Raw genomic sequence first — 56403 nt, 5'->3', positions numbered from 1 at the left:
CAGCAAGGCGTCGATAAACTGATGCTATTAGCAGCAGCGGCTCCATTATTTACGCAACGCGATGATTTTAAACACAACTTGAAGCCGGAAGAAGTAGACGGCATTATTGATCAACTTAAAGAAGATCGTCCGGCATTTCTTGGGCAATTCGCGGATATGTTCTTTGAACAGAAAAAATCACCGGAATTTCTGCATTGGTTCCAAACGCTTGGACTCGAAGCCGGTGCTCACTCAACCATTAAATCCGCGATTGCCTTAAGAGATGAGGACTTGCGCGACGAGTTAGCAGGCATTACTGTGCCAACGGCTATTTTCCACGGGAAAAAAGATCAGATCTGTGCTTACGAACTGGCTGAAGAAATGGACAAACAAATCCCCAATTCAGTGCTCGTTCCTTTCGAAGACAGCGGACATGGCATCAACGCAGATGAACCAGAGCGTTTCAATAATGAGTTGTTAAATTTCCTTAAGAGTTCTGATGAAAACTAAAGAACCTGCGCAACATTAAACCTACTGGGCACCTGGACGACAAATCGAGGTGCCTTGTTTTATTGTTTATAACTTTTTTAAACAGCTTATATTTCACACCCAGTTGCTAAATCAAAAGGAGGAAATTATTTAATGGCAAACGATCAAGTTTTCACATTTCATAATGGGGTTGCAGTTCCCAATATCGGCTTTGGTACGTGGCAAATTCCAAACGAAGAAGCTTACAGTGCAGTGACCATTGCATTGAAAACTGGCTACACGCATATTGATACGGCGTTAGCATATAAGAATGAAGAAAATGTCGGCAAGGCGATTAAAGATTTTGATATTTCCCGGGAAAACGTTTTTATTACTAGTAAGCTTCCTGCCCAAACAAAAGGATATGAAGCGACTCTAGTGGCTTTTGAAGAAACCGTTTCAAATCTCGGCGTGGATTTCTTGGATCTTTATTTGATTCATGCGCCGTGGCCTTGGGATGACATTGGCAAAGATTGCACAGAAGGCAATATTGAATCGTGGAAAGCAATGGAGAAGCTTTATAAAGAAGGCAAAATCCGCGCAATCGGTGTTTCCAATTTTGCGGAAAGCGATATTCAAGCACTTATCGATGCTTGCGAAATTGTACCAATGGCGAATCAAATTCCGTTTTATGTCGGGCGCGATCAAAAGAGCTTGCTAGCGTTTTGTGCAAAGCATAATATGGTGGTCGAAGCTTATTCTCCGCTGGCGACTGGTCAAATTTTGGATAGTCCTAAACTCAAGAAAATGGCTACAAAATATGACGTAACGCCTGCGCAATTGTGCATTCGTTATTGTTTAGAAAAAAACACCTTGCCCCTTCCGAAATCGACAAACGAAGAACGCATCTTAGAAAATAGCCAATTGGATTTCACTATTTCTCCAGAAGATGTTCAAATACTAGATGCTTTTGAAGATATCCGCGCTGAATAGTGATAAAAACCGCCCTCGGGCGTTTTTTTCAAGAGAATTTCATTTTTTCGCACCTTTATTTCCAGTTAATTGGATATACTGTCCGAATTAGAACAAATACTGTCCAAATGAGACTGAATACTGTCCAAATCACGCCATTTACTGTCGAAAAGAAATTCCCTGCTAATTTTTCAATTAAAATGTGATCTAAATTTAAACCCTCTCCGTTATGTCTATAAGAACTTAAAAAAAGAGGAGTGTTTTTATTATGAAATGGAATAAAATCTTAGTACCTGTATTAGGGGCAGCGCTTTTAATACCAGGCATGGCAACAAACGTATTGGCGGCTGAAGCATCACCAACTGAAACGACGGGCGTGGAACTTCGCGCAACATTGGACTCATTATTATCGGAGCATTACGCATTGGCTGTCGATTCGATGATGAAAATTTACGATGAAGACGGAGCAGCAGAAGCGGCAATTGCAGCGCTTGATGAGAACGCAGCGGACATGGAGCCGGTGATTGCTTCTGTATACGGTGAAGAAGGCGGAGCGGCATTTGTGGAAATTTTTGACAAACATAACACAGGAACAGACGATTACGCTGCGGCAGTTAGAGATGGCGATGACGCAATGAAAGAAGAAGCGTTAGACGAAATTCAATCTTTTGTTGATGACATGGGCGCATTTCTTGGCACAGCGACAGAAGGCAATCTTCCTGAAGACGGCGCAACTGCAGCTCTTCGCGAGCACGAAGATTTTGTCCAAAATACATTTGATCTTTACGTAGAAGGAGATTATGTTGCGGCTTATACGTCTTACCTAGATGGTTTCACACAAATCTTCGGAGCCGGAAGCGCTATCAGTGGTGCCATTTCGACTCAGTTCCCGGATCAGTTTTCAGATCCAAACACACCAGCTGGTGATTTCCGTTCCACTGTAAACCGCATTGCTGCTGAGCATTTCGCTTTAGCACAATTGAGCATGACAAAAGGGTATAATGGTGCTGAAGACTTTGACTTTGCCGATTGGGCACAGGATCAAAATACAGAAGAGTTTCGTGCAGCACTTGCTTCTGTTTATGGTGAAGAAGCCAGCAACCAATTTGTTGAACTTTGGAACAACCAACACATTTCCGTTCAAGGTGATCTTGTTATCGCTGTAGCTGCTGACGACAAAGAAGCTGCTGACGAAGCGACTGCTACGTTGACTAACACATTTGCAACGGACCTTGGAACATTCTTAAACAGCGCAACAGAAGACCGCATGCCTTTAGATGAAACAATTGCAGGCGTAAAAGCACATGAAACTTCAGTTATCGACACGTTCCAACAATACGTATCGGGTGACTACGAAATGTCTTACGAAACATACCGTACAGGTTATGCAATTATGTTCGATATCGGTAAAGGATTGAGTGGCGCAGTTGTTGATCAATTCCCTGAGAACTTTGAAAACACTGCACCTGAACAAATGCCAGCCACTGGACTAGGTGGTACGGCTAACCAATCGAACTCGATGATTCTTTGGATTACATTAAGCACACTGATTCTTTTGGCAGCTGGTACAATTACTTATCGCCAAACAAAAAATCAGCAGTAAAATTTCAGAGAGAGCGAATTGCTCTCTCTTTTCCCGATTGGAAAGGAGGAATGACAAATGAAGCAGCTTGTCACTATAACTACAGCCGTAATTTTATGTCTTGCTTTGTTTATCCTATTGAAACCTTTGGCCGCTAGCCCGACTTTTGAAGAGCAGATGGAGCAGGTCAAAAAAATTGAAGAGAAAAAAGAAGTTCCTAAGAAAGAAGAAGTAACAGGCAATTATGTTGATAAGATTGCTGAGTTCCCCATTCTTCCGGAACAACGTGAAAAATTACAAATGCTACAACGCGAACGTCAGCAAAGCATACAGGGGATGGAACCTTTTCAAATTAAAATTCCCTCAATCGGCGTCGATGCAGCTATCGAGTCAACGGGTATTTTAGACAATGGCCAAATGGGAGTTCCTGAAGATGTAGATCAAGTTGGCTGGTTCGAGCCTGGTTATAAAGCTGGCGCAAAAGGCCACGCTGTTTTAGCAGGACATGTTGACAGTTTAACGGGTCCAGCTGTTTTTTATGAACTCGATAAAGTGAAAGTCGGAGAAACTGTAACAGTAATAGGTCCAGATGGCCGTGAAATGATGTACGAAGTTAAAAATTTAACGAGCTATGAAACAGATGATGCACCAATCGAAAAAATATTTGGTAGCTCAGATAAACGACTGCTTAGTTTGATTACTTGTACAGGGGATTACAACCGCGACATCGGCTCTCACGAAGAACGTTTAGTCGTGACAGCTGAATTGGTTTCTGATTCTAGTGTGACAGACAAGCAGCCGGCGTCTCCAGAAAATGTTGTCGCTACTGATTTCAATCTTTCATGGCATGCCGTGCGTGACGATGCGATTATCGGTTACCGCATCTACGAAGAAAATATTCAAACAGGCGAATTGAAAAAAATTGAAACTGTTTCGTTGTTTGATAGAAAAAACGTTTCTATTAAAACAGATGACACAAAGCGTTACCACGTCTCTTCTGTCGATGTTGACTTGAACGAATCTAAAAAAGCATTAGCAGTAAAGAATTAATAAACACATCATTCAAATAAAAATGCCGAAGAAAAGTGAAATACTTTTCTTCGGCATTTTTTAATTGTTACTTAGACTGATTTTCTTTATAGGCTTTCTCGTGATCCAGTAGCCATTCTTTTCGCGGCAACGTGCCAGCATAACCCGTTAGTTTACCGTTTGCTCCAATAATTCGGTGGCATGGTACGATAATACTGAGTTTGTTTTTGCTGTTGGCGTTGCCTACTGCTCGAACCGCTTTCTCGCTGCCAACCGCTTTGGCGATAGCGCCGTAAGAGACAGTTTCCGCATAAGGTACATCGGTTAACGCAGTCCACACTTTTCGTTGGAATTCGGTTCCTGTAGAGAGAAAAGGAATCGTGAATTTCATGCGTTGCCCTTTAAAGTATTCTTCCAACTGTTGTTGGCAATCGGTGATGACTTGCGGGCTATCTGGAGAAATCGGATAGTTAATTTCACTTTTCTCGCTAAACGAGATCGACAGAATTGCCTCGTCTGTGCCAACAATTTCGATGATGCCAATCGGTGATTCAAATTCAACCTGATGCAAGTGGCTCATAACAAAGACCTCCATAAATAGAATGTGGCATAGGCTTCCCAGCCTCGCCATTTTTCCGCAAATTTTGTAATTTCTACCTGTGTTGGTTTTCGCTCCATGTTCAACTGAACTTTTAACGCGTTGTGTAAGCCGACATCTGCGAGCGGAAAAGCCATTTGGCTGTGCAGGCATTTCATCATGACATAGTTGGCCGACCAGGCGCCAATGCCTCGGATTTCCAGTAACGAACGCTCCATGTCCTGTTCTTGTAGTAATTGCTCTTTGCTCAGCGTACCATTTGTCATCGCTAAAGCAATGCCCAAAATGTATTCTGCTTTTCGGCCAGTTAATTGCAATGCTCTTAAGTCAGTAACAGACAATAAGGCAATTTTCTCGGGACTTGGAAAGGTCCAATAACGTTCCTCTTCATAAATCAACGACTCTCCATAACTTTCAACAAATCGTTTCTTTAATGTATAAGCGAAAGTCAGATTGATTTGTTGACCCATAACTGCCCATACTAAGGCTTCAAACAAGTCTGGAACACCGATGACTCGTAAACCTCGGTACTGCTGGACCAATGTACTTAATAGGGAGTCTGTTTGTGCCATTGCGTAAAAATCCTGAAGATCCGTTTGCAGATCAAACCAATCCTCAACGTAAGCTCTAACCAATTCGCTATTGCTGGCAGTCGGCGCTCCGAGCGGAAACGCCAAGCGCAAAGCACCCTTTACTGGGGTCATGTGGAACAAGACGAGTTCATTGTTAAGCTTTAGCACCTTTGTCACACGAGCGTTTTGAACCCGGTACAAGTTTTCTTGTGAAGATCTGCCAAGATGAACGAGACATTCCACAAAATTAAAATCAGCAGGTGTCGAAATTTCCATATACAGCTCACTCTGCTTTTTCGTCATAAAGCAACAGGCTCGCTCAGCTTGCGAAATTCACTTGGCGAGTGGGCTTTGAGCTTACGGAATATTTTATAAAAATTAGAGGGACTTTGAAATCCCACACTAAAGCATATATCAAGATTGGATAAATCTGTAGACACCAATAGCTGTACCGCTTTGTCGATTCGAATTTTCTCTAAACAAGAGCGCGGTGTTTCGAGAGTCTCCTGCTTAAATACACGCTCTAAATAAGAAGGACTCATGCCGACATAATCCGCTACTTCCTGTAGACTGATGCTTTTTCTATAATGATTGGTTAAGTAAGTCATCACTTCACGCGTAAGCTCTTCGGCAGGAGAATATTCGGTTTCAGGTTGACATCTTTTACAAGCCCGAAATCCTTTTGCCTGTGCTTTATCCATAGTCGAATAAAATTCAACATTGATCTTTTTAGGCTTTCGAGAACGACAAGAAGGTCTGCAGTAGATTTTGGTCGTTTTCACCGCAGTGTAAAAAAGCCCATCATACTTTCGGTCACAAGCTATAACCTTCTCCCACATTTCATCAAAAGAAAATGGCAGTGTCTCCATGATGTCACTTCCTTCCGCTCCATTCTTAAATTTTCGTTTCCTGATTTATTCAGCTAATCTTCTTCAACTTTTCACTGTTTTTCTTATTCTATAACCATCCAGCTGAAGATGCATCCTCAATCTTGCCTTTTCAGTCTGAAAAATCTCAAGCGAAAGAATTTTATTTTTCTTCACCTTCTTTTATAATGGGTAACATGTCTATGAAAGAAGGAATAATAGTATGGTAGAAATTTTATGGTACATGTACGCTGCTTTTCTGGCCACATCAACGATTGGGTTTTTCATTCACGGTGGCTACAAAAGTCCTGTTTTTCTAATTGATCTGGCATTCACAGTTATTGCGTGGATCGGCTTATTCGGCTTTGTCACGCACTCTCAAATTTTTACGCCCATTGTCTGGCAAGTTGTTTTGGCTGTAGTGGTCGTGTGGGACTTGCTGTTTTTCTTCTTTATCAAAGCCCGATTTACTGAAGAAGAAGCTGAAGCCGGAACTCTGTCTATGACCGTTTTTTCTGGACTGCTGATGCTCGTATTGCTCGGTCCTCTCTATTATGCGTTGTTCCAATATGCATTTTAATAGCTTGTTCTCTATGAAGAAACCGCCCCACATCGTTTTGCGACTGTAGGGGCGATTTTTTGTCTTTCGCTATTTCTGAAACTGTCCAACAAAGTCATTTAGTCGGTCTAGTGTTTTGACCTGACCGTTACAGACTTCAGCGTCTTGGCAAATATAATTGCCACGTTTGATAAACTGTTCTGATCCTGAAGTTTTCGTTTTGGCGATGAACAGCCCCACTTGGCTATGACTATTGCAGATGGTGCAAATGCCTTGCTTTGTACTGCGCGTAAAGCTTCCTTGAACGCCAATCAGCTGATCTGTTAAATCGGCTACTAAATACATCAGATTAGCACTTTCTGTCCAAGCAAGATAAGAAGTTTTATAGAAGTTCGTATTTTCTAGCTTTGGCCCTTTTAGCTTTTTCGCTTTAGGAAATAATTTCTTCACGTTATCTGCAGTAACTGCTTTAAATGGCACGATGTACGGCTGGAGCTGTTCTAAAAATGATTCCGCATCGCTCAGTTCCTTGACTTGTACCAATGAGTTGAGAATTTTCTTTTGTTGATCGGTAAGTATCGGAAATTGTTTAAAGACTTTTTCGTGCGCAAGATGCCGCAATACAATCAACACTTCTGCATCAGTTGCACTCGTCTGCCCTACTACTAAAATCTTTGTTTGGTCTTTGATAAAATTGTATTGGTCATTCCGAATAAAAGCTTTTGGGTTCTCTACTGCGCGATTAATAGGATTATCTGTTTCTGTTGCATGGATCATGCCATCACTCCTTACATTTTTTATGTCTATAAGGAAAAAAGTTGCTTGTGGTTTTATTTTACTTTATCCCGTATAGGTTTTCCATTTAGCCGATTGTCGATTAGAGACATAAAAAAAAAGCTGCGCGTGGCAGCTCTTTTGGTTTGCTTATTTACTGCGTCGTATAACCACCGTCGACCATTAACGTGCTGCCAGTCACAAATTCATTTTCGACTAAGAACACAATCGCGTGTGCAATTTCTTCTGGCTGTCCGAGCCTACCGACAGGATGCTTATCCACTAAAGCATCATAAAAATCACCCAAAGCTTCTTTACTAACCATGCCTGATTCTACATAACCTGGTGCAACCGCATTAACTCGAATTTTGTGTTCAGCATATTGCAATGCCAACGATTTGGTCATAAGATTTACAGCCCCTTTTGAGGCGTTGTAGGCAAAAGCGCCACCTTCCCCAACAGAGCCCAAAATAGAAGACGTGTTGATAATAACCCCACCACCCCCATGTTCTAACATGTTTTTGATCGCATGCTTGGCTCCGAAAAAGACACCGTCTTGATTGACGGAGATGACTTTATGATAGTCTTCATACGTCAACTCATGAGTAACACCTAGTACACCGATGCCTGCATTATTGACCATGATGTCAACTCTGCCGTAACGTTCGACTGTAGTAGCGACTAATTGTTCAACCGATTCTTCACTTGCTACATCAACTTTGACAAACACAATTTCAGCATCGCTTTGTTCTAGTTGCTGTTGTGCTTGCTTGCCGCCTTCTTCGTTAAAATCCGCAATGACTACTTTTGCGCCTTTATCAAGAAATGCCTTTGCTGTTGCCAAACCAATTCCGGATGCGCCACCTGTTACGATTGCCACTTTTCCTGCTAAGTTCATCTGTTCTGCCTCCTTGGATTGGAAAACTCTGTCACTCCTCATTAAACCTCAATGGTCTGAACATTACAACTTATTATTTTTTAAAAGTTACTCTTCTTTTCATCTCTTTTATTTAGCAGCAGGGAAGTAACGGTCTTTCATTTTTGTGGAGAAAACCTCCAAAATGATGGCGAAAATTAACACCATATACGTAATCATTCCTACTTCACGTAAATCGAAATAGAATCCCGAAGCCATAAATAATTCGAAACCAATGCCGCCCGCTCCTGCAGCTGCTCCCATAGCCACAGCCACTGAGAAATTAATTTCAAAACGGAGGAACGTCCAAGACAATAAATACGTAAAAGTTGAAGGCAAAACGGCATGGATAACGATATGCCACCAATTAGCTCCTGTTGCGCGTAGGGCTTCAATAATACCTTGATCTACTTCTTCAAATGCTTCTGAAAAAGCTTTGACCAAGTAGGCAATCGAGTGAAACAACATCCCAAGTATGGCCGCCTCGCTACCAAGTCCTGCAGCAATGGCAAAGATTAATACCCACAGGACCGTAGGAACCGCTCGTATAAAAGCCACCATGATACGCACTGTTTTTGAAATCCAAGGCTTAGATAAATTGGCAGCTGCAAGCAAAGCTAGGAAAAAGGCAATAATTCCTCCAAGAATTGTCGATAAAAAAGCCAGTCCTAGCGTGACACCTAGTTGATAAAAGGCTTGTCCCCATGTGAAATGGCTAAGCGCCGGCTCCAAAAACATTGTTTTTAAGTTATCAAGCGTTTCTGGAATAGCTGTCGTCAAATCAAGTCCTGTGTAGTCAAATAGCAAAAAGGCAATGACCGTCAATATGACAAGCGTGGTAACCGTCCATTTCATGATGCGTTCGGGTCTGCTTCCCATTTTGATGGCTATTCGTCCACTTGCTCCACGTTTTATGTATGTACTTGCCTCCATTAAATAATCACCTTCCTGATATAGTTTGACATCAGCTCGATGACAATCACCGCAAGAATAATGCTAAAGGTAACAAGAGCCACAGCATTGTAATTCAACGTTTTATAATACAAGTCGAACGTGTAGCCAATGCCGGTACCCGTTAAAATACCTACTAAGGTCGCACTGCGAATATTAGTTTCAATCATAAATAGGATCCAACTGATCAGCTGGGGCAAACATTGCGGCACAACCGCTTTAAAAACAATTTGAAAATATGTCGCCCCGGTTGCGCGTAACGCCTCGACAGCACTTTGACTCGCTTCGTCTATGGACTCGATAAAAGCTCTCGTTAAAAATCCGACAGACCCTACGAACAAAGCCAAGTATCCAGTCATTGAGTTTTGTCCAAATGACAGCAGTAAAATTAGCGCCCACGCCACGACTGGAATATTCCGTGATACAGATGCCACAAAGCGTGCAAATGCACCCCAAATTGTGCTCGTCCCTGTCGTTTTTGATCCCATCAGACTTAAAAAGAATGCGACGACTGTTCCTGTAGTCGTGGCTGCAATCGATACAAGAACAGTTTCTAGCAATTTCTCCAAAATGGTTGGCAGGCGTTCCCATGTTTCCTGGCTAATCCACATATTCGAGAAAATCCATGCGATGGCTTTTGGCAAAGTCGCAATGCCATGAAAAATGTTGAAGTCGGTAATTGTGATAGAAGCAAAAGTCATCACAGCAATCAGAAAGACAAAAAAGATTGTGTGCCATTTGCGATTGGCTTTTATTGTTTTTTCACTCACTGTAGTTGCTCCTTAAACCGTAATCAATTCTCTGATTTCTGGGCTCGTCTGTGTCTCAGTACCGTAAATGATGTCCGTGTGACTTCGGTGTAAGCGGTAACTTGGTCCATCAAACACGATTCCGCCTTTGTTCAATCCAATGATTCGGTCGGAATAACTTTTGGCAATTTCAACTTGGTGAAGATTGACGATACAAGTGATGCCGAGTTCTTGTGTAATCGATTTTAAATGATTCATGATAACTTTTGAGGCATTTGGATCGAGTGAGGCAATCGGTTCGTCACATAAGACAATTTTTGGTTCTTGAATCAGTGAACGCGCGATACCGACGCGTTGTTGTTGACCGCCACTTAATTGATCGCACCGTTTATAGGCGTGATCTTCAATGCCTAGCTTTTCCAACAAGAAAAAAGCGTGTTCTTTTTCTTGTTCTGTAAATCGACCCAATACTCCTTGAAATGTCGTTTTATAGCCAAAGCGACCATGCAATACATTTTCAATGACCGATAAACGGGGCACTAAATTATAATGTTGAAAAATCATGCCCATATGAGTACGCAGTTTTCGCAGTTCTTTTTTATTCAAATCGCCTACGTTCTGACCGTTAAAAATAACTTGTCCTTCATCAATTTCCACCATCCGGTTAATGCATCGAAGTAGTGTCGATTTTCCTGCACCAGAAGGTCCGATTACAGAAAGAAATTCGCCAGCTTCCACTTCAAAATTCAGCCCTTGAAGAATTTTCGTATGGGGATTATAGGATTTACCAAGATCTTTGATTTGCAATAAAGCCATGCTTACCGTCTCCTTCTCGCCTCGTTTGTCAGACAGCGCATTCCCAGTAGAAGGAATGCGCTGCTGTCTTTTGGTTGTTACTTCGACAATTTACGAATGGCATCAAACCACTCATCTTCAACTGATACAAATCGTTCGTTTGCTGACTTGAAGAACAATCCTGGTTTTCCGGATTCTTCCGGAACGAATATTTTTTCATTGTTTGCAATTTCGTCTGAACTGAATAGTTCTTTTAACGTATCGTAATCTTCTTGACCCATCACGTCTAAATTGGCTACAAATGGTGCATTGAGCACAGGAATAACATCCATCAATGCGAATTCACTTCCTGCTACTGTGTTAAATGGTTCAGTCGCATCGTCTTTAACTTTATAGATCGAACCGACTTTATTGGCTTCGCCTTCTGTTACTTCTACGTAATTTTCAGCACAAGTGTCGCAAAACGATGCCACTTCTACACTGTCGTTTAGTAAATTAACAGCTGAGCCTTGGTGAGAATTCCCAAAAAGCACTTGAGAAAACAACGGACCACCTTCCATCAAATCTTCTGCTACTAAGTCTTCATAACCCGGCTTGTCAGCAAAATGATTGATGATGGTAGAAGATGGGATAACAAACCCTGATGTAGAGCTATTAGAAACAAAGGACATTTTTTTTTGCTCTAATGTGTCTAGTGAGAATTCTCCATCCACCATGAACTCTTCTTGGTTGTCCGCATTGACTGCTAACCAACTGTGGTAGACCGCGTCGTCAAGCGTGCCAGATTCTCCTGTTGGTACGACTAAAGGTTCAATTGCATCATTGCCATTTTTGGCTTCAATATAGCCTTGCGCGCCCATAAACGCCAAATCCGCATTATTGTTGACCATGGTTTCAATCGCAATGGCGTAATCGGTTGTTAACTGATGTTCGACTTCTTTACCGGTTGCTTGTTCGATGGCTTCTCCAATTTCATCACGAGATGATGTCATATCCGATCCAGACTCATTTGGATACCAAACTACTTTGATCACATCGTCAACTTCTGATTTGCCTGCCTCTGCGTTGCCATCTGTACAAGCACCTAATAGTAAAGCTGATCCTACAAGTATAGCCAGTGCTGAACTTCTCTTTGTCATAGTCGATTCTCCTTTGGGTTTGTCTGGAATAGACAAGAAATTCTATTTGTTGGTTACAGTACAACATATTTCCACGACAAAATACTGAAATTTACAGGAACTTTACAGAGTTTTAACGATGGGTAGATCTTCAGGACTAACAATCGCTCCAGGCTCTACTGCTGTACCGAAAGCGCCGTGATAATCGCTACCACCGGTCATGACCAAACCGTATCGCCTCGCTAGTTCTTCTACCTTCTGCTGATCTTCCAGTGAATGATCAAAATGATTACGTTCAATTCCACCAAGACCTGCATCAAGTAATTCAGGTATCAAATCAAATGAATTTAACTGTCCAGGATGTGCCACAACTGCTACGCCTCCATCAGAGACAATGGCCCGAACAGCATCAACCGCTGCGACATACTCCATGTCACCTGCTGCAACGCCATTCCCTTTAAATAGACGTTTGTAAAGGGTTTGATATTCTTTAGTGATGTAATGATCATCTGTTAATTGTTGCATGATGTGCTGTTTGTAAACGGTGGCTGAAGGGTTAGCCGATTCGATAACTGCTTCTACATCCAATTGAAATCCTGCTTCTTTGATCCTGTCCATCTGCCACATTGAATGGCTGTGGCGAAGTTCTGATAGTCCTTTGCATAACTTAGAAATAGCGGATGCTTCCGGACGGAAATGATAGCCGAGTATGTGCACTTTTCGCTGTCGTTTGAAATCATAAGCCGAAATTTCAATGCCTGGTATAGCTTGTATTCCATAGGCTTCAGCGACACGTTGCTGCTCTTGCCAACCCGCAACTGTGTCATGGTCGACAAAGCTGATAGTCGTGACTCCTGCTTTTTCGGCTTTTTTTATGACGTCTGTGACCGAATCTGCTCCGTCTGAATAGTGGCTATGTACATGCAGGTCAGCTTTCAGTGCCAACACCTACTTTGTCAGTAACGGTCAGTGTTCTTGTTTGCATGTCGTAAACTTTGTCGCAAAGCCCTTCCATGAATTCAATATCATGAAAAATTCCAACAAGTGTCGTGCCATTCGCTTTTAACTTTTCAATAATTTCCCGCACTTTCAGTTTTGATTGATAATCAAGGCTGGCAGTCGGTTCATCGAGCAAGAGCAAGCGCGGTTTTTTTACAGTTGCCATCGCAATGTTCAAACGTAATTTTTCACCGCCTGAAAATGTATTGGGGTAGCTATCCCAAAGTTTCGGATCAATTTCAAAATGAGCCAATGCTTTTTCCGCTTCTTCGTGTGCGATTGATGCTGCTGAACCCATTTCTAGTAAAGCGTTGGTTACCAATTGACGACACGTAGTTCTCGGCATGACGTTCAAAAACTGCGATACGTAGCCGATTTCATATTTTCGCAAATGGAGCATTTGTCGTTCGGTAATATGTGACAGGTCGATTTTTCCGAAAGCCGCAGAGTTGTAGAGAATTTCTCCGCGGTCAGGTAAGTATGTACGGTAAATGCTTTTCAGAATGGTAGATTTACCGCTACCGCTTTTTCCAACGATGCCAATGAATTCGGCTGCTTTTAAGGAGAAGTTGATGTCTTTTATAGCTGGCATTATTTTGTTTAGATGATGAATTGTGAACCGTTTCTCGAAGCCTGTTATTTCTAACATTGTCATTGTATTGCCTCCTGTTTTTAGCTTGAGACAGCTGCTTAGCGTGGAGGCGCTCGTGTTCCCTAGGAGTCGAGCGCCTCCACGTCAAGGCAACCAGCGAGAACTACCATAGTCTTCTTGGGTTGTGGAATCGTTAGACGTCGTCACATTCCGTTACTATGTGTAAAAACTTAGCTTATGCCCGTCGAATCTACACGGGCGCTTGCGCTTTTCTTATTGTCCAGACTCCAGCGCCCAGCCCCTCGAGTCGCTTCAGCTTGGCCACTAATGGCTGAAGAACGCCATGACTGGCCAAGCTTCCAGCGCTTGTCGGAGCTACACGGGCGCTTGCGCTTTTCTTTGTCCAGACTCCAGCGCCCAGATTCTAGGGTCATAAGCCAACCCAGCTGTGCGGCAAAGTACGCCGCTTCGCCGGTTTGTCTTATGCCCGTCGAATCTACACGGGCGCTTGCGCTTTTCTTATTGTCCAGTCTCCAGCGCCCAGATTCTAGGGTCATAAGTCAACCCAGCTGTGCGGCAAAGTACGCCGCTTCGCCGGTTTGTCTTATGCCCGTCGAATCTACACGGGCGCTTGCGCTTTTCTTATTTAATTCGGTAGTTTGTTGTGGTGATCAATACGCCGTTGACCATTGTGGTGGTTAGCATTGGGTAGCCGTCGTCCATTCGCTCGATTACTAGGAGGTCCGCTCTTTTTCCGACTTTAATGGAGCCTAGTTCATCGTCCATTTTCACTGCTTTTGCGGGATTCAAGGTAACCATCATGAACATCTTGTGTAAGTTGTTGCCATACTTCTCGTGAAGGTCAAAGACGGCGTGCAGCAGCGCGGGTGGGTAGTAATCGCTGCATAAAATGTCCATACACCCTTGGCTGATAGCTTCTGCAGCGGATAGGTTGCCTGAATGCGAGCCACCTAGCATGACGTTTGGAGCGCCGGCAATGGTATGAATGCCCAATTCTTTTGCTTTTGCCGCAACTTCTAGTGTGATGGGAAATTCGCTGATGGTTGTGCCAAAGCTTTTTACCAAATCGAGTTTTTTAATGTCATCGTCATCATGTGAAGCGACCGCGATTCCATGAGCCCGTGCAATATCTGCTACTTCTTTTATTTTTTGAGTTGTTAGGCATTCCATGCTTTGTCGCTCTGCAATGAGGACATTGACGTCTTCATCTGAAATGTCTCGGTAGCCCTTTAACGTTTCTCGGTAGACTTCTAGATTGCGGTACTGGCCTTGCCCGGGTGTGTGGTCCATAAATGACAGCAAATGTACTTTGCCATCTTCAATGTTTTTCACCAACTGGTCTACTTCATCGATGTTGTCGATTTCAAAGCGTGCATGCAAACGGTGGCGAATTAAATGCAGTCGGTTATGCGTCGTTTCGATAGCATCTACCATTCGCTGGATGTTCGTAGGGTTGCGCATCGGCTTGTGTGAAAAGACATCTTCTTTATAGAACGATAGCGAATGAAACATTGTCGTGATGCCATGGCTGATGAGAATTTTTTCCGCTTCTCGTAAACTAATATCAAAATCCATCATGCTTGTCGGACGCGGTGAAGCGATTGTTTCGATGTAATCAGAATGAATGTCGATAAAGCCGGGAGAGATGTATCCTCCGCGGGCATCAATCAGTCGGGCTTCTGGATAATCACCGATTTGCTCTTTAGGAATGATTGCGCGGATAAGTTCTCCTTCAACTACGACTACAAATCCTTCTAGTATCGTTTGCTCGGTTACGATTTTGCCGTTATGAATAATATACAAAGTATCGATCCTCCTAGAGTAGTGAGTACACAAGTTGCTGCGTGTATGCATGTTGTGGGTCTTCTAATACTTGATCGGTCAATCCTTGTTCGATAATTTCGCCGTTTAGCATGACAATCGTTCGGTCTGCAAGCATGCGAATAACTGCCAAATCGTGTGACACGACGATCATGCTGATGCCAAGTTCCCGTTGTATTTTTTTAATTAAATCCAAAACATTGGCTTGTACAGATAAATCGAGACCGGTCGTCACTTCATCTAAAAATAGAATAGGAGGATTATTTGATAATGCTTTTGCAATTTGAACGCGTTGCTGCATTCCTCCTGAAAAATTGCGTGGTTCTTCTTTCATGCGGTGGAGTGGAATATGGACATTATCAAGCAATCTTTTGCTGATCATTTCCATTTCCCCAACATTTCGATTGCCTGCTGCAATTAGTTTTTCAGCAATATTTCCGACAGAAGAAAAATTCATTTTTAACCCATGGACTGGATTCTGGTAAACCATTCCGTAGTCGTGGTTGCGAATGGAACGCTTTTGTTGAGAAGACAATTCAAATACATTGATACCAGCTAAAGCGGGTTTATCAATATACGCATTCCCTGATGCAACGTCAGTGTCAAAGTAAAGACATTGCATTAACGTTGATTTCCCGCTTCCGCTTTCTCCGACAATTCCTAGAATTTCGCCTGGGTATAAATCAAGAGATACATCGCGCACTGCATAAACTGTGCCACATTTCGCACAGAAATTTTTCTCTAATTGAGCGGCATCCAAATTGTCGCAATGGGGACAACCGGGTCCAAATTGTTTGCGTAAATTGCGGACTTTCAAAATGGGTTCTTCACGCATAGCTGCTCGTCACCCCGACTTTCTCTTTGCTGTTCAACTGATCCATACAATAACTCGTGTCGTTGCATTGGTAGACAGTTTTCCCTGTTTCTTGATCAATTAATTCATCTAAGAAAACGTCTCCTGTGCCGCAAAGACGGCATCCTTGTCCATTAAATGATTCGACAGCAAACGGATAATCATTAAATGCTAATGATTCGACAGCTGTATAAGGTGGAACGGCGTAAATTTTCTTTTCACGTCCCGCACCGAGTAAAATCAAGGCTTCTGAATGATGCATTTTAGGATTGTCAAAACGCGGAATCGGACTTGGTGCCATGACATAGCGTCCATTCACATAAACTGGATGATCTGCATAAGTTGCGGTTTTGCCGTATTTCACAATTTGCTCGAACAACATTAGCCAAGCTCCGCTATAATCATCTTCAGCATGCATGCGCTTTGTTTTGTATTCGCTTGCTTCAACAGGTCGCAAAGGTTCAGGTATAGGTACTTGAAGAATTAGGATTTGATCTTTTGTCAACGGCACTTCAGGGATTCGGTGGCGTGACTGAATCAAATCAGCATTTTCAGTTTGATCAGTGAGTTGAACACCTGTCGTTTCTTGAACGAGTTTTTTAATACTGACTGCATTGACTGACTCGTCAGCCCCTTGGTCGATGACTTTTAGTACATCCGATTGGCCGATTAAAGACAGCGTCAACTGCAGGCCGCCTGTTCCCCAACCACGTGCAATCGGCATTTCCCTTGAAGCGAAAGGTACTTGGTATCCCGGAATCGCCACAGCTTTCAATGTAGCTCGTCGAATCTCTTTTTTAGAACCTTCATCAAAAAAGGCAAAATGCGTATTAGCTCTCAACTGCCGTTCCCTCCTTTTTTACTTGGCGAATACTGTCTAGTTTAGATTGAAACGTGACGTAATGCGGTAATTTCAAATGAGAAATAAAACCAGTAGATTCTACTGAATCGATATGTAATAAGACGAACTCCTCGTCATGAGTTGGGAATTCGGTGTTTGGATGTTCTAGGCACTGATCTAGAATACTCATCGCAATCGCTTTGGTTTCGTTTTGGCCGTAACAAACACCGTAACCAATTTCAAATTCCAATGCATCTTCATTGTTGGTGTTTTTTACAGTGACCGGTACAAATGACTCTACTTCGGTTATGCGTATTTCACCGATATAAAATTGGTCTTCGGGGTCCAAATCCGTTTTGTTCGGATGAGCTGTATAAATTGGAACTTTTCCGACACGAACTTCGCCGACAGTCGGATGGACTTCTCCATATCCTCGTAACGATGCATATCCAAATGAAGTAACAGCTCCTGTTTGGCCCCGTGTCATTACTTGTAAACGGGCACTTCTCGTTGTTGGAAACTGCAAACTTTGTTTAGTAACATCAGTAGGTTGCGCATTATCCGGTTCGAATGTTTCGAACAAGCCTTCTTCACGTAGGTAGTCGACAACTTTTGGGAAATAGACAACCTCTTGTCCCGATTGGATGACTGACAAACTGTCTCGGTAATCTTGCAGCCACTTTCGATTAACTTCAGCGTTTTCTTCCATCATTCCGAAGTCCAGCAAACGGTGTGTGTAATCGTACGTAGCACCTAACAATTGGCCACCGGGAATGTCTTTAAAGCTTGCCGATATTCGCCGTTCGACAAGCATCGTCTCAACTTCGACCGTCTCACTATAGTAATGACGCGGCAAAGTCGAACGATGCGCACGCATCAAGAAAACGGCTTCTTCCATACTGCCTTCACCTTGTTTGATAGCCAAAGCTGCTAGTTCTGGTGAGTACAGACTGCTTTCCGACATTACTTGATCCACCATACTGCCCATTGTCGACAAAATTGTCTTGATTTCTAAAATTTCTTGACCTTTTAATCGTTCGTACGTCAGGCGTTTAATCGAAGCATCAATCGCCTGAGTTCCACCTTTTACAGGAACATAGCCCATCTATTTCACCTCCATCGGAATTGCCGAAACGCTTCTCGGTATACAAGCGATTTGAGCCGCTTTGTCTGCAAAAATGAGATCGATGCCCATTGGATACTCTTTGATGCGACTGTCTCTCGTTTGCCAAAACTGATTGGATTGGCCGGTTTGTAAGTAATCTTCTGTCCGTATTCCTGGTCCAGTCAACTGCAGGGGCCCTTCATTAACCAAATCCGCACTTTCAATGATCCAAGTTGCCGATTGATGCGGATCAATCAAATTACCGATTTTGCACTGTATCATCGCCTCTAAAATGTCTATTTCTTTATCATCTTTTAAGACGATAATAAAATCGGCTTCTTGCACTGATGCAAAACGAGCTGAAGTATACTCAGAAATTTTACCGATTAAGTCTGTTCTATTTTTCGCTATTACATGAAACGTGACTTCAGCATCCAACAGTGCCATCGCACTCAAAATAAGTGCGTCCGTACAGCCAAAATCAACGTCCACATTTTTTGTTTGTTGTTTAATGGTAGAAATAGTTCCTGGTCGTGACATACTATGTACTATTTTTCGATAAACTTGCTGCAAGTCATGTATTCGATCAATCGCCATATTATCTCTCCTGCTCAGTTAGTTTTTAGGCTGTTGCTTAGACTTCCATCGTTTCGAAGTTAACTTTTGTTTTGAAAAGTTCAGCTTGTTGCTGGGCTTTGGCTTTGTTGATTTGCCGTTCTTCTTCTAGTAATCTTAGTTCCCATTCCCCCATTTCAGGAAGTTGCGCTTTAAAGGCTGCATCAATAATCGCCAAATATTCAGCGCGCAGTTCGTCCATTCCGACTATTAGACCTGTCCCAATTTCTCCTGAAATTTCTACTTTTGCTTCTGTTATTAGGACTTCCCCCATATAAAACAAAGAGTTTTTAGCAGATTCTCTCATCTTCACCATAATCATTCCTTGTTCAGGAGGTGTTACTTCACGACATTCGTATTTATTTGTGACACTGGTTGCCATTTCTTTTGCCAATCTGCCATCGCCTTGAATAAGAATTTCTGTTCGTCTGCGTCTTTTCATGTTCACTGCCTCCTCGTCTGTAAGTTCATCGTAACTTGTCGCCAAGTGGCCGTGTTTTAAGCTGTCGTTAAGCTTTTGTAAAGGCGCTTAACAATTGGACAACCCAAAAAGCAGGTAGAGGAAACTGAATCGTTTTCTCTACCTGCTTTTATTTTTATTATGTATGAGCGAGTGTGACTTGTTTAATTCATCGTAATATCGTATGTAAATTTATCACTGCGATACAAAATTTTCGTATGCTCAAGCACTTTACCCGTCTTTTCATCAATACAGTCATTCTCTACTAGCAAAAGAGGCACCATGCTTTTACAAAGCAGGAGCTGTTGCTCTGCCGAAGTTGGAAAAGAGATGCTTAATAGGGTGTTGCTGTCGACAAATTTTCTATAGCCATGTTGTCGATAGTATGCAAACATTGAACGAATATGAGGTCCTTCTGTTGCTATTTCAGAAAATATTTTCTCACTGACAAAAGAATGATGAATAGCAATGGGCTGTCCACCGATTATCCGAATTCTTGAAACCTTGTAGACCTTGTCTGTTGGTTCACACTCCAACAACTTGTAAATTTTTTCTTCGTACGGAGCTTCTTCACAACAAATAAGACGCGTCTTCAAATCATAACCGGCTTGTTGCATTTTTTCAGTAAAACTCACTTTTCCGGTTAAATGCAACTTAATCAGCGTAGACTTTTCTTTTAAAAATCTTCCTTTGCCTTGTTTTGAAAAGATAAAACCACGTTCTTCTAGCTTAGTCAACGCTGCGCGGACAGTCATACGGGGCACGCCATACCAATTCGCTAGTTCGTTTTCTGAAGGCAATTTTTCACCAGCAACAAACTTTTTTAATGTGATTTTTTCCATTAACTCATCTAAAATTTGCGTCTCTTTATCAACCGAAATAAATACCCCTCCCTTTTCTATCTACTTTCACTATGGTCATTATACGCTATTTTCAATTTTAGTTAGTTTATTGTCTTTATTCTGCTCAATTAAATACTTTCGTACACCAACGCGTTAATTCACTAAATTTTCATTGCTTTATACTCTAGTATTCATTATAGTAGTAACATAATTTAACTAAGCAAGGTAGGAGTTGCAGAGATGAAAGAGTTTATGAGTAAACTGTTGAATGGTGTAAGTATTGGCGTGGTCGTAGCCCTAATTCCCAACGCATTATTAGGCGAGATTTTAAAGCTATTGATCCCGCACTTTCCTCCATTGCAGCATTTGTTTGATATTACAATTTTCACCATGAGCCTATTGCCCGTAACAGTTGGCGTCATGGTTGGTATTTCTTTTAAATTAACTCCAATTCAAACAGCAAGTGTCGGCATTGCAGCTATGGTTGGTAGCGGTGTCGTCGAAAAAACGGCAGAAGGCGTTATGACGTTAAATGGGATTGGCATTGTCGTCAATATTGCCATTACAGCGGCATTGGCAGTGTTGTTTGTCCAATTAATCGGCGATAAACTAAAAGCGTACGCGATTCTATTAATGCCTACTTTAAGTATTATGATTCCCGGAATGATTGGTTATTTATTGCTACCAATGATGAAACAATCGACTGGGTTGATCGGCTCACTGGTCGCGCATACTACTTCTTTGCAGCCCATAGTAATGGGGGCTGTTATTGCAATGATTTTTTGCGTTGTCATTCTACTCCCGGTATCAACCGTTGGGATTGCTACAGTTATCATGCTGTCTGGTGTCGGGGCAGGCGCTGCAAATTTGGGGATCGTGGCAGCGGGGATCGGCTTGGCTATTTCGAGCTATAAAGCCAATTCTCTAGGAACCGCACTCGTGCACGTACTGGGGTCTCCGAAAATTCAAATGAAAAACTTTTTAATGAAACCACAAATCGCCATACCCATGGTCATTACAGCTGCTGTTCTAGGCGCTTTGGCCGGCATCTTGAACATACAAGGCACTCCTTATAGTACCGGTTTTGGATTGTCTGGTCTCGTTGGTCCATTGAATTACATAAACCTTGCAGAAGGTGGTTGGAGTGGCCGTAATGTTGCAGTCATGCTCAGTACATTTCTAGTACTTCCAGTCATTTTGAATGTTGGTTTGCTGTACATCTTCACACGTAAGCTGAAAATAATTAAAGCTGATGATTACAAAGTTGATTTTGAATAAAAACGAAAAAGCCCAGCGAGAGAATTTTTTCTCGGCTGGGCTTTTTCATTTTCACACGCTACAGCGTCAAACAGTTACACCGTAGTCATTTACTAGCTCTACAGCTAGCCATCCTCGTACACTATTGACCAACCATAAAGCGTCGCAGTCAGCCAGTTCTTCTTTAGTTATCATTTTTTCTTCGATAACTTGCTGGTCCACCAATTGCTGTCGAAATGTTCCTGCTAACAAGCCGCAAGAAACCGGAGGCGTAAAAAACTTACCGTTTTTTTCGAGCACTGCGTTCCCAATCGTAAATTCTGTAATCTGCTGCTGTTCATTCCATAAAATGGCCGAAAATATTCCTTCTGGTAGTTTTCCAGACGCCTGCTCGTATACATCACGATGCGTCGTTTTATGGAATAAAAATGGATCACGACTATCTACCGCGCGAGGCGCCCAGATGCACTTGACTGGTTGAGCGATGGGTATTATGTTTTGTGCTTGCAGCTCTATTTGACCGTCTTTATCCACTAGCAACCGAATTTTGTATAACCCTACTGCATGTTTCTCTGCAAGTCTCCCTAATTCACTTTCGATTTTCTGAATATTTCCCGGGAAATGAAAATATTCTGCGGAATCTTTAAGACGAGCTAAATGATACGGCAGCAATGGATAATTTCCGTCTTCTAGTTTCAAGGATTCTAACAAATGAAACACAGGCCGTTTCGCTGTTAGCACCTGTGCCTTTGTATGAAGTTCTTGAAATTCCCCTTCAGAAGTTGAATCCCATGTAATACCCCCACCCACTCCGAAACGCGCAGTATCTCTTTCCCGGTCGATGACAACGGTTCGAATTGGCACATTAAAGACGGCTTGTTTTTCAGGCGTTATAAATCCGATAGCGCCACAATATACTTCTCGTGGTGTTTGTTCTAAATCAGCTATGTATTTCATCGTGCTAATTTTAGGTGCACCGGTAATCGAACCACATGGAAATAAGGCTTGAAACCAGTTTAAAATTGTCGCTGTTTCATCTAGTTCCGCTTGAACTGTAGATGTTAACTGATGAACTGTTGGATACGTTTCTACTGTAAACAGTGCCTCTGTTTTGACTGTTCCTTTTTTAGCTAATCGGCTCATATCGTTTCGAAGCAAATCAACAATCATTAAATTCTCAGCCTGTTCTTTTTCAGAACTTACTAATGCCTTTATGTGCTCGCTATCTTCATGTGTCGTGCGACCTCTTGATGCTGTGCCTTTCATTGGTTTGGCAGTAATTTTGCCTCCCTGCACTTTAAAAAACAGTTCTGGAGATGCGGAAAGTACACGGAACCTGCCGAGGTTTAAATAGGCCCCGTAATCTGCTTGTTGATTTCTCGCTAGTTGACGATAAAATGCCAAATCGTTCCCTGTGAACTTTGCAGACAGCCGTTCTGTGTAATTTACTTGGTACGTGTCACCTCTTTCAATTGCCTGCTTGATTTGCTGAATGCCTGTTTTATAGTGATCGATAGAGCTCGTCATGTTCCATTCTGAAACGGCATATGTTTGTAGTTCTTCAACAGGTGCATATTGTTGGGGTTCATTGAAAATGCCAAACCAAACGAGTGGCATTTCCCCTCGTGACTGCACGCGCATTTCGGGGTGAAAAGCTGGAGCTGCTTCATAAGAAACATAGCCCGCTGCGTAAAAGCCATCTCCGACTGCCTTCTCTACCTTATCCATCATTGTTGGGACTTCCGCTAATACAGCTGTTTCGAAGATGCTTACTGGCTCGCTAAAAAAAAGCGGTTCAATTTCGCCAGCTTCATTTCGAAACTCATACAATAGGTGAGGGTTTGACATTTCCAGCACCTCCCTTATTATTTTCTTTCCACCACTTCGCAAGTTCATAGCAATTTTTCAGCATGGCAAAGCCTTCAGCTGTTAAAATCGATTCTGGATGAAACTGTATGCCTTCAACCGGCATGCTTTCGTGCCGAACGGCCATGACAGCTCCGTCTTCTGAACGTGCGGTCACGACTAAACAGGTAGGAAGAGGTTCTTCTGCTACTAGTGAATGATAGCGAGTGACAGCTGTTGGATTGGCTATTCCCTTAAACAATCCGCCTTCATCATGCGTTAAGATGGAAACTTTCCCGTGCATTGGCCGACTTCCTTTTACAACCTGTCCTCCAAAATGTTCAATAATGGTTTGATGGCCAAGGCAAACACCTAGTATTGGGATCTGCCCACTTAGCTCTTTCAATACAGCTTGACTCGCGCCAGTTGCAGTCGGACGTCCAGGTCCAGGTGACAGTACAATAAGGTCCGGCGCGAGGTTTTCTAGTCGTGTTACAGTAAGTTCGTCATTTTGAAAAACGATTACAGCGTCGTCCAACTGCTCAAAATAATGAACGAGATTATAAGTAAATGAATCTTGGTTATCGATGATGATAATCACGGGCACACCTCTTAACTCTACTTTAGTGAATCGTTTCGCTATTTTTATTATACGCTGTGAAAAGCGTTTGATGGAAATTTATCCATAGCAAATACAAGAGCTTGAGCAATGTCTTTGCGACGAATTTAGCGTAGTGATATTTGCCCTTTTCCGCCCCCGTTCCAATTAGCCTGCTTTTACTAAGGCTACAAAATAAAAATTGATGGAGGAAAACCAATCATTTTTCTCCATCAATCTATTTTGAACCCCCTTTATGCGCTGCACTTCGTCATAAAACTCTTTGTTTCTTTAGAAGGTTTTGCTTGGCGGTTCCCCATTACTCTTCCGACAGATACTATCATTTCATGACCCATACCTTCTCCTCGAAATGAAGGAAGCACGGAAATGTGCTGGACTGTGAAAAACTCGTCGTCTTCTACGTGAATACCAATAATGCCCACATAGTAATTGTCTGCTTTCCAGAAGAAAAGTTGCCAATTCGGACGCTCGTTGTATAGCGCCATCGTCTTTTTCAACTGTTTCACATTTCGCTCTTGGGGCATGTATGCTAGCAAACCCATTGCAATTTTTTCATGCAATTTTCTATATCTGTGAATCATCAATATCCCCCTCTTTCGCTAGTCCTTCAAACTAAAGAATTTTGTTGAATGGCATTGAGAGCAGTTGATAGTCTCCTAGCAAAATCTTCAGGTGGTTCTTCTGACGACAAGTAAACGCAGATGATGTCCGGATTCGTATCCACACGATGCTGATAAGTTGTTGGCAATGGAATCGGGTATTGATGAAGCGCATTGATAAACGAATCTAGCTCGCTTGGCAGCAAAAAAATCTCTGCCTGATTGAGTGCATCTCCATTTTCTTGTACATGTTTAAAAGAAATATCGTGATCTAACGTACAACTAAAATTTTTATTATGAGAAACAATATTGATCGTTCTTTTTCTTTTAACTAAACATTCTCCTGCCTGTAACTCTACTTCTGCGTTCATCAGTATGCCTACTCGTTCAGCTAATTGTTGCAATTGCTTCATCCAGCTCACCCTCTCTATTTTTTGCCCAAACTTATCTATCCTTTTGGAAAAGAAATGTAGACAGAAAAACGCCGAAAAGAATCGTACGATTCTCTTCGGCGTTGTTTACAGCACTATTGTCTGTTACATCCAGCCAAATCATTAACGGTATATATGATTACATTTATAGACATCTATGGAGTAGATTTTTTTGACGGGAACGCCGAATTTCCGTACTTTTTAATCTGCTCTCTCGTATAGGTGTATCTAGCATCTTAAAATACAGCAAATAAAAGTTCACAACAAAAAGTTCCAACGTTTTATACGACTGGAAGTAGAGAGAATTTACATTTTCGCTCTTTTATCTTCTATACCCTGTTTCCGAAAAGTAAACACTTTTTGGAAAATAAAAAAACCCTAAACGGCTCACGTTAAAAGTGGCTATCGTTTAGGGGTTAGTTCATTATCTTGGTTTTGTCATTTAGTAGATTGAATCAGCTCAGCTAATTTTTCACAGCGAATAAAGTCACGCGGCTGCGGTGTTAATTCTACTTTCAAACTGGCAACTAGTGTTGTCTTTACGTACAGCATGTCTCGAAAACGATCGACTGCTCCACAAAACTCTGCGAAAAAACTATCGCCCGTCCCGAAAACCGCCGTCTGCAATTCTTTGTGTTCTAGTTTTTCAATCGCATGATATAAATCGCGCAGTTCTCCAGGAATTTCACCACTTCCCCACGTATACGTTCCAATTAACAGCGTATCGAAATCCGACAAGGCTGCTAGTGGAAAATCTTCTATTTTGTATAGCTCGGTATGAAGTCCTTGTTGCAAAATAGCTGCTTGCAGCATCTCTGCTAATTGTTCTGTGTTGCCGGTAACAGAAGCATAGACAATCGCCAGTTTCGGCTTATAGCTCGTCAAAACCATTCGACTGCGACACTTTCGTATACGTGCGTGATTTCTGTTCAAAGAAATCCGATTTTGTGTCGTTCATCATGTCATCACCAAATACGTGAATCCAAGGCATCGGATTGCTGCGTTCTTCGTATAAATTATCTAGTCCTAGCTGACGCAGACGCTTATTGGCCAAATACTCAACGTAGCCCTCAAACTCAACCAAATCCAAGCCCTCAATATCAGCCAAAATGTAATGCGCCCATTCTTTTTCTAGCTGTACCGCTTTGTCGATCGTTGTATAAATATATTGAATGTTTTCAGCTGTATGCAATTCCGGATTTTCTGTCAGCATAATGCGGATAAATTGCGCGATAAAATACGCATGCTGCATTTCGTCGCGTTGAATATAGCTGATCATCGTACTGGTTTTCAGCATTTTTTGCTGGCGTGCTAAATGGTAGAAAAACGCAAAGCCGGCATAAAAATAAATACCTTCGAGGTTAATGGAATTGACGCTCAGCTTAAACAAATTCTGCGGCGTTGGGTTTTGGCGAAATTCCTCGTATGCATCCAAAATTAACTCATTTCGTTTTTGAACAACTGGATCGCTTTTTGCTTGATTGAAGCGTGCGTTTTGTTCGCTCACGGAAACAAGTGAACTTAAAATATACGAATACGACTCGGTGTGTACCGCTTCTTGCTGAGAAATGACTGCAAAAATGGCTTTAAAGCTCGAATCCGTCACGTAGTCCATTGCCTGACTCATCGTCGGCGTTTGCAAGCTGTCGAGTGACGCTAATTGCGTGTTAATCCGTAAAAAGACATCCTTTTCTACATCGCTCAAGCTATCCCATTGCTTGATGTCGTCTTGCATATTAATTTCTTGTGCTTTCCAGAAGTTAGCAAGCAGTGCTTGATACAAATCATACATTTGCGGATAAGCAATGTCGTTCCAGTTTAACAGCCCTGAAGACTGGCCGTTCAACACGCCAGTCGATTTGTTTGGGTGCTCCGGATTTAATAATTTAATCTTTGTTAACGGTTCATGTATCGTCATGAGAATTCTCCTTTAGCTTTGGCATGCTTCGCATTCTTCGATTTCTGCCTGAGACGTACTGCGGACATAGTAAGTCGTTTTTAAGTTTTGCTTCCATGCTTCTAAATGTAATTCCAACAACTCTTTTGCTTTAATCGTGTGCGGCACATAAAAGTTAAAGCTAATCGATTGATCAATATGGCGTTGACGCGCTGCATTTTGTCGAATGCTCCATTTTTGGTCCAATACGTGACGCGAACGACGATAATAGTCATACGTGTTGTGATCCAAGTCTGGTGCAGTCACTTTAAATTTGAAATTCTTTTTCTCTTCTGCGTATTCCACTGCGTATAGCGGATCAATGCCGTCTGTTGAACCACCAATTTTCGCAGTTGATGAGTTAGGTGCAACAGCCATCATCCAGCCATTTCGAACTCCTGTTGTTGCCACTTGCTGTTGCAAGTCATTCCACCGCTCACTTGTGTAGTTGCGACGTTCAAAATACTCGCCTGTGTGCCATTCAGAACCTGAAAACTGACTGAACGCGCCTTTTTCTTCTGCTAGTTGCATAGAAGCACGTATCGTTTGATAAGCAATTTCCTCGTAAAGCTTATCGGCAAACTCAACCGCTTTTTCACTTTCCCAATGGATGCCTTCAAGTGCAAGTAAGTGGTGCCATCCGAACGTTCCTAAACCAATTGCGCGGTATTTTTTATTTGTTGCTTCAGCTTGTCCTACTGAAATCGTATTCAAGTCAATGACGTTATCAAGCATGCGTGTTTGAATCGGTACTAAACGCGCTAATACGTCAGCTTTGACCGCTCTTGGCAAGTTGATCGATGACAAATTACAAACCACAAAATCGCCTGGCTTGCGGATCATAACGAGGTTGCCGTCTTCATCAGTATATTCTTTAACAATAGTAGTAGCTGACATATTTTGCATAATTTCTGTACACAAGTTACTGCAATAAATCGATGTCAGCCCGCGACCTCTTGTGTGCTTGTTCGGATTTTGACGATTGACTTCGTCACGGTAAAACATATACGGTGTGCCAGTTTCTAGCTGAGACACCATGATGCGCGCCATAATTTCCATTGCGCGATACGTTTTACGCGGCAATAACGGATGATCGACTGCTTCTTGGTATTTATCGCTAAAGTATTTGGTGTCTTTTTCATCGTAAAAGTCTTCTAGCCCTAACGCATTACCATTCGCATCTTTCCAGCCCATCACTTGCTTGACTTGGTGTGGACAGAACGTATGCCATTCCCCAATACTGCGTCCGTTTTCGTCTTTTTCTTGCAGACGCTCCATAAACAAATCTGGAATTGATACACCTGTGAAAATATCATGTGCTTTGCGGCGCTCGTCGCCATTATTGGTTTTCAAATCCAAGAAGCCGTTCATAATGTCTTTATGGAAGACGTCTAAGTAAATCGCGACTGCTCCTTGACGTTGACCTAGCTGATCGACACTGACCGCTGTATCATTAAGCAAACGAATCCACGGTACGACACCCGAAGAATTGCCTTTGAATTTTTTAATGTCTGAGCCTAACGCTCGCACTTTGCCGTAATAAATGCCGATGCCCCCACCATCTTTACTAAGGCGCGCGATATCCCAGTTGTTTAAGTAAATGCCGTCTAAAGAATCGTCTACCGTATCGATAAAACACGAAGACAATTGCCCAAAACTTTTACCTGCATTCGATAAAGTTGGAGTCGCAACGGTCATATACAAATGACTCATCGCCCAATACGCTTCTTTAACGAGCTCTAATCGACGCTCTTGCGGCTCATTTTGCATTAACGTCATGGCAATAACTAAAAAGCGCTCTTGCGGAAGTTCAAACAACTGCCCTTCATAGTCTTTTGCCAAATAACGATCTGCCAGTAAAAACAAACCGATGTAATTAAATAGCAAATCCCGACTCGGCTCGATTTCTTGACCTATTTCTGTAATCTCTTCTTGAGAATAAGAAGCTAAGAGCTCTTTTGAGTAGATCCCGACTTGTGTTAATGCTTTGATTAACTCATAAAAGTCACCATATTTTTCAGTAGCGGAATAATTGCGGCTGCTTGCGGCTTTCTTATACAAATCACTGACATACAACTCTGCCGCTACGTAAGTCCAGTCTGGCTCGTCCATTGTGATGCGATTTAATGCATAAAGTAAGGATTGCTCGCCTTTTGCTTGTTCAGCGAGTTTTGCTGCTCGCTCTAGTAGCTCGCGCGTATCTAGTCCATAAACCTCAGTTGCTCGCTTGAGCGCTTTTTCTACTGCGTCCATTTCTGTTGTATCTGTTTTCATATTCATATCAGCATAACTCCTTTGCGAATTCGTTCACTTTCATGCGTCGCTGTTTCCGCTCCTGTGCGCTTTTAAATAATTCTTTTTCAGCAGGAGTTTCTGGTATAACACCAACGACCGGTGTCGGTTTGCCGTCACTGTCGACTGCAACCATTGTCAAAATAGCTGTCGTCGTCAAATTTCTATTGCCGGTTTCAATCTGCTGACATTCTGCTTTAACATACACTTCCATCGATGTTCTTCCTGTCGATATTACAACACCTTCTAAGATGAAAATGTCCCCTACTTTAGCGGAAGATAAAAAATTCACCGTATCAATCGAAGCTGTAACGACTGCTTTTCCGCTGTGCCTCATGGCAGTAATAGCGGCAATTTCATCAATATACGCGAGTACGGTTCCACCGAATATCGTTCCTAAATGATTCGTATCAGGTGGCAACACTAATTTTGTTTGAATGGTTCTTGCCACACCTGCTGCTAATGGTTCTGTCATGATTGCATTTCCTCCTTCTATGTAAAACAAAAAAACCCATCCTCTCAGGGAGGATGGGGTGGAAAACGCAGAATAGCGGAGAAAGGCAGCAAAAAATAGCTGCTCGCGCAGAATATCTTCGTTATCCTTCTCAACTCCCGGAGAAGATCATAAACTTAGAACAAAGGCAGGTTTCCTGGCTTGTGCGTCATCCTCTGCTATCTCCTTCCCGTCCATTGGACAGTGGATTGTGATAGCTCGTCAGCACTTACAGTTGCGGGTACAGCTCCGGTATTACCGGATTCCCTTTTAAGCCTTTTCAGGCACCTTTATCAATATTTTCACTACATATAGTTATTTGAATAATAAAAAACACTAAATGTTGTATCTATACACTATAAACCACTTTCATACTTTTAACAAGACTATTTACAAACTCGTGTTAATTAGCCGTCAAATATTGTTTTAACGCTTGTTTTACGGTACTCATTGTCTTTAGTTTGCTAAAGTCTACGCGCACATCGACAGCTTTTAATGCCAGTTCAGGACGAATTCCTGTAAAAATAAGCTGAATGCCTAACAAGCGCATGATTTGATCAATTTTGTATAGAAATTCTGCAACCACATTATCAATATTATAAATCCCTGAAACATCAATAATGAGACAATGCAAATTTTCTCCTTGAACTTTCTGCGGGATAATATCCAGCAGGCGCATACTCCGATCCCCATCGACTGATCCTACAAGTGGCAACACAGCTAGTCCATCAATAATCGGAACAATTGGTGCTGAAATTTCGTTTTTAAGTTGGCGTAAGTCATGCGACATTTTTTTCTGAAGCGTGATATCACGCATAGTGGACTGGATGGCTACCGTTTCTCCGTACTGAACTGGGTAACAATACAATTCAACATCGGCTAAAGTCCCGTCAAAACGTCTAACAGTCGTTTCCATCAACTCTCCAATTGTACGATTTTCCATCCCTTTTTGAATTCGCTTCGTAATTAATTCTTTGTAGTCGTCTGTAAAGACCTCTACTACATCTGCGCCCACAACTTCTTCTTGCTTCGCTTTAAAAAATTCAGCACCTGATTGGTTTATATATAAAACCTTCTGATTTGAATGGATAATTGTTGTTTCGTCAGAATAATTCACAATGTCCTGATACATTTTTTCTTTTTCTGGAATACTCGCTAACGAAGTTGGTGCATTCGGCATATCCCTTCACCCCTTCCGTTTCGGAAACTATCTACATCCTATTTTACACTTTTTCGAGAAAACTTTCAGTGTTAAGTAACACGTAAAAACAGCTGATCTATTCTTAATCCTTTCATCACTTATAAGACAGAAATTTCTTATCGTCCACTAGAAGTTCACATCAAATTAAAAAGAGTTGCCGGTTAAGCAACTCTCTCTACTTTCCTATCTATGCATCGACCCATTCAGAAGCTAGTTCTTTTTCTGTTTTCGGCTCGTCCGCTTTTTTAGTATTTTTGCTGGTATACGGTTTAAAACTCTTCGCTTTGTTGGCACCGGATTTCCAGCGAGTCCATCCTTTTTTGCCAGTTCCCTGACCCGTACCACTTTTCGGTTTCGCTTTTGCTTTGCTCATTTTAATCACTCCATTACTGCTACATTACTGCAACGATGAAGTACATCTTATCACATCAAGCCGTAAAATTAAACAAAATGTTCTTGTTAGACACGGGAAAGCCCTGTTCTCAACAACTTTAATTCTAATTCGTAATTTGCAATAGACTCATCAATCGTTAAGTTTTTAGCGAAATATTCAATCCAATTCCTAACGGTCACCGACATCATAATTTTAAGCAGATGGTATAGTTCTTTGTTTCCAGAAACGTTTAACTTGGTCGTATCGATCAAAAGGCTAATCGCTCGGAATTCTTCTGCAGACTCTTCTTCATTGACAATTTTAATAAATTTAGTTTCTACTTGTTCTGTCATATTCAAAAGGACGTTTCGTTTAAAGTCGAGTAATTCTTCTTCGTTTACGGTAAATCGGTAAAATTCACTAATAGCTTGAAATAGATCCCCACTTTTTTTCTGCAATATTGTTTTGAAAATTTGTTTTTGTTCGACCGCGTAGCCATTCAGCAAGTAAAAATAAAGATCTTCTTTCCCTTCAAAATATTGATAAAAGCTGCCTCGAGAAATCCCCGCTGCTTTAACGATATTAGCAATAGAAGCCTCTGACAAAGATGCATTTGAGAATTCCTGTTTAGCTGCTCCAATCAAGTGCTGTTGCTTGTCCTTAGGTAAATTATAAAAGGTTAGTTTTGGCATCGCTGTCTTCCTTTCTATCAACTTATGTCATTCTATTTAACGTGAAATTAGTTGGTAAACGGAACCGTTCTTTATCAATCAAAATCTCAGAAAGATCTTCATCATCACCAATCTGGTCTTTCAACTTGTTCATACGCAGCTGAATTTTTTCCATTTTGCGATCTAATTGTGCTGCTGATTCTGCCGATTCTTTCAACTCTCTAATAATATCAACGGGAACTTCTTTATTGTATTTATAGTAGATTTTATGTTCGAGGCTGGCCCAAAAATCCATCGCAATGGTTCTGATTTGCACTTCTACACAAACTTCTTCCACGCGGTCCGACATAAAAACAGGAACCACCAGCAATAAATGCAAACTGCGGTAACCGTTTGGCTTTGGATTCTTGATGTAATCCTTCACGTCAAGAACTTTTAAATCAGCTTGGTTTTGTAGCATTGTACTTAGCCGATAGATATCCGTTTCAAATGAACACGTAATTCGAATTCCCGCTATGTCTTTAATCGTCTTTTTAATATCTGAATGTGAAAGTTCGATTCCTTTTTTTGTCGCTTTTTTCATAATGCTTTCAGGAGATTTAACTCTTGAACTGACATTTTCAATTGGATTATAGTCATGAACAAATTGGAATTCCTGCTGTAAGATATTAATTTTTGTATTTATTTCATCTAATGCGAACTTGTAGCCCATCATAAATCTCATAATTTCTTTTTGAGAATCTTTCATTTTTCGTAAGTCGTCTTTTATACTAGCTTCCATTTTGTTGTCTCCTTCCATTTTCAAACATCCACTTTATCCTTCTTCAACTATGAACCTGCTCTGCTCAATTTTGATTTTCCAACGTACAGTCGTAGTTTTATTTTTATATTTCTAAACCGAACGCATACGAGTGACACCTTGTCACTTTCACAAGTAAAGCTTAACATGACAGAATGTCATATGTCTAACAAGAAGTGACAACATGTCATATCCACATATAAAAAGAGCCATACCCGATCGAGTGGGCATGGCTCTTTGCTAGTTACTCGGAAAGTACTTTCTGAATGTCCTTTTCAAACGATTCAGGTGTATCTTTTGGAGAAAATCGTGAAACGATTTTACCGTTCTGGTCAATTAGAAATTTCGTGAAGTTCCATTTGATACCACTTGTCAAAAATCCTTTTGTGTTGCTAGTCAAATAGTTAAAAAGCGGATGTGCGTCTTCGCCGTTCACTTTTACTAAGTCATGCATAGGAAAAGTAACACCATATGTCATACGACAAGCTTCTTGCGCTTTTTCTCCAGTGGCTTCTTCTTGTTTAAATTGATTGGACGGAAATCCTAAAACCATTAATCCTTGGTCCTTATAATCTTCGTACATTTTTTCTAAGCCATCAAACTGATCTCTCAGCCCACATTTTGTGGCGGTGTTAACAATTAACATCGCTTTTCCTTTATATTCACTTAACTGATATTCTTCACCATTCGGTTTCGGTACGGCAATATCGTAAATATTCATCTGCCATCACTCCTTATTTAGTGATTCAAGCCATTTTCCTTACAAATCCATGGTTTTGAAAGCGGCATTCAACTCTTTTAAGTTTTTCATCAACGCTATTGCGTTGACCCCCATAAAATTGCAGCTAGTGACTTTCTCAAAGACAGCTTGTTCAACCGCTAATTGTTCGCTTTTGGCCTTTTCCGTCAACGAAATGACAAATGCACGCTTATCCGTTTCGGACTGCTGTTTAATTAGCCTACCACGTTCAATCATCCGGTTAAGAATAGGATTTAACGTTCCTGTGCCAAGTCCTAGTCGCTCACCGATATTTTTTGTTAGCAGTTTGTCTTCATCCCATAGAACGAGCAACACGAGATACTGCGTAAATGTTAGGTTGAACGGCTCTAGTGCTTTAGCATACATTTTCGAAAAATTACTGGAAGCTTTATACACTTCAAAGCATAATTGCTGATCCAGTTTTGTTGGTTTTTCCATTCTTCTCTCACCTACATGAATTATTATAGAATGCTTAGTTCCACATCCACAGATCCTTGAATCGCTTTTGAGTACGGGCACGTATGATGTGCTTTTTCAACATATGTCCGCTTTAACTCTTCACTAATCCCAGTAATATCAACAACTAGTTTCACAGCTAGTTTCACACCGCCGTTGTCTTTATCCACAATCAGCGCAACAGTCGCGGTTACTTCGCTTTTCTCTATGTCCACTTTGTCGGCTTCTAGTACCAATTCCAACGCACTGTTAAAGCATGCGCTATAGCCTGCCGCAAAAAGCTGCTCAGGATTTGTCGCAGTTGTTGCGCTTCCACCAAGAGCCTGTGGTTTTGCTACGTCCATATAAAAAATGTTATCCGGTGAATAAACCGCTCCGTCTCTTCCGCCTGTATTAATCATTGTTGTTTCAAATAGTGTTTTCATTATATATGTTCCTCCATCCATTTATATCTTACACGATCTACATTAAATTATATCGTGTACGATGTAAAAGAAAATGCTCACACTTTCAATAAAAAGCTATTATTCTCCACAGAAGAAAATAATAGCTTTTGCTCAGATCTTATGATTAGTAAATAAACGGAATCAATCGAGCGCGCTGCTTCATCCACTGCTCATAATCAGACCCAAATTTCTCAATAAGCAACGCCTCTTCATAATTGATGCGTTGAAGTAATGCCCAAATCATGGCACTCCCTCCCACAACGGCTGCAATCATACTGCTAAAGAAAAGCGCCATGCCAAGTGTGATCAACAACAAACCCGTATACAATGGATGCCGTAGCTTCTGGTAAGGCCCGGTACTGACGATTTCATCGCCTTCTCGAACTGTAACGTAACGTGTGAATTGTGTTTTCAAGTGTAAAATTCCCCAAAACCGCAAAAACACACCCGCAGCAAGTAAGATGACACCTACTAGTTGCCCGACAACTACGAGTGATTCAAACGGTGCCAGTTCTTGCAATGCAAAGGCCACTAGAATTGTTGCGATCAATACGCCGAAAATCGAAAAAAACGTACGTTTTTCCAACGAATCGCCTTGGCCAATCCCACGATTGCGAAAAATTAGAAATTCACTTAGCCAAAACACACTTATTGCTGTAAACAGCCATTCTAAAATCGTCATCGCATAAGCCTCAACTTCCTGTCTCTTTCTTTCCAATATATCGAAAGCTGCCACACAACACAATTGCGACTACTCATAAAATTAAAAAGACAGTCAAGAAATCACGTAAACTGATTTCTTGACTGCCTCCTGTTCAATCTTCTATAGAAGAGATTTCAACTAACATTGCAGTAAATGCGATAAACACAATCATTAACGATAAAACCATTGTGAACATTATTCTTCAACTCCTACCACGTTTTGAATCCTTCTGAGCCTGGCGGTGCATGTTGAATCATATGTGTTAATGGAATTGCATAGGCAAGTACAATGAGTGCCAAAGCAAGCCCAATCCAAATCCACCAATTTTCTAACCATTTCGGTGTATTGCTCATATCACTTTCAGCCAACGGAAACTCAACCCTATCTTTCGCTTCAACAGCTTTTGGCGAAAGGAACATCGTCATGACAACGATGTAAATCAAGATCATTGCCGACACAAATAAAATGCTGCCGCCAATTGCCATTGTGACATGATTGGTTAAAATACCATCAAACCATTCTGCTGAAGAGGGATGATTGTTATAACTAGAGTAAGCGGTTCTTCTTGGTGCTCCGAGAAGACCTAATAGATGCTGCGCTGTCGACATTAATAGCATTCCGATAGACCACGTGATAATTTGCACCAGTCCTAAAACTTTCATAGATTTAGTAAATTTACGACCCGTTAAATAGGGAATCAGCCAAAATGTTACGCCCATAAATGTCATCGCTACCGGAGTTCCTACAGTAATGTGGAAATGTCCAACAATCCATAATGTATTATGAACCACTTCGTTTAACTGGAAACTTGCATTGATAATTCCGCCAGCTCCACCGGGAATAAAGAACAGCATGGCGATAAAAATAGACGTAAAGCGAATATCTTTCCAAGGCAATTTCGTAAACCAACCGAAAAGACCTTTGCCACCGTTTTTACGACCTGCAATTTCAAACGTTGCAAACATCGAGAACGCCGTCATTAAGGAAGGAACAATGACCATGAACGTCAAGACCACTTGAAGAAACTTCCAAAAATTTGAGATACCGGGTTCTGTCAACTGATGATGAAAACCAACTGGAATTGAAAATAAAATAAACAGAACGAAAGACAACCGTGCCAGAGAATCACTGAATACTTTTACACCTAGTAGTTTTGGTACAATTACGTACCAAGCCATATAGGCTGGCAGCAACCAAAAATAGACAAGTGGATGACCAAAATACCAAAATAACGAGCGGCTGAGTTCGACGTCAATTGTATCGGTCCACCCGAACGCCCACGGAATGTATTGGAAAAGCACAGTCGCTACAACACCTAGACACGCGATGATCCACATAATTATGGTGGTAATGGTCATAAAGGCAAACAAAGGACTCAATTGACCTTTGTTATTTTTACGCCATACGCGGTAATGACCGACCAATGCGAAACTGCTAATCCACGTTCCAATAATGACCAACGCAAGTCCGACATAGAAAAAGCCGCTTGCTTTTAAAGGTGCATAAAATGTATACATGACAGAGGCTTGTCCAGAAATGATCATGACCGTTGCCATAACAGTCCCAAGCAACGTCACCCAAAAACCAATCCAAGAAAACAAGCGAACTTTAGGTCCAAAGCTGCCTAAGCTTTTACTCATACCTGTAATAAAAAATCCGAAAATAAAAAATGTCGTATAAATAAGTGCCAGTAAAACACCATGTGCCGTTAAAATCTGATAATAATCTAACCACGCTGGTAATTGAAGTGCATCATTTCGGATAAATACTTGAAGAAGTCCACATAAAGTTCCGATTAAAAACGCAGCATACGCGACACCGATATTCCATAAAGCAATTTTGCGATCCTGCAAAGCAATCATTCTTCATACACCTCTATTTCTGTATACATCATATGGTGACCAGTCCCACAGTATTCATTGCAAAGAATCAAATACGTACCGGGCTTTTCAAACGTGTAAGATTTTGTCGTAATGCGACCTGGAACGACCATCATATTGACTTTCGTGTTATCAATTGTAAAACTGTGAACTACATCGGTGCTGGTCACTTTAAAAACAACTTCCTTGCCCACTGGAACTTTCAATTCCGGTGCGGTGTATCCAAAGGCCATCGCCACAATTGTTGCTTGATAGGTGTCGTCATCTAATTGAGTAACGCCCGGATTGTCAAACGGTGCCGTTTCATTTACCTTTTTGGGATCAATGGTTTCCATTCCTCCAGCAGGTGTGTGATTCTGAGAAAATGCACTCACTCCTACTACGCTTAAAAATACAACTAGAGATGCGATCCCTAACGCGAGCCAAATTTTTTCATACTTATGCAAATGCATGTTAACCTACTCCTTTCGTCATTTCTTAACGAGCTACATACAACAAATAAACAGCGACCCACATCACCACAATGATTACTCCCACGATAAGAACACTTGCGAAAGTTCCGTTAAGGTTCGTCTCCGGCTCTTGCTTTTCTTGACGCATTTTCCCTCACCTCTTATTCCTATCATCATTACTTTTAGACTATGCTATCTTGAGGTTTCACACTGTGATATTTCTCACACTGCGCATCTTTTTTTAACAAATTCACAAATTCACAACAAAAAAAGCCCACCACATGGGCAGGCTTTTCACTAATCGATTTTGCATAGGTAAATGGGACAGTTTTCACAATTTGTTTCTGTTTTTAAATGTTCCACGTCATGCAGAAGAATTTTTCCTTCAGACAAGCTCAGTGTTCCATTTTTTTTCAAATTTCCGAGTAGACGATTAACTACTTCTCTCGTCATCCCACAAAAATTAGCCAGCTCTTGATTTGTCAGCACCATATCAATCAAAATTCCTTTTTCTGTTTCAACTCCGTAGCTATTGGTGAGCCTGATTAACGTTGAGTACAAAGCTCCTTTTTTACCATGAAGCAATAAATCACGAAATTTTGTTTGGGTTTTTTGCTGATCGATGCCCATCCATTTCATAAAATTCATCGCAAGCTGACTATTCAGCAGCAATGCCTCTTCTAAATCTTTCATCCCTATATGAAAACATACGGTCTCTTCAACTGCACGAGCATCTAACATATATGTTGGTGCTTCAGAAAAAATAGTGACTTCACCGACGAGCTGATCTGGACCACAAATTTTTAGCGTAAGTTCACGACCGTTCGGCGTCACTTTTTCAATGCTAATTTTACCAGAGCGGATAATAAAAATTCCCTCGACCCTATCTCCTTCACGAAACAAGTAATGATCCTTTTTAAATTCTTTAACTTGATGGCGGATAGACAGCAATTCTTCTATTCCTGTCAACGACTTCGTGCTTTCACTGCTTTTTTTCATCTCGCACCAGCCTCTCCTGCTGTTTTCCGAACTGTTCAGTTTGACTCATCTTATCATAAATCTCTTGTTATTTATTCGGAACTTCACCATTCGGACATCTATCATGGAAAGATTATGACAAATAAGAAGGAACTCCTTTAACTTATAGCGAATCACTAGCTATAGAGACGAGGAGGAATCGCAAAATGACGTTAAAATATTCGAATATTTTAGTAGCAGTAGATGGCTCTGAGGAATCAGAACTTGCTTTTAGAAAAGGTGCAGCCGCAGCTACGCGCAATAACGCCACTTTGCATTTGGTTCATATCATCGATAATCGATCGTTCGGTTCTATCGAAGCTTACGATCGCACCATTGCAGATCGGACGAAAAAAACTTCTGAAGAATTATTAGGTAAGTACAAAGAAGAAGCATTAGCTGCTGGTGTCGAAAATGTAAATGTCATCATTGAATATGGTGTACCCAAAATCGTTATTCCAAAAGAATTAGCACCCAAACTACATGCTGACGTTATTATTTGTGGAGCAACTGGCTTAAATGCCGCTGAGCGATTCATAATGGGCAGCGTCTCTGAAAGAATCGTTCGCACAGCTAAATGTGATGTGTTAATCGTTCGAAGAGAACAACCTGACTTATTAGCAACCGACTAACAACAGCCTTCTCCCATAAAATTGGGAGAAGGCTTTTTTGATTAGTCACTCTCTATCACAACTCCCCCTCATAATCATCCTCCATATTAACCATTCAATTAATTAGAAAAAATATAATTTTCAAAAAACGTAAGCTATATGAACGTTTTTTCATTATTAAATGACAATTTACTGTTATTTCGTGATGTTTTGTCATGTTCGAATTCAAATTGATAAGAAACTGTAATAATAAATAGGTTTATGCGGTGTTACAATAAGTCTGCTGGATTTTTCCTGAACGAAACAACTAGGCAGGAAAATTCTCATTAAGTAAAATTTTTTAAAACAACTCATAGATAGTCACGGACAACGAAAGGGGAGCAAAAGCTTGAATACATTATCTAAATTTCTAACGATCGCTTTATCGGCTGTGTTGGCTTTAACGATGTTTTTGCCTGCTGCAAGCGCAGATAAATTAAGCGATTTAGAGAAACAACAGCAAGAGGTTAAGCAAAAGCAAAGCGAGTTAAACTCCGGTATCCAACAAAAAACAAACGAAATTTCTCAAAACCAAACCACGCTCGAGAAAATCATCGCAAAAATCCGCGAGTTGGATAATCAACTCATCGAAACACAAGACAAAATCGACGTTGCTCAAGCAGAAATCGACCAAACAAAAGTTGAAATCGACGAATTGCAAAAGTCGATTAAAGAACTTGAACGAAAAATTGCAGAACGCGAAGAACTTTTAAAAGAACGTGCACGTGCCATTCAATTAAGTGGTGGATCAGTAGACTACATAGATGTGCTTCTTGGCGCAAATAGTTTTGTTGATTTCATTGACCGCTTTTCAGCAGTCAACATCTTAATCGAAGCAGATCGTGAAATCATGCGTGAACAAGCAGCAGACAAAAAACTTCTTGCTGAACAAAAAGCGGAAGTAGAAACAAAGTTAGCCGAGCAGGAAGCTCAAAAAGCGGAATTAGTCAATTTGAAAAATTCACTAGCCTCTCAGAAAAATGCACAAGCAAAACTTGAAAAAGACTTAAAAGCAGAACAAGCACGTTTAGCTAAAGAAAAATCAACGCTTGAAACAAAACATAGTGAAACACTAGATATTAGTGCAGCTCTTGAAAAGAAAATTGGTGCAGAACAAGCACGCCTGGCAGAAGTCGCCCGTAAAGCAGAACAAGCACGTTTAGCTAAAGAAGCTGCTGCACGTAAAGCGGAAGCTCAGCGTCAAGCATCGGCATCAGCTACAGCACCTGTACAAGCGGTAGCTCCACCTGCTTCTAGCGCAGGCAGTTCAACATTTATCTTACCTGCATCTGGACGCTTTACTTCTGGCTTTGGCGGAAGAGACATCGGCGTAGGCGCAGAATCCCATCTCGGAATGGATATTGCGAACGTAACTGGAACACCTATCTCTGCTGCAGCTAGCGGAATCGTTTCTTATGCTGGCAACATGGGCGGATACGGCAACGTTGTGATCGTTACACATTCTATTAATGGCCAAACACACGCTACGGTATACGCTCATATGAATTCCATCAACGTATCAGTAGGTCAATCTGTTTCACAAGGTCAACAAGTAGGCGGCATGGGTAGCACTGGTCGCTCGACTGGTACACACCTTCACTTTGAAATTCACGTAGGACCTTGGAATGGCGCACGTTCAAACGCTGTTAACCCTTCTCCTTACGTACGATAATACGATAAAGAATATTTATTCTTTGACTGTCTCAAATATTCTTTCGTCTACAAGAAAACCCCGCTATCTTTTTCAAGATGGCGGGGTTTAGCTTGTTTACCTATTCTTTTCCTCCATACAACTGCTGGAGTTCTTCTTCCCTCATCGTAAAGCGGTGTTCCTCCGCAGGAAATGTGTTTGATTTCACTTCATTGACGTACTGAATCAAGCCGTTTTTTATGATCTCGCCTGTTTCTGCATAAGACCGTACAAATTTCGGCAAATGGTGCGATCCGTATTTCAAGGTGTCGTGATAAACCAAAACTTGGCCATCTGTTTCACTGCCCGCTCCAATGCCGATGACCGGGATGGTGAGAGCTGTGGTGACTTTGTCAGCTAATTGGTACGGAATACATTCCAGAACCAGCATACACGCTCCTGCTGCTTCACAAGCTTGTGCATCCTCAATTAGCTTTTGTGCGGCATCTGCGGTTTTCCCTTGAACTTTATAACCGCCTAGAACACCTGCTGACTGAGGCAGCAATCCGAGATGCGCAACAACCGGAATGCCGGCACGTGTTAATAATTGTATGGCGTCAACTACCTCATCTGCACCTTCTACTTTTACCGCTTCCGCTCCAGTCTCCTGAAAAATTTGAACAGCGTTATCCAGTATACGTTGTGCGCTTCCGTGAAACGAAGCAAATGGCATATCTACCACTAAAAATGTGTCGGGAGCTCCGCGACGAGCTGCTTTTCCGTGATGAATCATGTCATCTACGGTTACTTTTACAGTAGAATCATATCCAAGAACGACCATTCCTAAAGAATCGCCGACTAAAATGACATCGATTCCAGCTTCTTCAGCAAGCTTGGCTGACGGGTAATCATAAGCGGTCAGCATGGCGATTTTTTCGTTTTGTGTTTTCATTTTGATGAGTGATGCGGTATTCTTCATTTTTTTCTCTCCTTTTGGGAGGAAAACCAAAAATAAAGCCCATCTTTCCAATTTTGGACAGACGGGCAGAAAGTTTATTGTAGGTTTTCTCCGTCCCTGTCGATTTAAGATCAAGGCAGAACTATGCAGTTGTTGAGCAATTTTGGGGGTGCAGTTCAGCAAGGATACTGCCCTTCATGTCACTATAGCAGAAGTTGCGTTAGGAGAACACGAATACTAGCTCATGTATTCAGTTTTGAGAATACTGTAGAGCAGAGAATCGCGCCAGCCTTTTTTCATTCGTAAGTTTTGGCGAAGCAGTCCTTCTTTTACCATTCCTGATTTTTCTAGAACGTTTTGCGACCCACTGTTTTGAAGATCACAACTAGCTGAAATTCTGTTGAGTTCTTTGTTTCTAAACCCAAATTCGAGTAATAATAATGTGACTTCTGTCGCAATTCCCCTTCTCCAAAAATTCGGATGAAGAATATAACCGATTTCACCTGACTGGTTCATGTTATCTATTGCAGAAAGCTCTCCCGCTCCAATCACTTCGTTTGTTTGTTTCCATACCACTGCAAAAGTAAAACTCGTACGAGGGTTTGTTACCTGTTGCTCTAACACATCTACTAGATATTGTTGCGTTTCTTTTTCTGTATTAGGTCCCCATGGTTGGTATTGAGTAACTATTTCCTGTGAGGCATAGGCATGTACAGCTTTCCAATCCTCTTTAATAAACTCTCGCAAATAGAAGCGGTTTGTTTCAAGCATTACTTGTCTCTCCTCTAATTCCACTTTTATCAATTCATTACAGACCTTACTTTTTTCTGGATCATGACAAGCTTTGCTTCTAAGTCAACTGGCGAGTAAGTCGAATCGATGCAGTCGTTCCAGTATTCCATATGCTTTTGATCCACTTCATGACTTGAGTTTTCCAACTCTGCACCCCCTTCTCCTTGTACCGAGTACCAGTAAAGATAGGTGTTGCCATCAAGTGTTTCGCTAAAAATTGTTTCGACGAACATTTTTTCATCCTCAAGTGTAAGCAATACATTATCCATTTGCTTTTCTAAAAATCCCATCCATTGCTCAACTACAACTTCCTTTCCCTGTTTCACTTTAAATCTTGAAAGCTCTGTAGTTAGTTTCATTTAGTCCGCATCCTTTGCTATTTTGTTAAAATAACCTAATGTCGCGTTAGAATTTAAGGATTGAGTCACTCCTGTTGATTGATATCCTAATTTTTCGTAAAACCTACAGTTTGCTTCTTCTTCTAAAATGGTCGCGAGCTCCCAAACATGCGCTTCTGCATGCTGTTCTTCAACTAGCTTCATTGCTTCTTTAGCAATACCAAGACCTTGGAACTGTGGATCTACAAATATAGGACTAATCCAAAAACGGTTTTCTCCGCCGTACTTGACGCGTATTGCGCCTACCATTTTCTGTCCTTTTACGATTTTGTAGAAAAATGAGCCCGACATTGTGATTCGAGTGAGAACTTGTTCAAGTGTTTCGTTCGCAGGATTTGTCTTCATGTCTTGATATTTTACTAATAGTGGCATGAAAGACTCTTTTTGCATTGCTAAAATAGACGGGGCATCCGAAACTTCTGCTTTAATTAATTCTATTTTCATAAAAGCACCTCGTGTTGTAAAAAACTAAAAAGCTCTGGAACTCTTTTCTGAAAAGAAAGGTAGTTGTGTTTCTCCCCTTCTAATATGTTAAAAGTGACAACAGAACACTTTCTGTTCAACTTTTTTGCAACCCTCTGATTCGAAACCAAAAATTCATGGCTAGTGGTTGAATTACTCCCCGCTTCACTTGTACCGCAGTCCATACATAGTGAAGTTAGTACAGATAAGTCTGTTGTATCTATCAACTCTTCGATTTTTTCTTGATTGGCATAAAATGCTGATGAAAAAAGAATGATGTTTGTGAATATATGCGGATAAATACAAGCTGCGTATAAAGTAATCAACCCGCCAAGCGAAATTCCAGCCATTGCGGTTTGGCTTTGTTGTGTTCGATATGTTTTATCGATATAAGGTTTCAATTCTTCAACGATAAATTCTATATAGCTTGATCCATTGCCTCCAAAAGACACTGTTTTGTCTTCTAGAAATGGCTTGCTATAAACCCCATTTTTCCACGGACAATACTCATTTTTTCGTTGCTCCCTCCTTTGATCTATCGCTACAACGATTATATCCAAGCTATTTTTGTCTACATAATTTTCTAATTCTAGTGATACGCCACCAATAGCATGATCGTTTCGAAAAACATTTTGGCCATCGTGCATATACAATACAGGATACTGCTTATCAGTTAATCGGTAATCTTTAGGTGTAGAAACTCGAATCATTCGATTGTCTTGTAACTTCTCTGATGTGATCGAAAAAATATCCATCATTGTTGCAGATCACTCCCCCAAATACTCAACCGCCAATTCTTCTTCTCCACCTTTAAACACACGGTACGCTTTGGCTGAGGGTCTTGAGCTGACTACCTTTTTAATTTTTTGGTCGATATAATGAACAGCCGCTCCGTCGTCTGCGGCGATGCCGGATTGCATTACCCCTTGGTTCACAAATTGACGATAGGCCGGTCTTCTTTCAGCTTCGCCGTCGTAATGCGGACAATGACTTCCTCGTAAAAAGCCGAGCGCCTCGAGCGGTTCGAGTTTGTCACCATACGAATCGGTAACACCCTGTTCGTACCAGCAAATTGAACCTGCGCTGAGTCCTGCAAGAATGACGCCTTGTTCCCAAGCCTTTTTCAAAATTTGATCCAGTCCCCACTCTTTCCACAGCACCAATAAGTTTTTCGTATTGCCGCCGCCTACATAAATAATGTCTTGCTGTAATACAAACGCTTCTAAGTTTCGTGTATGTGGTTTGAATAAAGACAAATGACTCGGCTCACAGTGTTGTTGATTGAAAAAATCATAAAATTTTTCAATATAACTAGCTGCATCTCCGCTTGCTGTTGGGATAAAACAAACTTTAGGTCGCGTTTTACCTGCTTGTTTGAGTATGTATTGATCGAGGAGTGGATTGTCCGGTTCCATCGAGAACCCACCACCGCCCATCGCAATAATTTGGCACATATTTTAAATCCTCCTCTATAAATAATTGGGATATTTATCCTTATTTGATACAATTAAAAAATTCAATTATTGGAGGAATCGATTATGCTCATTCAAGAAATTGCTGTACAACAAATTACGGCTAGTTTGATACAAAGTTCATATGTGCGAGCTATTTTTCTGAAGGGATCGATGGGTAGGAACGAGCACGACGAGCATTCAGACATCGACCTGTATTGGCCTGGTCGACCAAGAACAAGAATCGTTATTTTTGAAAGAGCGGCTGTCTCACCTTGAAGCGTATCGCCCTGTACTATTTCAAGACGACATCTTCATCATCGCGCCACAGCTTATAGTAGTTTTTGATAATTTCCTGCATATCGATTTGTTTACGGTGACAGTAGAATCATTCACGGCAAAAGATTTTTTCAAAGTCGTTTACGATCCTGAAAATTTACTTGAACAATTCGTTGCGTCGCAAAGTCTTACGCTGAGTAAAGAGGAATACACCGACCATGTTATTGATGTTGCTTGGTTTTTATTCCAATACCGGAAAGCCGCTGCACGAGGAAATGAGATTTGGGCGGTAAAGATGCTGTCGCAAGTCCTCGAACATCTCTCCCGGGTTTTACTATATCGGTATACACCCGAACGCGCGCAACTTGGATTGAAAGCAATCAGTCGCTCACTGCCCAAAACTATTTTTGCAGAAGTCGAGAAAATGTCGACCTTAATGACGCCAGAAAATCACGCACAAGCCGCTTTAATTGTTCGGCGTCTTTTAGCAAAAGAAATTGGCTGGATTCATCAGCACATAACTGACCCTAATAAAATAATGACCTTGATGCAAAAGATGATTACTGAACGAGTGGAAAGCACATAAAATGATGCTTTTTAAGCTAGCTAGATGACCATTCCGGTTTTAATAAAGAAAAGATCAACGCATCATGAGATTGGTTCCGTTGATACAAATAACCACGCAGTTTTCCTTCTACTGTAAAGCCTAGCTTTTGTAACAAACGATTAGATGACGTATTTTCGGGAAACGTTACAGCACCCATTCGATATAAATCGAGTTCTGTAAAAGCATAGTTTAGCACGCTGTGTATAGCTTCTTGCATGAATTGCTGACGCCAATAATCTGGATGTAATTCATAGCCAATCTCTGCTTTCTTTGCTTTTGGATTCAAGTTATTCAAACCGATTGTTCCGATAAACTGGTTTGTCTCTTTAAGGCGAATCGCCCAGCGTATGCTTCGGTTCACTTCAAAACTAAGACGGAATGAACGAATAACTTCTACAGCTTCTTCTTCGTAACTCAACGAATCCATTCCGTAATATTCGGTCACTTTGTCTCGCGACATGATGTCGAAAAATCGCACCGCATCGCTTTCTTCAACTTGGTTTAAACGCAGCCTTTTTGTTTCTAATAGAGGAAATATCATCGCTCTGCTCCTTTTTGATTGCATAATCGTATAGTATTAAAAGTCTATTGGGTTGATGATTGCGAGTATTTGATGGTCTTGCCATTTGCCGTTAATTTCAACATTTTTTGAAGCAATACCTTCTTGATGGAAACCTGCTTTTTCCAACACGCGAACTGAAGCGTCATTTCCTGGCATAACGCCTGCTTCGATTCGGTGTAGCGCTAGTTTTTTGAAAGCATATGCCACGGTCAGCTCAATTGCTTCTGTCATATAGCCTCTACCGTTATAGGTTTTGTCTAGCGCATATCCTAGTATGGCGCTTTGCAACGGTCCTCTAATCACTTGCACTAAACTAATTGTTCCAACCAACACATCGGTTTCATTCTCAAAAATTCCAAAGCTATACGATAAATCATCTTCTTTTTGATCGGCATAAATTTCAATAAGCTCCCGCTGCATTTCAAGCGTATAGAAATCCGAATAACGCGTAACCGAGTAGGCTTCAAAAAAGTCACGGTTTGCGACCTCTAGCTTTAGTTTTTCAGCAGCATCTCTCGGCTGAAAAAATCGGATATAAACCTGCTCACTTCTCATTAGGAAATCACTCCTTTAGATTTAAACGTTTCACGTGAAACAGTTTACTCTACTATCGTCTTACGAAAACCGTACAATGGCCGATAGCTCTGCGCTTCATAAAAACTACGTGAAGCATCGCTAGCTAGTAATTCCAAACGAGTTTTCGGATATAGCTTGTGAGCATAGCGCAGCATCTTTTTTCCGATGCCTAATTTACGATGATCTTGGTTTACCAACAATTCACAAATATAGAGAGAAATAAAACCATCTGTTAATCCTCTTAAGCACCCAACGACTCGTCCATCGATTTCAGCAACCACAGCCACCGTAGAATTTGCCCAAGCCTGCTGTGTCTCTTGCTTCTTTTCAACGAGATTGTTCCATCCTTGCTGCTTGTTCAACTCATGAATCGTTCGGAAATCAGCTTCGTTGTATTTCCGAATGAGCACATCTTTTTGTTTATTCATTGGATTTTTTCAGCAAAGCGATGATTTCTTCGTTTTGTTCTATCTGTCTTTCCGAATTACTGCGGATGATCCGTACCCATCTCAATGCCATCGCAGCAATAAAAACTGGCACTAATAACGCAAATACTGCGATAATGTCTCCCATATTTTTTCCTCCTTTATTATGACTACTGAGCTTAGATTCCTGGCGAAAAGATCAGCAACAACGTAATGATAATCCCGCTAGACATTCCTAATCCCAATAAGGTATACAGATAATCATTGGGATTCTCTGCATATTTTCTCTCAAATCCAACCTGGATAATTGTCGGTAAAAACGGTAAGGCTGCGACTGGTAGCAAAAGAAACAAATTTATAGATGCATTCGTATTGAAAAGGATAAACGTTATGACTGTCAAAGCAATACCTGACCAGAGGCTAATGATTTTGTCCCACTTTTTGTGAAGATCGTTTACATAACTATCCGTAGACGATTTGTTTTTTTCTACTTTGAGAATTTTCTTTAGAACCTTGTCCACTAGGTAAATACTGGCTATGCTTCCACCTACGAAAAAAATAAAGCGAAGCGCCACTTCACTTTCAGAAAGCTCACTCCCGACTACAGCTGCAAGATGGACTCCCGCTACAAACGCACTGAATTCCATTTAGATATCTCCTTCGAAGTTGAATAATCTCGTAATGTCTTTTATCGTATCACGAGCGTATGGAAAATTATAGATATTTTCTGATAATTCTTTTTATCTTGTTAGCAAAGGCTCATGTATGGTCGTATTTTTCTTACGCCTACACAAGCCTCTCTAAAGCGTACTGAACGGTTTTATTCAACTATATTAAGGTAAATTCCAATCGACAAAAAAACACCCAGAACCTGCTTTCCGCTACTGGACGTATCTACCTTAGATATTAAACACCACCGAAAGGTAATCTGGAAATAAACTCACCCCAAAAGTAATTAAAATAATGGTTCCAGTTACCGATTCCAGTAGCGTATACAAATAGTCATTGGGATTTTCAGCATGTTTTTTTTCAAATCCTAAACGGACCAATAGCTGTATACTCCCCAACAGCACAGAAACCAGTAGGACATAAAAAACGGCTGCTGGACCATAATTGATCGCTACAAGCGATATGATAAAGACTATTACTGCTGAGAGGCCATTCAATATCCGATCCCATTTTTTATGCACATCATTTACGCGAGTGTCTGAAAAAAATGCTTTTCTCTCCACTCCAAGAATTTTTCTTAACAACATGTTGACTAAAAAGATACTCGATACGACTCCAAGTAGGAAAAGGAAAATCCGCCATCCAACATCTTCAACAATCACTCTCAGCACCTCCTTCGCTCGCCACCGCTCTCCCCGCTACTCTCCCAGAAAACAGGCAGCTACCAAGAAAAGTTCCTTCTAATGAGCGATATCCATGGACACCCCCGCCACCAAATCCGGCAACTTCTCCTGCAGCATAGAGTCCAGGTACCGGTTGACCGGTATCACCGAGTACTCGTGCGGATAAATCCGTTTGCAGACCACCTAAAGTTTTGCGGCTCAAAATGTGTAAACGAACGGCAATAAGCGGTCCTTTTTTACGATCCAGTAATTTATGCGGTGCCGCTACTCGAATTAGACGGTCTCCCCGGTAATTTCGAGCACCGCGCATCGCCGTAATTTGCAAATCCTTAGAGAATTTATTATCGAGCTGCGCATCTCGCGCGCTAATTTGCTGCTTGATTCGAGCAAAATCCAATAAGTTTTCTCCCGTTAATTTGTTCATACGTGCGACTAACTCTTCCAGTGTCTCTGCGACAACAAAATCTTCGCCTTTATCCATAAAAGCTTTTACCGGTGCTGTTGCTCCTGCCCGGACTCGAGACAAGACTTGAGGAATGCTTTTGCCGGTTAAGTCAGGATTTTGCTCAGATCCTGACAGCGCAAACTCTTTTTCAATAATTTTCTGCGTCAAAATAAACCACGAATAACTGTAGCCCGTTTTTTGGATAGTCTCAAGTGTTCCGAGCGTATCAAATCCCGGGAAATTAGGCGCAGAAAAACGTTTGCCTGTTGCATCAAACCACATCGAAGACGGACCTGGCAAAATTCGGATGCCGTGTTTGTTCCAAACCGGGTTCCAATTCTTAATGCCTTCAGTGTAATGCCACATCCGGTCACGATTAACGATTCGCCCACCTGCTTTTTCGGTAATAGCCAGCATACGTCCATCTACGTGCGCCGGAACTCCTGTGAGCATGGTTTCTGGTGCTATACCCAAACGACTTGGCCAATTTTTTCGAATCAATTCATGGTTGGCACCAATTCCGCCACTTGTGATAATGACCGCTTTTGCTTCACACCGAAAATTGCTGACAACGTTTCGTGAACTGGCTTCTCCACGCTTTACATCACTCGTCTCTAATAACGATCCTGTCACACCGGTTACTCGCCCACCTTTTATCATTAATTCATCTACTCGGTGCCGTGGCTGGTAATCGATTAACCCATTCTTGATATGTTCCCGAACACGTCTCTCAAACGGTGCGACAATTCCCGGTCCTGTTCCCCAAACGATATGAAAGCGCGGCACAGAATTGCCATGTCCTTCTGCTAAATAACCACCCCGTTCTGCCCATCCAACGACAGGAAAAAATTTGATGCCCATATCAGCAAGCCAGTTTCGTTTTTCATAGGTTGCAAAGTCTACGTAGGCTTCAGCCCATTTCTTGCCCCAATAATCTTCATCTTGCTCTTTATCAAAACCAGCTGCCCCAAGCCAGTCTTGCCAAGCCAACTCTTTTGAATCATTAATGCCCATTCTCCTTTGTTCCGGTGAGTCGACTAAAAACAGTCCGCCAAAAGACCACCACGCCTGTCCGCCAAAAGAAGCTGCTGGCTCCTGGTCTAGTAACAACACTTTTTTGCCAGCGTCTGCGATTTCCGCAGCCGCCACTAACCCTGCAAGCCCCGCTCCTACCACAATCGCACTTGGTTCCATTTAGACATCCCCTTTGATGTTCAATGAGTTTTTCGTTTTATCGTATCATGTACGTTTGGAAAATTATAGATATTTTTCATTATTTTCTGATAGTTCTATCTACTATGCAACTAAATTTGCTGGAACGCGCGTATTTTTGTTTTACCGTGCGTATATCTCCGCTGAACGTGCGTATCTCCTGCTGAACGTGCGTATTCTCCGTTGAACGGGCGTATCTTCCGCTGAACGTGCGTACCTTCCGCTGAACGTGCGTATCTTCTGCTGAACGTGCGTATTCTCCGTTGAACGTGCGTATCTCCTGCTGAACGTGCGTATTCTCCGTTGAACGTGCGTATTCTCCGTTGAACGTGCTTATCTCCCGCTGAACGTGCGTATTCCTCAAAAATCCCGTACAACCGCACCTACCCACAAGAAAATCGACAAAAAAACACCCCAAACCAGCAAGACTGGTCCAGGATGTTGCACTTACTCTAAATGCTTTCGTTGAAAATCGGCAATGCTCTCGTATTCTGCTGTTAAAAGGCGCGACAAGCGGATATAAATTGGCAAGAGCTCACGATATATACCAGCTGACGTTTCATCTGGCTCATGCGTGTGCGTTTGGCCGATCATTTCGGAAACGATACTGAAATCATCAACTTCGCCGATCGCATACATGCCGAGAACGACTGCCCCGAGACACGAGCTTTCAAAGCTTTCGGGAATAACTACGGGTTTATCGAAGACATCAGCCATCAGCTGACGCCACATTCCTGAACGAGCAAAGCCGCCAGATGCTTGGATACGTGTTGGTTCGCCGGTCAATTCCTCGACCGCCAGCAGGACGGTATACAAATTAAAGACAATACCTTCTAACACAGCTCGAATCATATGCTGCTTTTTATGATGAATGCTCAATCCGAAAAACGACCCACGTGCATTCGCGTCCCATAGAGGGGCTCGCTCTCCTGTTAAATAGGGATGAAACAGCAAGCCGTCCGCTCCAGGATTGACCGTCTCAGCGATTTTCGTCAGCACATCGTACGGATCGATGCCGAGACGCTTCGCGGTTTCCACTTCAGATGAAGCAAACTCGTCACGTAGCCAGCGCAAGACGATACCGCCATTATTGACAGGTCCGCCGACTACCCAATGATTTTCCGTTAAAGCATAACAAAATGTCCGTCCTTTTGGATCGGTTTTCGGCTCGGTCGTGACCGTACGGATGGCCCCACTTGTGCCGATTGTTACAGCTAGGACACCTGGTTCGATGGCATCTACTCCTAGATTTGCGAGCACTCCATCACTCGCGCCAATAATAAATGGAACGTCTTCAGGAATGCCCATAAACAAGGCGTGTTCCGAGACGAGACCTGTCAATTGATGGGTTGTTGGAACCGGTCGCGCCAACTGTTCGGGCGTGATGCCTGCTACTCCCAACGCCTCTTTGTCCCAATTCAGTTCCCGCAAATTAAATAATCCGGTTGCAGACGCAATTGAATGATCAACAACGTACTCTCCAAACAATTCCTGAAAGACAAATTCCTTAATGCCAATAAACTTAGCAGCCTGCTCAAAAACTTCCGGCTTTTCGTCTTTTAACCACAACAATTTGGATAGTGGTGACATCGCGTGAATGGGCGTACCTGTGCGTAAGTAAATTTCGTGGCCATTCAGTCGTTCTTTGATGTACTTCGCATGTTTTGAACTTCTTGTGTCGGCCCACGTGATGCTTTGCGTTAGCAAATTCCCCTTAGCATCTACTGCAATCAGACTGTGCATGGCTGAGCTAAAAGATACGAGTTTCAGTTGATTCGTATCGATTTCACTTTTACGGATGGTTTTTCGAACGGAACTTAACACCGCTCGGAAAATCTCCTCTGGGTCTTGTTCGGCCACTAACGGATTTGGCGTTTCGAGCGCATAAAAAACCGTGTCTGCCGCTAGGATTTTACCAGATTTATCAAACAAAACCGCTTTGGTGGAAGTCGTACCAATGTCTACCCCAAGATAATATGACTGTTCAGGCATAAGAGCCCTCCTCTATAGACAAGAAGAGAAAAAGGCGAAATCCCCTTTTTCTCTTTCAAGTTTAATTTAGATAAAAAAGCTGATGATTAACACTACCACGAAACCGGTTAACCCGATAATGGTTTCCATAACCGTCCAGGATTTTAAGGTATCCTTGACGTCCATTCCGAAATATCGGTTAACCAACCAGAATCCAGAATCGTTGACGTGTGATAAGACGGTCGCGCCTGAAGCGATAGCAATAACAATAAGTCCGAGAGCAGGACCTGTCATACCAACGATTTCAAGAAGTGGCGTGATCAGACCCGCTGCTGTTACCATCGCAACCGTTGCAGATCCTTGCGCAACACGAACTGCTGCGGCGATCAGGAATGCTAAAACGATTGGCGGCAACGATGAATCGCCCATCATGTCACCAAGTACTGCACCAACTCCTGAGTCGATTAATACTTGTTTGAAAACGCCGCCTGCTCCTGTGACTAAGATGATAATCCCAGCAGGCTCAAGCGCTTTAGTAGCAATGTCTTGTACTTCTTGACGCGAATAACCACGTTTTGTCCCAAGTAGATAAAACGTCAACAACGTAGCAATTGTCAGCGCCACGAATGGATGACCAAGGAACGTCAAAATCTCACGAACCATATTGCCTTCTTCTAGTAAGACGGCTGACAGCGTATTTAATAGGATCAATACAAGTGGAATCGAAATCAACGAAGTGATCATCGCAAAACTTGGTAGTTCTTTATCGTATTCCTTTTTTTCAAGTTCCATATAATCTGGAATTAACACATGAATTTTTTTGCCGATAAAGCGACCAAACACTGGCCCTGCTAAAATCATCGCTGGAATCCCCGCAAGCACACCGAACAAAATAACCCAACCAAGTTCCGCCCCAACCAGTTCAGCAACCGCGATCGGTCCTGGAGTTGGTGGGATAAAGCTATGCGTAACGGCTAGACCCGCAAGTAGCGGAATTCCGTAATGCAAAAGCGACTTGCCTGTTTTTCTAGCCAAACCGTAAACAATTGGTACTAAGATGATAAAACCAACATCAAAAAATACAGGAATCGCAACAATAAATCCCGTAACCCCTAATGCCCATGGTGCTTTGTCTTCACCAAATTTACTAATCATCGTAGAAGCCAAACGTTCTGCCCCACCCGATACTTCTAGCATTTTACCGAACATAGCACCAAGACCTACTACGACAGCAACAAAGCCTAGTGTGCCTCCCATACCATTTTGAATGGATGTAATGACTTCGTTAAGTGGCATGCCCGCCGCAATACCTACCAATAAACTGACTAGTAATAATGCTACAAAAGCGTGTAATTTCGTACGAATAACTAAGAATAGCAATAAGAATATACCTGCAAGTGCGACCATAATCAACGTTGAACCTGACAAATTTTCTCCCCCTCAATGTGTAACTAATTTATAGTTGGGTATTCCGCAAACCAACTTCATTTTTGCAAGAGTCTCTTTTCACGAAGTAAAAGTTATTTCTTCTCTACTGCGTGTCCACCGAATTCGTTGCGTTGTGCGGCTACGACTTTTCCTGCAAAAGTATCGTCTTCTAATGAACGGTAGCGCATCATAAGTGACAAGGTAATTACCGGTGCTGGTACATTTAAGTCGAGTGCTGTTTCCACTGTCCACTTTCCTTCGCCTGAAGAGTTCATCACCCCTTTGATGCCCTCTAGTTTCGCGTCTTTAGAAAATGCATTTTTGGTCATTTCCATTAAGTAGGAGCTGATGATCGAGCCATTGTTCCAAACGTCAGCAACTTTCTCAAAGTTATAATCAAATGGACTTTTGTTGAGAATATCAAAGCCTTCGGCAATTGACTGCATCATGCCGTATTCAATACCGTTGTGAATCATTTTCAAGAAATGCCCACTACCTGCTTCACCCGTGTACAAATAACCGTCTTCTACAGAAATGTCTTTTAAAAGGGGCTCGATGGTTTTGAACTTCTCTGCGTCGCCACCAATCATCGAACAAATACCATGACGTGCTCCATCTGTTCCACCACTCGTTCCGCAATCAAAGAAGAACATATTATGTTCTTTTAAAATCGCCGCGCGTCGTAATGTATCTTTGTAATTCGAGTTTCCACCATCAATAATGGCATCCCCCTCTTCAAGCAAAGGGATTAATTGCTCGATAACTGTTTCTGTAATTTCGCCTGCAGGTACCATCAACCACAGCGTGCGCGGTGCTTCTAGTTGCTTGACCATTTCTTCAATAGAAGAAACTTGTGTGAAACCGCTTTCTTTGATTTCGGTATGGCTGTCATAGCCGATCACCTCATGGCCGTGATCCACTATATTCAGTGCAAGATTTAATCCCATCTTGCCTAACCCTATAATCCCAATTTCCATTGTAGAATCCTCCTCATAAAAAAGAATTTTTTTCTTTATTAAGTTCATTGTATCAAATATTTTTCCGCGCGCAACATGTTATTGTATAATAGACGAAACTATTTAGACAGAAACGAGGCGCGGAGTATGAAAGAACAGCAATTTGCGCTGGCTGCCATACGCGGTAGTTACCGCCATTTTAGTGAAAAAGAAAAAAAGATTGCCGATTATGTCTTACATGATCCAAAAAACATTATTCATTTGACCATCAATCAAATCGCGGATGAGTTGGGATTAGCTGAATCGACTATTTTCCGCTTTTGCCAACGAATCGGCTTTAAAGGTTTCCAAGCATTTAAAATTTCGCTTGCTGCGGAAGTCGTAGCGCCTTTAAAAGATATTCACGAAAAAATTGAAGACGGCGACAGCATTCGCGTTGTCACCGAAAAAGTATTCCGTTCCAACATCAAAACGCTTGAAGATACGCTTCAAATTGTGGATGCAGAAGCGATGGAACAGGCGACCCATAAACTGATGAATGCTCGAAAGATCGACTTTTATGGCAATGGTGGTTCTGCCATGGTCGCGATGGACGGCTACCATAAATTTGTTCGTTTAGGTCTTCACGTTTCCATGAATTTGGATTCTCATATGCAACTGATGGCCGCTTCTCAACTGCAATCAGATGATGTGGCGATTGTTATTTCTCATTCAGGTTCGACTACTGATGTTCTTGACGTTCTTCATGTGTTGAAGGAAAAAGGCGTTACCATTATCTCTGTCACAAATTTTGCCAAATCGCCTTTGTCTAAGGAAGCGGACATCGCTCTTTATACCGTTTCAGAAGAAACTGATTTTCGTTCTGAAGCATTGGCTTCTCGTATCGCCCAACTGAGTTTGATCGATGCGCTTTATACCAATTTAATGATTGCTCGCGGCACTGACGGCAAAAAAGCACTTCAAGACATGCGCGAAGCGATGGCCCATAAACGGTTATAACAACAAAAAGCTCGCTCCTATCAAAAGGAGCGAGCTTTTTTTAATCAGGCTTCTTCCATAGAAATAACAAGCTTTCCTCTTGCATGTCCTGTCTCTGTTTTCTCTAACGCATCCAGTGCTTGTTCAAACGAGTAGACATGCTCTATTACCGGGAGCAACTTTTTCTACAATCTCTTTGACCAACTTGCCTACTGCGTCTTTCGTACTGATTTGGTGCTGCATTTGTTCAACCGTGATTTTTCTCGCTACACCTACTTGATTGCCCGAAACCACAACAACTTTTCCACCGTTCTTCACTACTTCTATACTATCTGTACCTGTCCTCCGACGAATGGCTAAAGCCGCATCTACTCCTTCTGGCATCCATTGTTTGATTTGATCTTTCCAACCAGAATTTGAATCATCAACTGCTTTTTCAGCTCCCATTAAAAGGAGCTGGTCATGATTTTTACTGGATGCGGAACCAATTACTCGAATCCCTCGATTTTTCGCCAATTGAATCACGATTGTTCCAATTGCGCCTGAAGCCCCAGCTACACAAGCGTATCTCCTGTTTTAAAATCAAGAGTTCGCAAGCTTTCTAAAGCTGTTTTGCAAGCTACTGGAATAGCCGCACCTTGCGTAAAACTAATGCTATCGGGCATTGCTAGTTCCTGTAATTCAACTCCCTAAGTTAATGCACTTGTTCTGACATAAGCTTTCATTTTCTCCAGTTTTTGAATAGGATAGTCAATCGATAAGTTCTTATTATTTGAATATTCAAACTAAAAATCATTATACTTACTAGTATCTCAACAAAATCTAATGATTCAATTTTTACCTAGATTGCAATATTAAATGCAACAAAACATGAAAACCCATTAAACCGTGTGTGGTTCAGGCGATGTGGGCGAGCTCTTCTAAGAAGCACGCTTCCGGTGTCCGGTAGCCGAGAATCTTTCGC

The 56403-nt window shown here is 41.7% G+C and carries 67 protein-coding genes and 1 riboswitch (1 of these 68 only partly in view); of the genes, 10 read left to right on the top strand and 57 right to left on the bottom strand.

Annotation, left to right across the window (positions count from 1 at the left end; genetic code table 11):
- From FQ085_RS16935 to FQ085_RS16920, 4 genes are all read left to right on the top strand, one after another.
- Positions 1–489 carry the 3' portion of an alpha/beta fold hydrolase gene (locus FQ085_RS16935; protein WP_071152828.1) on the top strand. Its footprint begins 330 nt before the window's first position, so 489 of the gene's 819 nt are visible here — the last part of the coding sequence; its start codon lies beyond the left edge, outside the window; its stop codon occupies positions 487–489.
- A gap of 132 nt (positions 490–621) precedes the next feature.
- On the top strand, positions 622–1440 hold the full coding sequence (locus tag FQ085_RS16930) for an aldo/keto reductase (protein WP_149457223.1): 819 nt from the start codon (positions 622–624) through the stop codon (positions 1438–1440).
- Positions 1441–1687: 247 nt separating this feature from the next.
- Positions 1688–3022 carry a hypothetical protein gene (locus tag FQ085_RS16925; protein WP_149457222.1) on the top strand — a complete coding sequence of 445 codons (1335 nt, stop codon included), beginning with the start codon at positions 1688–1690 and terminating at the stop codon, positions 3020–3022.
- A gap of 57 nt (positions 3023–3079) precedes the next feature.
- Positions 3080–4051 (top strand): class F sortase, encoded by a 972-nt coding sequence (locus FQ085_RS16920; RefSeq protein WP_149457221.1) that lies wholly within the window; start codon positions 3080–3082, stop codon positions 4049–4051.
- A gap of 67 nt (positions 4052–4118) precedes the next feature.
- Here FQ085_RS16920 and FQ085_RS16915 read toward each other — a convergent pair whose 3' ends face one another.
- The 3 genes from FQ085_RS16915 to FQ085_RS16905 are packed head-to-tail and all read right to left on the bottom strand — an operon-like array spanning position 4119 to position 6069.
- Positions 4119–4610, bottom strand: a complete 492-nt coding sequence (locus FQ085_RS16915; protein WP_058384045.1) for a methylated-DNA--[protein]-cysteine S-methyltransferase — start codon at positions 4608–4610, stop codon at positions 4119–4121.
- Positions 4607–5503, bottom strand: coding sequence for a DNA-3-methyladenine glycosylase family protein (locus FQ085_RS16910; RefSeq protein WP_149457220.1), 897 nt, complete (start codon positions 5501–5503; stop codon positions 4607–4609). Before FQ085_RS16910 ends, FQ085_RS16915 begins: the two co-directional genes overlap by 4 nt.
- A complete protein-coding gene (locus tag FQ085_RS16905) occupies positions 5500–6069 on the bottom strand; it encodes a bifunctional transcriptional activator/DNA repair enzyme AdaA (protein ID WP_149457219.1) in 570 nt (189 codons plus the stop codon). Before FQ085_RS16905 ends, FQ085_RS16910 begins: the two co-directional genes overlap by 4 nt.
- A gap of 220 nt (positions 6070–6289) precedes the next feature.
- Here FQ085_RS16905 and FQ085_RS16900 point away from each other — a divergent pair, with 220 nt between their 5' ends.
- A complete protein-coding gene (locus FQ085_RS16900) occupies positions 6290–6646 on the top strand; it encodes a hypothetical protein (protein WP_071152833.1) in 357 nt (118 codons plus the stop codon).
- A 69-nt stretch (positions 6647–6715) separates the two neighbouring features.
- Here FQ085_RS16900 and FQ085_RS16895 read toward each other — a convergent pair whose 3' ends face one another.
- The 15 genes from FQ085_RS16895 to FQ085_RS16825 form a co-directional block, all read right to left on the bottom strand.
- A complete protein-coding gene (locus FQ085_RS16895) occupies positions 6716–7402 on the bottom strand; it encodes a FusB/FusC family EF-G-binding protein (RefSeq protein ID WP_149457218.1) in 687 nt (228 codons plus the stop codon).
- 151 nt (positions 7403–7553) lie between these two features.
- The gene (locus tag FQ085_RS16890) at positions 7554–8297 is read right to left on the bottom strand and encodes an SDR family NAD(P)-dependent oxidoreductase (protein ID WP_149457217.1); all 744 of its coding nucleotides are present in this window, start codon (positions 8295–8297) and stop codon (positions 7554–7556) included.
- A 108-nt stretch (positions 8298–8405) separates the two neighbouring features.
- Positions 8406–9248 carry a phosphonate ABC transporter, permease protein PhnE gene (gene phnE, locus FQ085_RS16885; protein WP_149457216.1) on the bottom strand — a complete coding sequence of 281 codons (843 nt, stop codon included), beginning with the start codon at positions 9246–9248 and terminating at the stop codon, positions 8406–8408.
- Complete coding sequence (gene phnE, locus FQ085_RS16880; protein ID WP_071152837.1) at positions 9248–10036, bottom strand: phosphonate ABC transporter, permease protein PhnE; 789 nt, start codon at positions 10034–10036, stop codon at positions 9248–9250. The genes phnE (FQ085_RS16885) and phnE (FQ085_RS16880) overlap by 1 nt, the downstream gene beginning before the upstream one ends.
- A gap of 12 nt (positions 10037–10048) precedes the next feature.
- The gene (gene phnC / locus FQ085_RS16875; protein ID WP_149457215.1) at positions 10049–10831 is read right to left on the bottom strand and encodes a phosphonate ABC transporter ATP-binding protein; all 783 of its coding nucleotides are present in this window, start codon (positions 10829–10831) and stop codon (positions 10049–10051) included.
- Between the two features lie 77 nt (positions 10832–10908).
- Positions 10909–11949, bottom strand: a complete 1041-nt coding sequence (locus FQ085_RS16870) for a PhnD/SsuA/transferrin family substrate-binding protein (protein WP_149457214.1) — start codon at positions 11947–11949, stop codon at positions 10909–10911.
- 102 nt (positions 11950–12051) lie between these two features.
- Entirely contained in the window at positions 12052–12867 is an 816-nt protein-coding gene (locus FQ085_RS16865; RefSeq protein ID WP_149457251.1) for a PHP domain-containing protein, read from the bottom strand.
- Positions 12857–13582 carry a phosphonate C-P lyase system protein PhnL gene (locus tag FQ085_RS16860; protein WP_058384035.1) on the bottom strand — a complete coding sequence of 242 codons (726 nt, stop codon included), beginning with the start codon at positions 13580–13582 and terminating at the stop codon, positions 12857–12859. The genes FQ085_RS16865 and FQ085_RS16860 overlap by 11 nt, the downstream gene beginning before the upstream one ends.
- Before the next feature lie 579 nt (positions 13583–14161).
- Complete coding sequence (gene phnM / locus FQ085_RS16855; protein WP_149457213.1) at positions 14162–15343, bottom strand: phosphonate metabolism protein PhnM; 1182 nt, start codon at positions 15341–15343, stop codon at positions 14162–14164.
- A 13-nt stretch (positions 15344–15356) separates the two neighbouring features.
- Positions 15357–16196, bottom strand: a complete 840-nt coding sequence (locus FQ085_RS16850; RefSeq protein WP_058384033.1) for an ATP-binding cassette domain-containing protein — start codon at positions 16194–16196, stop codon at positions 15357–15359.
- On the bottom strand, positions 16189–17055 hold the full coding sequence (locus FQ085_RS16845) for an alpha-D-ribose 1-methylphosphonate 5-phosphate C-P-lyase PhnJ (RefSeq protein ID WP_149457212.1): 867 nt from the start codon (positions 17053–17055) through the stop codon (positions 16189–16191). Before FQ085_RS16845 ends, FQ085_RS16850 begins: the two co-directional genes overlap by 8 nt.
- Entirely contained in the window at positions 17045–18160 is a 1116-nt protein-coding gene (locus FQ085_RS16840; protein ID WP_058384031.1) for a carbon-phosphorus lyase complex subunit PhnI, read from the bottom strand. Before FQ085_RS16840 ends, FQ085_RS16845 begins: the two co-directional genes overlap by 11 nt.
- Positions 18161–18757 (bottom strand): phosphonate C-P lyase system protein PhnH, encoded by a 597-nt coding sequence (gene phnH / locus FQ085_RS16835; protein WP_149457211.1) that lies wholly within the window; start codon positions 18755–18757, stop codon positions 18161–18163.
- A 37-nt stretch (positions 18758–18794) separates the two neighbouring features.
- Positions 18795–19217, bottom strand: a complete 423-nt coding sequence (phnG, locus tag FQ085_RS16830) for a phosphonate C-P lyase system protein PhnG (RefSeq protein WP_149457210.1) — start codon at positions 19215–19217, stop codon at positions 18795–18797.
- A 182-nt stretch (positions 19218–19399) separates the two neighbouring features.
- Positions 19400–20077: a GntR family transcriptional regulator gene (locus tag FQ085_RS16825; RefSeq protein WP_410477417.1), complete on the bottom strand. Its 678-nt coding sequence runs from the start codon at positions 20075–20077 to the stop codon at positions 19400–19402.
- A gap of 240 nt (positions 20078–20317) precedes the next feature.
- On the opposite strand from FQ085_RS16825, the gene FQ085_RS16820 reads away from it, so the two are divergent.
- Positions 20318–21355 (top strand): PTS sugar transporter subunit IIC, encoded by a 1038-nt coding sequence (locus FQ085_RS16820; RefSeq protein WP_149457208.1) that lies wholly within the window; start codon positions 20318–20320, stop codon positions 21353–21355.
- Positions 21356–21421: 66 nt separating this feature from the next.
- Here the strand turns inward: FQ085_RS16820 and pabB are convergent, their stop codons facing one another.
- The 20 genes from pabB to FQ085_RS16720 all read right to left on the bottom strand — a co-directional run bounded on the left by pabB (position 21422) and on the right by FQ085_RS16720 (position 38289).
- On the bottom strand, positions 21422–23182 hold the full coding sequence (gene pabB / locus FQ085_RS16815; RefSeq protein WP_149457207.1) for an aminodeoxychorismate synthase component I: 1761 nt from the start codon (positions 23180–23182) through the stop codon (positions 21422–21424).
- On the bottom strand, positions 23157–23780 hold the full coding sequence (locus tag FQ085_RS16810; RefSeq protein ID WP_149457206.1) for an anthranilate synthase component II: 624 nt from the start codon (positions 23778–23780) through the stop codon (positions 23157–23159). Before FQ085_RS16810 ends, pabB begins: the two co-directional genes overlap by 26 nt.
- A 251-nt stretch (positions 23781–24031) precedes the next feature.
- The gene (locus FQ085_RS16805) at positions 24032–24379 is read right to left on the bottom strand and encodes a GNAT family N-acetyltransferase (protein ID WP_149457205.1); all 348 of its coding nucleotides are present in this window, start codon (positions 24377–24379) and stop codon (positions 24032–24034) included.
- A gap of 26 nt (positions 24380–24405) precedes the next feature.
- Complete coding sequence (locus FQ085_RS16800; protein WP_058384022.1) at positions 24406–24810, bottom strand: DUF1259 domain-containing protein; 405 nt, start codon at positions 24808–24810, stop codon at positions 24406–24408.
- 456 nt (positions 24811–25266) lie between these two features.
- Positions 25267–25719, bottom strand: a complete 453-nt coding sequence (locus FQ085_RS16795) for a flavodoxin domain-containing protein (RefSeq protein ID WP_071152851.1) — start codon at positions 25717–25719, stop codon at positions 25267–25269.
- Positions 25700–26746 carry a ribonucleotide-diphosphate reductase subunit beta gene (locus FQ085_RS16790; protein ID WP_149457204.1) on the bottom strand — a complete coding sequence of 349 codons (1047 nt, stop codon included), beginning with the start codon at positions 26744–26746 and terminating at the stop codon, positions 25700–25702. Before FQ085_RS16790 ends, FQ085_RS16795 begins: the two co-directional genes overlap by 20 nt.
- 12 nt (positions 26747–26758) lie before the next feature.
- Positions 26759–29044 carry a ribonucleoside-diphosphate reductase subunit alpha gene (locus tag FQ085_RS16785; RefSeq protein ID WP_149457203.1) on the bottom strand — a complete coding sequence of 762 codons (2286 nt, stop codon included), beginning with the start codon at positions 29042–29044 and terminating at the stop codon, positions 26759–26761.
- A 1-nt stretch (position 29045) separates the two neighbouring features.
- Positions 29046–29531 (bottom strand): acyl-CoA thioesterase, encoded by a 486-nt coding sequence (locus FQ085_RS16780; protein ID WP_058384019.1) that lies wholly within the window; start codon positions 29529–29531, stop codon positions 29046–29048.
- Positions 29532–29679: 148 nt separating this feature from the next.
- Positions 29680–29856, bottom strand: a riboswitch (cobalamin riboswitch).
- Positions 29857–29952: 96 nt separating this feature from the next.
- The gene (locus tag FQ085_RS16775) at positions 29953–30729 is read right to left on the bottom strand and encodes a PAS domain S-box protein (RefSeq protein WP_058384018.1); all 777 of its coding nucleotides are present in this window, start codon (positions 30727–30729) and stop codon (positions 29953–29955) included.
- A 208-nt stretch (positions 30730–30937) separates the two neighbouring features.
- Complete coding sequence (locus FQ085_RS16770; protein ID WP_058384017.1) at positions 30938–31123, bottom strand: DUF3934 family protein; 186 nt, start codon at positions 31121–31123, stop codon at positions 30938–30940.
- 86 nt (positions 31124–31209) lie between these two features.
- On the bottom strand, positions 31210–31815 hold the full coding sequence (locus FQ085_RS16765; RefSeq protein WP_058384016.1) for a TetR/AcrR family transcriptional regulator: 606 nt from the start codon (positions 31813–31815) through the stop codon (positions 31210–31212).
- A 22-nt stretch (positions 31816–31837) separates the two neighbouring features.
- On the bottom strand, positions 31838–32575 hold the full coding sequence (locus FQ085_RS16760) for a GTP pyrophosphokinase (protein ID WP_149457202.1): 738 nt from the start codon (positions 32573–32575) through the stop codon (positions 31838–31840).
- A gap of 262 nt (positions 32576–32837) precedes the next feature.
- The gene (locus FQ085_RS16755) at positions 32838–33314 is read right to left on the bottom strand and encodes a glutathione peroxidase (protein ID WP_149457201.1); all 477 of its coding nucleotides are present in this window, start codon (positions 33312–33314) and stop codon (positions 32838–32840) included.
- Between the two features lie 39 nt (positions 33315–33353).
- Positions 33354–33791: a MarR family winged helix-turn-helix transcriptional regulator gene (locus FQ085_RS16750; protein WP_058384013.1), complete on the bottom strand. Its 438-nt coding sequence runs from the start codon at positions 33789–33791 to the stop codon at positions 33354–33356.
- Between the two features lie 23 nt (positions 33792–33814).
- Positions 33815–34234, bottom strand: coding sequence for an organic hydroperoxide resistance protein (locus tag FQ085_RS16745; RefSeq protein ID WP_058384012.1), 420 nt, complete (start codon positions 34232–34234; stop codon positions 33815–33817).
- Positions 34235–34379: 145 nt separating this feature from the next.
- Positions 34380–34937, bottom strand: a complete 558-nt coding sequence (locus FQ085_RS16740; RefSeq protein ID WP_058384011.1) for a methyltransferase family protein — start codon at positions 34935–34937, stop codon at positions 34380–34382.
- A 230-nt stretch (positions 34938–35167) separates the two neighbouring features.
- Positions 35168–36820 carry a b(o/a)3-type cytochrome-c oxidase subunit 1 gene (locus FQ085_RS16735; RefSeq protein WP_149457200.1) on the bottom strand — a complete coding sequence of 551 codons (1653 nt, stop codon included), beginning with the start codon at positions 36818–36820 and terminating at the stop codon, positions 35168–35170.
- Complete coding sequence (locus tag FQ085_RS16730) at positions 36817–37290, bottom strand: cytochrome c oxidase subunit II (RefSeq protein ID WP_149457199.1); 474 nt, start codon at positions 37288–37290, stop codon at positions 36817–36819. Before FQ085_RS16730 ends, FQ085_RS16735 begins: the two co-directional genes overlap by 4 nt.
- A gap of 25 nt (positions 37291–37315) precedes the next feature.
- Entirely contained in the window at positions 37316–37438 is a 123-nt protein-coding gene (locus tag FQ085_RS16725; RefSeq protein ID WP_058384008.1) for a hypothetical protein, read from the bottom strand.
- Between the two features lie 149 nt (positions 37439–37587).
- A complete protein-coding gene (locus FQ085_RS16720; RefSeq protein WP_058384007.1) occupies positions 37588–38289 on the bottom strand; it encodes a Crp/Fnr family transcriptional regulator in 702 nt (233 codons plus the stop codon).
- A 185-nt stretch (positions 38290–38474) separates the two neighbouring features.
- Between FQ085_RS16720 and FQ085_RS16715 the strand changes: the two genes are divergently transcribed.
- Positions 38475–38939 carry a universal stress protein gene (locus FQ085_RS16715; RefSeq protein WP_058384006.1) on the top strand — a complete coding sequence of 155 codons (465 nt, stop codon included), beginning with the start codon at positions 38475–38477 and terminating at the stop codon, positions 38937–38939.
- A 367-nt stretch (positions 38940–39306) separates the two neighbouring features.
- Positions 39307–40629, top strand: coding sequence for a murein hydrolase activator EnvC family protein (locus tag FQ085_RS16710; protein ID WP_058384005.1), 1323 nt, complete (start codon positions 39307–39309; stop codon positions 40627–40629).
- Positions 40630–40729: 100 nt separating this feature from the next.
- On the opposite strand, the gene panB is transcribed toward FQ085_RS16710, so the two are convergent.
- From panB to FQ085_RS16680, 6 genes are all read right to left on the bottom strand, one after another.
- Positions 40730–41566, bottom strand: coding sequence for a 3-methyl-2-oxobutanoate hydroxymethyltransferase (gene panB, locus FQ085_RS16705; RefSeq protein WP_058384003.1), 837 nt, complete (start codon positions 41564–41566; stop codon positions 40730–40732).
- 216 nt (positions 41567–41782) lie between these two features.
- Positions 41783–42316, bottom strand: a complete 534-nt coding sequence (locus tag FQ085_RS16700; protein WP_149457198.1) for a GNAT family N-acetyltransferase — start codon at positions 42314–42316, stop codon at positions 41783–41785.
- A gap of 29 nt (positions 42317–42345) precedes the next feature.
- Entirely contained in the window at positions 42346–42696 is a 351-nt protein-coding gene (locus FQ085_RS16695) for a DUF6176 family protein (RefSeq protein ID WP_149457197.1), read from the bottom strand.
- Positions 42697–43179: a GNAT family N-acetyltransferase gene (locus FQ085_RS16690; protein WP_149457196.1), complete on the bottom strand. Its 483-nt coding sequence runs from the start codon at positions 43177–43179 to the stop codon at positions 42697–42699.
- Complete coding sequence (locus FQ085_RS16685; RefSeq protein WP_149457195.1) at positions 43176–43955, bottom strand: alpha/beta hydrolase; 780 nt, start codon at positions 43953–43955, stop codon at positions 43176–43178. Before FQ085_RS16685 ends, FQ085_RS16690 begins: the two co-directional genes overlap by 4 nt.
- Positions 43956–43964: 9 nt before the next feature.
- Entirely contained in the window at positions 43965–44651 is a 687-nt protein-coding gene (locus FQ085_RS16680) for a Type 1 glutamine amidotransferase-like domain-containing protein (RefSeq protein WP_058383998.1), read from the bottom strand.
- A 250-nt stretch (positions 44652–44901) separates the two neighbouring features.
- Between FQ085_RS16680 and FQ085_RS16675 the strand changes: the two genes are divergently transcribed.
- Positions 44902–45513 carry a nucleotidyltransferase domain-containing protein gene (locus FQ085_RS16675; RefSeq protein WP_237150097.1) on the top strand — a complete coding sequence of 204 codons (612 nt, stop codon included), beginning with the start codon at positions 44902–44904 and terminating at the stop codon, positions 45511–45513.
- A gap of 16 nt (positions 45514–45529) precedes the next feature.
- Here the strand turns inward: FQ085_RS16675 and FQ085_RS16670 are convergent, their stop codons facing one another.
- The 11 genes from FQ085_RS16670 to gnd form a co-directional block, all read right to left on the bottom strand.
- Entirely contained in the window at positions 45530–46075 is a 546-nt protein-coding gene (locus FQ085_RS16670; protein ID WP_058383997.1) for a GNAT family N-acetyltransferase, read from the bottom strand.
- A gap of 36 nt (positions 46076–46111) precedes the next feature.
- Entirely contained in the window at positions 46112–46651 is a 540-nt protein-coding gene (locus tag FQ085_RS16665) for a GNAT family N-acetyltransferase (protein ID WP_149457194.1), read from the bottom strand.
- A gap of 44 nt (positions 46652–46695) precedes the next feature.
- Entirely contained in the window at positions 46696–47100 is a 405-nt protein-coding gene (locus FQ085_RS16660; RefSeq protein WP_058383995.1) for a GNAT family N-acetyltransferase, read from the bottom strand.
- Entirely contained in the window at positions 47093–47245 is a 153-nt protein-coding gene (locus FQ085_RS18180) for a hypothetical protein (protein WP_169793174.1), read from the bottom strand. The genes FQ085_RS16660 and FQ085_RS18180 overlap by 8 nt, the downstream gene beginning before the upstream one ends.
- 31 nt (positions 47246–47276) lie before the next feature.
- Positions 47277–47744: a DUF4181 domain-containing protein gene (locus FQ085_RS16655; RefSeq protein ID WP_149457193.1), complete on the bottom strand. Its 468-nt coding sequence runs from the start codon at positions 47742–47744 to the stop codon at positions 47277–47279.
- A gap of 252 nt (positions 47745–47996) precedes the next feature.
- The gene (locus FQ085_RS16650; RefSeq protein WP_149457192.1) at positions 47997–48428 is read right to left on the bottom strand and encodes a DUF4181 domain-containing protein; all 432 of its coding nucleotides are present in this window, start codon (positions 48426–48428) and stop codon (positions 47997–47999) included.
- On the bottom strand, positions 48418–50088 hold the full coding sequence (locus FQ085_RS16645) for an FAD-binding dehydrogenase (RefSeq protein WP_058383992.1): 1671 nt from the start codon (positions 50086–50088) through the stop codon (positions 48418–48420). The genes FQ085_RS16650 and FQ085_RS16645 overlap by 11 nt, the downstream gene beginning before the upstream one ends.
- A 110-nt stretch (positions 50089–50198) precedes the next feature.
- Positions 50199–50483: a hypothetical protein gene (locus FQ085_RS16640; protein WP_149457191.1), complete on the bottom strand. Its 285-nt coding sequence runs from the start codon at positions 50481–50483 to the stop codon at positions 50199–50201.
- 70 nt (positions 50484–50553) lie between these two features.
- The gene (gntK, locus tag FQ085_RS16635) at positions 50554–52098 is read right to left on the bottom strand and encodes a gluconokinase (RefSeq protein WP_149457190.1); all 1545 of its coding nucleotides are present in this window, start codon (positions 52096–52098) and stop codon (positions 50554–50556) included.
- A gap of 66 nt (positions 52099–52164) precedes the next feature.
- On the bottom strand, positions 52165–53505 hold the full coding sequence (locus FQ085_RS16630; RefSeq protein ID WP_058383990.1) for a GntP family permease: 1341 nt from the start codon (positions 53503–53505) through the stop codon (positions 52165–52167).
- Between the two features lie 92 nt (positions 53506–53597).
- Positions 53598–54482, bottom strand: a complete 885-nt coding sequence (gnd, locus tag FQ085_RS16625; protein ID WP_058383989.1) for a phosphogluconate dehydrogenase (NAD(+)-dependent, decarboxylating) — start codon at positions 54480–54482, stop codon at positions 53598–53600.
- 126 nt (positions 54483–54608) lie between these two features.
- Here gnd and FQ085_RS16620 point away from each other — a divergent pair, with 126 nt between their 5' ends.
- A complete protein-coding gene (locus FQ085_RS16620) occupies positions 54609–55460 on the top strand; it encodes a MurR/RpiR family transcriptional regulator (protein ID WP_058383988.1) in 852 nt (283 codons plus the stop codon).
- A 44-nt stretch (positions 55461–55504) separates the two neighbouring features.
- On the opposite strand, the gene FQ085_RS18510 is transcribed toward FQ085_RS16620, so the two are convergent.
- Both FQ085_RS18510 and FQ085_RS16610 read right to left on the bottom strand, forming a co-directional pair.
- Positions 55505–55618 carry a zinc-binding dehydrogenase gene (locus FQ085_RS18510; RefSeq protein ID WP_149457189.1) on the bottom strand — a complete coding sequence of 38 codons (114 nt, stop codon included), beginning with the start codon at positions 55616–55618 and terminating at the stop codon, positions 55505–55507.
- Positions 55584–55967 (bottom strand): zinc-binding dehydrogenase, encoded by a 384-nt coding sequence (locus FQ085_RS16610; RefSeq protein WP_262499837.1) that lies wholly within the window; start codon positions 55965–55967, stop codon positions 55584–55586. The genes FQ085_RS18510 and FQ085_RS16610 overlap by 35 nt, the downstream gene beginning before the upstream one ends.
- Positions 55968–56403: the final 436 nt, after the last annotated feature.

The sequence above is a fragment of the Planococcus sp. ANT_H30 genome, assembly GCF_008369335.1.
GTDB classification, from domain to species: Bacteria; Bacillota; Bacilli; order Bacillales_A; family Planococcaceae; genus Planococcus; species Planococcus kocurii.
This window is presented reverse-complemented; position numbering and strand designations above follow the sequence as displayed.

Bases quoted from the DNA above. Each gene is read 5' to 3' on its own strand.
- FQ085_RS16770 (WP_058384017.1), bottom strand. From the start codon at position 31,123: ATGAGCAAAGCAAAAGCGAAACCGAAAAGTGGTACGGGTCAGGGAACT.
- FQ085_RS16800 (WP_058384022.1), bottom strand. From the start codon at position 24,810: ATGAAGCAATTGCAACAATTAGCTGAACGAGTAGGCATACTGATGAAC.
- FQ085_RS16860 (WP_058384035.1), bottom strand. From the start codon at position 13,582: ATGACAATGTTAGAAATAACAGGCTTCGAGAAACGGTTCACAATTCAT.
- FQ085_RS16740 (WP_058384011.1), bottom strand. From the start codon at position 34,937: ATGACGATTTTAGAATGGCTGTTTACAGCAATAAGTGTGTTTTGGCTA.
- FQ085_RS16765 (WP_058384016.1), bottom strand. From the start codon at position 31,815: ATGCCAAAACTAACCTTTTATAATTTACCTAAGGACAAGCAACAGCAC.
- FQ085_RS16680 (WP_058383998.1), bottom strand. From the start codon at position 44,651: ATGTGCCAAATTATTGCGATGGGCGGTGGTGGGTTCTCGATGGAACCG.
- FQ085_RS16775 (WP_058384018.1), bottom strand. From the start codon at position 30,729: ATGCCGAATGCACCAACTTCGTTAGCGAGTATTCCAGAAAAAGAAAAA.
- FQ085_RS16790 (WP_149457204.1), bottom strand. From the start codon at position 26,746: ATGACGATACATGAACCGTTAACAAAGATTAAATTATTAAATCCGGAG.
- FQ085_RS16720 (WP_058384007.1), bottom strand. From the start codon at position 38,289: ATGAAAAAAAGCAGTGAAAGCACGAAGTCGTTGACAGGAATAGAAGAA.
- FQ085_RS16925 (WP_149457222.1), top strand. From the start codon at position 1,688: ATGAAATGGAATAAAATCTTAGTACCTGTATTAGGGGCAGCGCTTTTA.
- FQ085_RS16805 (WP_149457205.1), bottom strand. From the start codon at position 24,379: ATGATTCACAGATATAGAAAATTGCATGAAAAAATTGCAATGGGTTTG.
- FQ085_RS16760 (WP_149457202.1), bottom strand. From the start codon at position 32,575: ATGGAAGCTAGTATAAAAGACGACTTACGAAAAATGAAAGATTCTCAA.
- FQ085_RS16730 (WP_149457199.1), bottom strand. From the start codon at position 37,290: ATGCATTTGCATAAGTATGAAAAAATTTGGCTCGCGTTAGGGATCGCA.
- FQ085_RS16915 (WP_058384045.1), bottom strand. From the start codon at position 4,610: ATGAGCCACTTGCATCAGGTTGAATTTGAATCACCGATTGGCATCATC.
- FQ085_RS16755 (WP_149457201.1), bottom strand. From the start codon at position 33,314: ATGAATATTTACGATATTGCCGTACCGAAACCGAATGGTGAAGAATAT.
- FQ085_RS16905 (WP_149457219.1), bottom strand. From the start codon at position 6,069: ATGGAGACACTGCCATTTTCTTTTGATGAAATGTGGGAGAAGGTTATA.
- FQ085_RS16850 (WP_058384033.1), bottom strand. From the start codon at position 16,196: ATGCGTGAAGAACCCATTTTGAAAGTCCGCAATTTACGCAAACAATTT.
- FQ085_RS16670 (WP_058383997.1), bottom strand. From the start codon at position 46,075: ATGATATTTCCTCTATTAGAAACAAAAAGGCTGCGTTTAAACCAAGTT.
- FQ085_RS16700 (WP_149457198.1), bottom strand. From the start codon at position 42,316: ATGCTTGAAACAAACCGCTTCTATTTGCGAGAGTTTATTAAAGAGGAT.
- FQ085_RS16665 (WP_149457194.1), bottom strand. From the start codon at position 46,651: ATGAGAAGTGAGCAGGTTTATATCCGATTTTTTCAGCCGAGAGATGCT.
- gntK (WP_149457190.1), bottom strand. From the start codon at position 52,098: ATGCCTGAACAGTCATATTATCTTGGGGTAGACATTGGTACGACTTCC.
- FQ085_RS16785 (WP_149457203.1), bottom strand. From the start codon at position 29,044: ATGAATATGAAAACAGATACAACAGAAATGGACGCAGTAGAAAAAGCG.
- FQ085_RS16620 (WP_058383988.1), top strand. From the start codon at position 54,609: ATGAAAGAACAGCAATTTGCGCTGGCTGCCATACGCGGTAGTTACCGC.
- FQ085_RS16920 (WP_149457221.1), top strand. From the start codon at position 3,080: ATGAAGCAGCTTGTCACTATAACTACAGCCGTAATTTTATGTCTTGCT.
- FQ085_RS16825 (WP_410477417.1), bottom strand. From the start codon at position 20,077: ATGGAAAAAATCACATTAAAAAAGTTTGTTGCTGGTGAAAAATTGCCT.
- FQ085_RS16910 (WP_149457220.1), bottom strand. From the start codon at position 5,503: ATGACGAAAAAGCAGAGTGAGCTGTATATGGAAATTTCGACACCTGCT.
- FQ085_RS16780 (WP_058384019.1), bottom strand. From the start codon at position 29,531: ATGACAGAACCATTAGCAGCAGGTGTGGCAAGAACCATTCAAACAAAA.
- phnE (WP_149457216.1), bottom strand. From the start codon at position 9,248: ATGGAGGCAAGTACATACATAAAACGTGGAGCAAGTGGACGAATAGCC.
- FQ085_RS16840 (WP_058384031.1), bottom strand. From the start codon at position 18,160: ATGGGCTATGTTCCTGTAAAAGGTGGAACTCAGGCGATTGATGCTTCG.
- phnC (WP_149457215.1), bottom strand. From the start codon at position 10,831: ATGGCTTTATTGCAAATCAAAGATCTTGGTAAATCCTATAATCCCCAT.
- pabB (WP_149457207.1), bottom strand. From the start codon at position 23,182: ATGTCAAACCCTCACCTATTGTATGAGTTTCGAAATGAAGCTGGCGAA.
- FQ085_RS16750 (WP_058384013.1), bottom strand. From the start codon at position 33,791: ATGGAAAAACCAACAAAACTGGATCAGCAATTATGCTTTGAAGTGTAT.
- FQ085_RS16870 (WP_149457214.1), bottom strand. From the start codon at position 11,949: ATGACAAAGAGAAGTTCAGCACTGGCTATACTTGTAGGATCAGCTTTA.
- FQ085_RS16930 (WP_149457223.1), top strand. From the start codon at position 622: ATGGCAAACGATCAAGTTTTCACATTTCATAATGGGGTTGCAGTTCCC.
- FQ085_RS16895 (WP_149457218.1), bottom strand. From the start codon at position 7,402: ATGATCCATGCAACAGAAACAGATAATCCTATTAATCGCGCAGTAGAG.
- FQ085_RS16715 (WP_058384006.1), top strand. From the start codon at position 38,475: ATGACGTTAAAATATTCGAATATTTTAGTAGCAGTAGATGGCTCTGAG.
- FQ085_RS16645 (WP_058383992.1), bottom strand. From the start codon at position 50,088: ATGGAACCAAGTGCGATTGTGGTAGGAGCGGGGCTTGCAGGGTTAGTG.
- FQ085_RS16745 (WP_058384012.1), bottom strand. From the start codon at position 34,234: ATGAAAACACTATTTGAAACAACAATGATTAATACAGGCGGAAGAGAC.
- FQ085_RS18180 (WP_169793174.1), bottom strand. From the start codon at position 47,245: ATGGGAGACATTATCGCAGTATTTGCGTTATTAGTGCCAGTTTTTATT.
- panB (WP_058384003.1), bottom strand. From the start codon at position 41,566: ATGAAGAATACCGCATCACTCATCAAAATGAAAACACAAAACGAAAAA.
- FQ085_RS16820 (WP_149457208.1), top strand. From the start codon at position 20,318: ATGAAAGAGTTTATGAGTAAACTGTTGAATGGTGTAAGTATTGGCGTG.
- FQ085_RS16690 (WP_149457196.1), bottom strand. From the start codon at position 43,179: ATGAAAATAGAATTAATTAAAGCAGAAGTTTCGGATGCCCCGTCTATT.
- FQ085_RS16655 (WP_149457193.1), bottom strand. From the start codon at position 47,744: ATGGAATTCAGTGCGTTTGTAGCGGGAGTCCATCTTGCAGCTGTAGTC.
- phnH (WP_149457211.1), bottom strand. From the start codon at position 18,757: ATGGCGATTGATCGAATACATGACTTGCAGCAAGTTTATCGAAAAATA.
- FQ085_RS16900 (WP_071152833.1), top strand. From the start codon at position 6,290: ATGGTAGAAATTTTATGGTACATGTACGCTGCTTTTCTGGCCACATCA.
- FQ085_RS16795 (WP_071152851.1), bottom strand. From the start codon at position 25,719: ATGGTTTTGACGAGCTATAAGCCGAAACTGGCGATTGTCTATGCTTCT.
- FQ085_RS16695 (WP_149457197.1), bottom strand. From the start codon at position 42,696: ATGAAACTAACTACAGAGCTTTCAAGATTTAAAGTGAAACAGGGAAAG.
- gnd (WP_058383989.1), bottom strand. From the start codon at position 54,482: ATGGAAATTGGGATTATAGGGTTAGGCAAGATGGGATTAAATCTTGCA.
- FQ085_RS16890 (WP_149457217.1), bottom strand. From the start codon at position 8,297: ATGAACTTAGCAGGAAAAGTGGCAATCGTAACAGGTGGCGCATCCGGA.
- phnG (WP_149457210.1), bottom strand. From the start codon at position 19,217: ATGAAAAGACGCAGACGAACAGAAATTCTTATTCAAGGCGATGGCAGA.
- FQ085_RS16660 (WP_058383995.1), bottom strand. From the start codon at position 47,100: ATGAATAAACAAAAAGATGTGCTCATTCGGAAATACAACGAAGCTGAT.
- FQ085_RS16735 (WP_149457200.1), bottom strand. From the start codon at position 36,820: ATGATTGCTTTGCAGGATCGCAAAATTGCTTTATGGAATATCGGTGTC.
- FQ085_RS16685 (WP_149457195.1), bottom strand. From the start codon at position 43,955: ATGATGGATATTTTTTCGATCACATCAGAGAAGTTACAAGACAATCGA.
- FQ085_RS16725 (WP_058384008.1), bottom strand. From the start codon at position 37,438: ATGCGTCAAGAAAAGCAAGAGCCGGAGACGAACCTTAACGGAACTTTC.